Here is a 57,671-nt window from a genome sequence, read left to right on the forward strand (position 1 = left end):
TCGGCGACAGCTGAGGCCAGTGGGCCGTAAACGATTCGTCGCCGGACCACCCGGCTCCTTAACGTTGTCCGGTGATCCACCTCCCGCTCGAGAACCCCGGCACCGCCGACAGCAGATCGCCGGGAAGGTTCCTGTGGTGGATGGCCCGCGGGCAGTGGCGCACCCTCGCCGCCGGAGCGTTCTTCGGGATCGTGTGGATGGGCGCGCAGGCGGTGATGCCGGCGATCATCGGCCGGGCGATCGACCAGGGCGTCGCCGACCGCGACGGCAGCGCGCTGGCCTGGTTCGCCGGGCTGCTCCTGCTCGTCGGGCTGGTCCAGGCGGCGAGCGGGGTCATCCGGCACCGCTTCGCCGTCACGAACTGGCTGGTCGCGGCGTACCGCACCGTCCAGCTCGTCGGCCGCCAGGCCGTCCACCTCGGCGGCACGCTGCCGCGCAAGGTCTCCGGCGGCGAGGTCGTCGCCATCGGCACCACCGACCTCTCCCACCTCGGGCAGGTCATGGACGTCTCGGCCCGGTTCGCCGGTGCCGTCGTGTCGTTCGTGCTGGTCGCGGTGATCCTGCTGCAGACCTCGACGACGCTCGGCCTGGTCGTCCTCGTCGGCGTCCCGGCGCTGATGCTGCTCGTGGGGCCGCTGCTCTCGCCGCTCCAGGCGCGCGCGCACCGCCAGCGCGAGCTGATGAGCCACCTGTCGAACACCGCCACCGACATCGTCACCGGGCTCCGGGTGCTCCGCGGCATCGGCGGCGAGCAGGTCTTCCACGACCGCTACCGCCGCGAGTCGCAGACCACCCGCCGCGCGGGCGTCCAGGTCGCGAAGCTGCAGTCCGTCCTCGACGCGCTCCAGGTCTTCCTGCCCGGCGTCTTCGTGGTCCTGGTCGTCTGGCTGGGGGCGCGCTACGCCGTGGAGGGCACGATCACGGCCGGCGAGCTGGTCGCGTTCTACGGCTACTCGGCGTTCCTGATGATCCCGCTGCGGACCGCGACGGAGTACGCCAACAAGTTCATCCGCGCCCGCGTCGCCGCCGCCCGCGTGGTCCGGGTGCTGGCGCTGACGCCGGACCACCAGGACCCCGCCGTCCCGCTCCCCTCGCCGCCGGAGGGCTCGGAGCTGGTCGACCTGCGCAGCGGCCTGCGCGTGCGGCCCGGCACGCTGGTCGCCCTGGTCAGCGAGCAGCCGCACGAGACCGCCCTGCTCGCCGACCGGCTCGGCCTGTGCGCGCCGGAGGTCGACGACGACGTGCGGCTCGGCGGCGTGCCCCTGTCCGGCCTGACGCGTGCGGAGGTACGTCGCCGGGTGGTCGTGTCCGACACCGGATCCATGCTGTTCTCCGGCCGCCTCGGCGACCGCCTCGACGTCTCCGGCGACGGGCGCTCGGTCGACCGCGCGCTGCGGACCGCGTCGGCCGAGGACATCCTGGCCGCACTGCCGGCCGGCCTCGACACCGTCGTCGCCGAGCGCGGCCGCAGCTTCTCCGGCGGCCAGCGCCAGCGGCTGGTCCTGGCGCGGGCGCTCGTCGCGGAGCCGGAGGTGCTCGTGCTGGTGGAGCCGACATCGGCCGTCGACGCCCACACGGAGGCGCGGGTCGCCACGCGGTTGCGTGAGCACCGGGCCGGCCGGACCACCGTGGTCACCACCTCCAGCCCCCTGCTGCTCGACGCGGCCGACGAGGTGGTGCTCGTCCGCGACGGCCGGGTCGTCGCGACCGGCCGGCACGGCGACCTGCTCGCCGCCGAGCCGGAGTACCGCCGCGTCGTCACCCGCGAGACCGACCCCGAGCCCGTGGCCGCCGGCACCTCCGGCACGACCGCCGCCGGCACCGTGGAGGTCGAGCGATGAGCGCGTCGACCGCCCTGCCCGTCGCCGAGAGCCGCACGGTCCGTCGGTACGCCGGCCGCCTGGTGCGCAAGCACCCGCGGATGGTCTGGGGCGCCCTGCTCCTGCACGTGCTGGCCGCGGTCGCCGCGCTCGCCGCCCCGCGGCTGATCGGCGACCTGGTCGAGGCGGTGGAGCACGGGACCACCACCGAGCACGTCGACCGGATCATGCTGCTGCTGGCCGGCTTCGTGGTGCTGCAGGCGGTGCTGACCCGCTTCGCCCGCTACGTCAGCCAGGTGCTGGCCGAGAAGGTCCTCGCCGACCTGCGCGAGGACTTCGTCGGCAACGCGCTCGCGCTGCCGCTCGGGACCGTCGAGGCCGCCGGCTCCGGCGACCTGCTGACCCGCACCAGCCGCGACGTCGACCAGCTCGGCTGGTCGGTGCGGATGGCGCTGCCCGAGTGGACCATCGCGGTGATCACGGCCGTGGTCACCTTCGCCGCGGCACTGAGCGTCGGCTGGTGGGTCCTGCTGCCGTGCCTGCTCGGCGTGCCGCCGCTCGTCATCGGCCTGCGGTGGTACCTCGCCCGCGCCAAGGACGGCTACCTGCGTGAGTCGGCGACGTACTCCCAGATCAACGCCACGCTCACCGAGACCGTCCACGGCGCCCGCACCGTCGAGGCGCTCCGGCTCGGCGACGAGCGGGTCCGGGCGATCGACGACGACATCGCGGACTCCTTCGCGGCCGAGCGCTACACGCTGCGGCTGCGGACGGTGTTCTTCCCGAGCATGGAGATCAGCTACCTGCTGCCGACCGTCGGGACGCTGCTGCTCGGCGGCTGGCTCTACCTGCGCGGCGACGTCTCGCTCGGCGACGTCACGGCCGCCACGCTCTACGTGCAGATGCTCATCGACCCCGTCGACCGGATCGTCTCGATCCTCGACGAGCTGCAGATGGGCGCCGCGTCGCTGGCCCGCCTGCTCGGCGTCGCCGACGTGCCCGACGACCGCACCGCGACCGACCGGGTGCCCGACGGCGAGGAGCTCCGCGCGCAGGACGTCCGGTTCTCCTACGGCGCCGGCCGCGACGTGCTGCACGGCGTCGACCTGCACCTCGGAGTGGGCGAGCGGCTCGCCATGGTGGGACCCTCCGGCGCCGGCAAGTCCACCCTCGGGCGGCTGCTCGCCGGCATCCACCCGCCCCGGACCGGCTCGGTCACCGTCGGCGGGGTCGCCCTCACCGAGCTGCCGCTGGACGACCTGCGCGGCCACGTCGCGCTGGTCACCCAGGAGCACCACGTCTTCGTCGGCACGCTGCGCGAGAACCTCGCGCTCGCGGCGAAGTCCGGCGCGACCGAGGACGACGTCCGGGCCGCCCTCGCCGCGGTCGACGCGCTGGAGTGGGCCGACGCGCTCCCCGAGGGGCTCGAGACCGTGGTCGGCTCCGGCGGCCTGCCGCTCACCGACGCCCAGGCCCAGCAGGTGGCGCTCGCGCGGCTCGTCCTCGCCGACCCGCACACGCTGGTGCTCGACGAGGCGACCTCGCTCATCGACCCGCGCGCCGCACGGCACCTCGAGCGTTCGTTGGCCGCCGTCCTCGAGGGCCGCACGGTCATCGCGATCGCGCACCGGCTCTTCTCGGCCCACGACGCCGACCGGGTCGCGGTGGTCGAGGACGGCCGGATCGCCGAGCTCGGCTCCCACGACGAGCTGGTCGCCGCCGGCGGCTCCTACGCCGCCCTGTGGGAGTCCTGGCACGGCCGCGGCTCCTGACCCGGCCGCCGGGGCCGGCCCTCAGACGCCGTGGATGCGGATGCCGGAGTGCGTCTTGTACTTGCGGTTGATCGAGATGAGCACCGCCGTGAGCGGCTCGAGCTGGCGGGCCAGGCGGAGCTTGCCGGAGTCGATGCCCGGGCGCCCGGTGACCGAGGCCGCGAGCTCCATGACCTGCTCCTTGGCCTCGGTCTTGTCCCCGACGACCAGGACGTCCTCGCCGTCGAGGAACTCCTCGTCGCCCCACAGCGTCACCGCGGAGACGTGGTGGAAGGCGCCGACGACGGTGGCGTCGGGCTGGAGGCGCTGGGCCGACTCGGCCGCGGAGCCCTCGCCGCCGTCGATGACCTGGCCGTGCGCGCCGCGCTTGTCGAAGGCCAACGGGTTGACGCAGGAGATGACGACCTTGCCGGCGAGCGGGAGCGAGGCGACCAGGTCGTCGTGGCCGTCGTACGGCACGGCGAGCAGCACCAGGTCGGCCTGGCCGCAGGCGTCCTCGTTCGACGCGCCGGTGACGGTGCCCGCGCCCTCGAGCCCGGTGAGCCGCTCGGTGACCTCCGCGGCGGTGGCCTCGGCCTTCTCCGCGGCGCGCGAGCCGAGCACGACCGTGTGGCCTCCCCGGGCGAACCGGTAGCCCAGGCCCTTGCCCTGCGGGCCGGTGCCCCCGATCACGGCGATGCGGTACGACGTCACGCTGCTGCTCCCTCTGCTCGGTGGGCCGGCGCCCCCGGGATGGAGACGCACGCGCTGGCATCGTCCCACCGGCCCGCGTGACCCGGACGGGGGCCCGCCCGTTGGTACGCTGCCGGGCGACGTGACGGGGGCGGACTCAATGGCGCGAGCGCTGCGCGGGGACATCCAGGGGCTGCGGGCGATCGCCGTCCTGGTCGTCGTCGCGAGCCACGCCGGGGTCGCGTGGCTGCCGGGCGGGTACGTCGGCGTCGACGTCTTCTTCGTGATCTCCGGCTACCTCATCGCGGGGCTGCTCTACCGCGAGGTCGACCGCGACGGCCGGTTCTCCCTGCTCAGCTTCTGGTCGCGGCGGGCGCGGCGGATCCTGCCGGCCGCGACGGTGGTGACCGCGGTGACGGTGCTGACCGCGCTGGCGTGGTTCAGCCTGCTCGACGCGCGCCAGGTCGTCGAGGACTCGCTGTGGGCGGCGTTCTTCGCCGCCAACCTCCACTTCGCCCGCCAGGACGTCGACTACTTCGCCGCCGACCTCGGCGTCTCCCCGCTCCAGCACTACTGGTCGCTGGCGGTCGAGGAGCAGTTCTACGTCGTGTGGCCGCTGCTCCTCCTCGCCTGCCTCGGTGTCGCCCGCCTGGCCGGCCGGCGGGCCGGCGGGGGCGAGGGCCGGGCCGGCACCGGCCTCCCCCGCGCCGCGGTCGCGGGCGTCCTGCTGGCGGTGACCGCCGCGTCGTTCGCCTGGTCGGTGGCGCACACCGCGGACCAGCCGACGGCGGCGTACTTCTCCACGCTCACCCGCGCCTGGGAGCTCGGGCTCGGCGCCCTCGTCGCCCTCCTGCCCGGGACGGCGCTGCGGCGGCTCGGGCGCGGCGGCGCGACGGCGCTGGCCGTGGCTGGCCTCGTGATGGTCGCGACCGCCTGCGTCGTGCTGACCGGGGCCACCGCCTTCCCGGGGTACGCCGCCGCGCTGCCGGTCGTCGGGACCGCGCTCGTGCTGGTGGCCGGCGCGGGGTCGGCCCGGCCGTGGAGCGACGCCGCGCTCGCGTGGAGGCCGCTGCGGGTGGTCGGCGACTGGTCCTACTCGCTGTACCTGTGGCACTGGCCCGCGCTGGTGCTGCCGGTCGGCCTGCTCGGCCGGCCGCTCGAGGCCTGGGAGTCCGCGGCCGCGGTGGCGGTCGCCCTCGCCCTGGCCGCGGTGACCTACACCTACGTCGAGCTGCCCTTCCGCGAGGGCCGGCCCGCGCTCGCCCTGGGCGTGCGGCGGGCGCTCGTGCTCTACCCCGCCAGCTTCGCGCTCGTGGCCGTCACCGGCGCGACCGCCTGGTGGTGGACCGGCGAGCGGGCCGACGCGGGCGACAACCCGGCGATCACCGCCGACGGCGCCGCGCACCCCGACGACCCGGACGGCACGGTCGCCCTCGTCCGCGCGTCCGTCGACGCGGCCCGCGAGCGGATGGCCGTGCCGAGCGACCTCTCCCCCAGCCTGCTCGACCTGCGCGGCTCGATCGCCGACGTGGGGAGCTGCGACTACGGCACCGGCGTGCGGCGGCTGTGCCCACGGGGCGACGCCGACGGCGAGCGCTCCGTCGTCGTCATCGGCGACTCCCACGCCCGGGCCTGGATCCCCGCCTTCGACCGGATCGCCGAGGAGGGCGGCTGGACGGCCTACTACCTCGTGATGTCGCAGTGCACCGCCGCCCACGTCGTCGTCGCCCCGGTCGACGAGGAACGGCCCTTCACCGAGTGCACCGACTTCCACGACTGGGTCGGCGAGCAGGTCGCCGAGCTGCAGCCGGACCTGGTGGTCGTCACGTCGTCCCCGCCGGTCAACGGCGTCTACGAGGGCGACCAGCGCTACGAGGCGCTCGACCGGGTCACCCCGCTGCTCGCCGCCGGGTACGACGACCTGTTCGCCGACCTCGGCCGGGCGGCGGACCGGGTGGTGCTCCTGCGCGACGTGCCCAAGTCGTCGTACGACCCCGGCACCTGCCTGACCACCGGCTCCCCCAGCCTCGCCGACTGCACGTTCGTGCCGGTCGAGCGCTCGCGCCGCCTCGGCGACGTCGCCGTCACCTCCGCCCGGCTGGCGGGCGCGGAGGTGGTCGACCCGACGCCGTGGCTGTGCTGGCAGGACCTCTGCCCGGTCGTCATCGGCGGCACGCTGTCCTACCGCGACACCGACCACCTGACGACGGAGTACGCCGCGTCGCTCGCCGGCGCGCTCGGCCGGGCGCTGCACATGCTCGACCGTCCGTGAGCACCCCCACCTTGTGACGATGACAGCGCCGGTGTCAGGGTGAGCGGCATGAAGATCTCGATGCCGCTCATGTACGACGGGAACCCGCGTCAGGCCGCCGACCAGGTCGTCGCCCTGGAGAAGGCCGGTCTCGACACGGTGTGGGTGGCCGAGGCGTACGGCTTCGACTCCCCGACGCTGATGGGCTACCTCGCGGCGAAGACCGAGACCCTCGAGATCGGCGCGGCGATCCTCAACGTCTTCTCGCGCACGCCGGGCGCGCTGCTGCAGACCGCCGCCGGCCTCGACAACGTCTCCGGCGGCCGCGCGGTCATCGGCCTCGGCGCCTCGGGCCCGCAGGTGATCGAGGGCTTCCACGGCATGCCGTACGACAAGCCGCTCGGCCGCACGCGTGAGGTCATCTCGATCCTGCGCCAGGGCCTGCGCCGCGAGCCGCTCGAGCACGACGGCAAGATCTTCACCCTCCCCCTCCCCGCGGACCAGGGCCTCGGCCTCGGCAAGCCGCTGAAGCTGCTCACCCGCCCCGAGCGGCCGGCCGTTCCGCTGTGGGTGGCCTCCCTCGGCGACGCCAACGTGGCGATGACCGCCGAGATCGCCGACGGCTGGATCCCCCACCTGTTCCTGCCCGAGAAGGCCCAGCAGGTCTGGGGCGCGGCGCTGGCCAAGGGTGCCGCGAAGCGCTCCCCCGACCTCGCCCCGCTCGAGGTCACCGCCGGCGGCATGGTCGCCGTCGGCGAGGGCGAGGACACCAAGGCGCTGCTCGACTTCGCCCGCCCGCTCTACGCGCTCTACGTCGGCGGCATGGGCGCCCGGGGCAAGAACTTTTACAACGACCTCGCCTGCCAGTACGGCTACGAGGCGGAGGCCAAGCAGATCCAGGACCTCTACCTCGACGGCAAGAAGAAGGAGGCCGAGGCGCTCGTGCCGCTGGAGTGGCTCGAGGCCGGCAACCTGGTGGGCCCGGAGTCCTACGTCAAGGAGCGGATCGCCGCCTTCCGCGAGGCCGGCGTCACTAACCTCCAGCTCACCCCCGCCACCGCCGACCCGGCCGCCACGATCGCCCAGGTCAAGGAGTGGGTGTCCTGATCGCTGGGGTACCCCGGGGGGGGTGTCAGGATCCCAAGTTCACTTGGGATCCTGACGCTTCCCTGCCATCGCCATGGCCGCGAAGCGTCAGAGATGGCCGCGGAGTGACCCCGTCTCGCCCGGCCCGCGTGGCCCGGCCCGCGTGGCCCGGCCCGCGTCGCCCGGCCCGCGTGGCCGGGCCGGCCGACCCTCAGTCCCGCGCGAGCGACCGCGCGATGACCGCGTTGGCGGCCCGCTGGAACCCGGTGACGACCGCCTCGAGCGTGAGGCGACGAAGCCGGGAGACGGTCTGCTCGAGCCGCTCGGCGTCCTCGGCGGAGTGCGCCTCGCGGCGGTAGGGACGCAGCACCTGCTCGCGCAGGATGTCGGTGAGCTCCTCGGCCAGCGCGTCCATGTGCCGGCGGATCGCCTCGCTGGCGGCCTCCATGCTGCCCGGCGGGATGTCGACGTCGAGCAGCTCGACGCCGACGGGGAGGTTCGGCATGGCGACGTACCGTCCGCCGTCCCGCTCGAGGGAGCCGAGCGCCTGCAGGGTCTCGAGGTCGCGGTCGGACAGCGAGCGGCCGGCGACCTCCTCGAGCTGGGCGCGGGTCAGCCGCTCCTGGGGCTGGGAGGACCACGAGGTGAGCATCGCCCGTTGGAGGGCGAGGTCCTCGACGGTCGCGTGCTCGGGCAGCCCGGCGAGCACGCGCTCGATCGCCTGCAGCGTGAAGCCGTGGTCCTGCAGCGCGCGGACCAGCTCGAGCCGCGCACGGTGCTCGGCGCCGTAGTAGGCGACCCGGCCGCGCCGCTCGGGCGGCGGGAGCAGCCCGAGGCTGGCGTAGTAGCGCGTCGTGCGCACGGTCAGGCCGACGGCCGTCGCGAGCTCGTCGACGGTGAGGACTGTGCTGCTCATGGGGCGAGCCTATCTTGATCGATGACAGTTCTGCTGTCACAGTGGCGCTGACACTCTGCTGCGACCCCGGCGAGGGGTCGACCCACCATGGAGGAACCATGCCGGAGCGCCCGTCCATCTACGAGCAGGAGCACGAGGACTTCCGCACGACCGTGCGCGCCTTCCTCGAGAAGGAGGTCGTCCCCCACCACGACCAGTGGGAGAAGGACGGCCAGGTCAGCCGCGAGGTGTGGCTCAAGGCCGGCGAGGCGGGCCTGCTCTGCTTCGACGTCGCCGAGGAGTACGGCGGGCCGGGGATCAAGGACTTCCGCTACAACGCGGTCGTCGCGGAGGAGATCTCCAAGGTCGGCGCGAGCGGGCTGGGCTTCCCCGTCCACACCGACATCATCGTCCCCTACATCAGCCAGCTCGGCACCGAGGAGCAGAAGCAGCGCTGGCTCCCGGGCCTGGTCAGCGGCGAGCTGATCTCCTCGATCGCGATGACCGAGCCCGGCGCCGGCTCGGACCTCCAGGGCATCCGCACCAGCGCGGTCGACAAGGGCGACCACTACGTGCTGAACGGGTCGAAGACCTTCATCAGCAACGGGATCATGAGCGACGTCGTCATCGTCGTCGCGCGCACCGACCCCGACGCCGGCCACCAGGGCATCAGCCTCCTGGTCGTCGAGCGCGGCATGGAGGGCTTCGAGCGCGGCCGCAACCTGGACAAGATGGGCATGAAGGCCCAGGACACCGCGGAGCTGTTCTTCGACAACGTCGTGGTCCCGAAGGAGAACCTGCTCGGCGAGGAGGGTTCCGGCTTCATCTCGCTCATGCTCAACCTGCCCCAGGAGCGGGTCTCGATCGCCGCGATCGCGGTGGCCGCGTGCGAGCACGTCCTCGACCTGTGCCTGAGCTACGCCAAGGAGCGCGAGGCGTTCGGCAAGCCGATCGGCAAGTTCCAGCACAACCGGTTCCTGCTCGCCGAGATGGCCACCGAGGTCCACATCGCCCGGCTCTTCGTCAACGACTGCATCCTCAAGCTCAACGAGGACAAGGTCGACACCTCGCTGGCCTCGATGGCCAAGTGGTGGACGACCGAGCTGCAGAAGAAGCTGGTCGACCAGGGCGTCCAGCTCCACGGCGGCTACGGCTACATGACGGAGTACCCCATCTCCAAGGCCTACGTGGACAGCCGGATCCAGACCATCTACGGCGGCACCACGGAGATCCAGAAGGAGATCATCGGCCGGAGCCTGGGCATCTGAGCCCCAGGTCACACCGCCCCTCGCACCAGTGGGACCGCCGCCCGGCCGCACCGGCCGGGCGGCGTAGCGTGCAACGGTGAGCAGCGAGGTCGTCCCAGCCGTCCGGTACGACACCCCCGGGCTGGTCCGCACCCTCGACGTGGGCGCCAAGGCGCTGCTCGTGGTCATGCTGACCCTCGCCCTGGCCTACCCCGACTCCAGCGGCCTCGAGGGCAAGGGTGCGGGCGCTCGGGCGGTCGGCTACCCGCTGCTGGCCTTCGCGATCCCGGCGACCTGGTGGTGGCACTGGCGCGACCGGGCGTCGTTCCCGTGGCTCGCGGACCTCCTGGTCACCCTCACCTGCTTCAGCGACACGCTGGGCAACCGGCTGGACCTCTACGACACCGTCGTGTGGTTCGACGACTTCATGCACTTCGCCAACCTCGGCCTGCTCACCGCGGCCGTGGTCCTGCTGACCATGCACCGCAGCTCGCCGCTCGCCGCCGTGCTCGAGCGGTCGCTGGCGTTCGGCGCGACCGCCGCGGTGGCCTGGGAGCTCGCGGAGTACGCCGCGTTCCTCAGCCGGCACTCCGAGCGCCACCACGCCTACGCCGACACCCTCGGCGACCTCGCGCTCGGCATCCTCGGCTCGCTCGTCGCCGCCGCCGTCGTCCATCGCGCCTGGGCGGCCGGCCACCTGCGGTCGACCGCGCCGCAGCTCGAGCACGCCGGCCCGACCGTCCGGGCCGCGGGATAGCCTGCTGGCGATGGACGCCGCGACCCCGGACCCCCGCCCGACGCCCCAGCAGGTACGTCGTGCGCTCGCGCGCGCCGAGCGCGGGGCCGCGCTGGACGTGGCCGAGGCCGCCGCGCTCCTCGCCGCGACCGGCCCCGAGCTCGACCGGCTCTGCGCCGCCGCGGCCAAGGTCCGCGACGCCGGCCTCGTGGCCGCCGGCCGGCCGGGCGTGGTGACGTACTCACCCAAGGTCTTCATCCCGGTCACGCGCCTGTGCCGCGACCGCTGCCACTACTGCACCTTCGTCGAGACGCCCGGACAGGCCGCCCGCGAGGGCCGCGCGCCGTACCTCTCGCCCGACGAGGTCCTCGACATCGCCCGCCAGGGCGCCGAGCTGGGATGCCTGGAGGCGCTGTTCACCCTCGGGGACCGGCCCGAGGACCGCTGGCCCGAGGCGCGCGCCTGGCTCGACGAGCAGGGCTACGACTCGACGCTGGCCTACGTCCGGGCGCTCGCGGTGCGGGTGCTGGAGGAGACCGGCCTGCTGCCCCACCTCAACCCCGGCGTCATGTCCTGGGAGGAGATGAACCGGCTCAAGCCGGTCGCGCCCTCGATGGGGATGATGCTGGAGACCACCTCCCGGCGGCTGCACGAGACCAAGGGCTCGGCGCACTTCGGCTCGCCCGACAAGGACCCCGCGGTGCGGCTGCGGGTGCTCGAGGACGCCGGCCGGCTCTCGATCCCCTTCACCACCGGCCTGCTCGTCGGCATCGGCGAGACGCTCGCCGAGCGCGCCGAGACGGTCTTCGCGCTGCGCGCCACCTCACGAGCGTTCGGCGCCGTGCAGGAGGTGATCGTCCAGAACTTCCGGGCCAAGCCGGACACCGCGATGCGGCACACCGACGACCTCGACCTCGACGAGTACCGCGCCGCCATCGCGGTCACCCGCATCGTCCTCGGCCCCCGGGCCCGGGTGCAGGCGCCGCCGAACCTGGTCGACCTGGCCGAGTGCCGCGCGCTGCTCGGGGCGGGCGTCGACGACTGGGGCGGCGTCTCCCCGCTCACCCCGGACCACGTCAACCCCGAGCGGCCGTGGCCCTCCCTCGAGCGGCTCCGGGCGATCAGCGCCGAGTGCGGCTTCGAGCTCGCCGCCCGGCTGACCATCCACCCCGAGCACGTCCGCGCCGCGCTCGACGCCGGCGCCCCCTGGCTGGACCCGCGGGTCGCCGGCCACGTCGCGGCCCTGGCCGGGCCCGACGGCCTCGCGCGCCCCGGCGTACGCCCCACCGGGCTGCCCTGGCAGGAGCCCGACGGCGGGTTCGCCAGCATGACCACCGGCGCCGGCCGGACCGACCTGCACGCGGCGGTGGACACCGAGGGCCGCACCGAGGACCGGCGCTCGGACTTCGCCGACGTCTACGGCGACTGGGACTCCGTGCGCGACGCCGCGTCGAGCACCGGCACGCCCGCGGTCCTGCACAGCGAGGGCCGGGAGGCGCTCGCCGCGGCGGAGGCGGACCCGGGGAACCTCTCCGACGAGCACGCGCTCACGCTGATGACCGCCGAGGGCCCGCTGCTCGAGCAGGTCTGCCGGCTGGCCGACGACCTGCGCCGCGAGGTGGTCGGCGACGACGTGACGTACGTCGTGAACCGGAACATCAACTTCACCAACGTCTGCTACGTCGGCTGCCGGTTCTGCGCGTTCGCCCAGCGACGCACCGACGCCGACGCGTTCTCCCTCTCCCTGGACCAGGTCGCCGACCGCGCCCAGGAGGCCTGGGACCTCGGCGCGACCGAGGTCTGCATGCAGGGCGGCATCGACCCCGAGCTGCCCGCCACGGCGTACTTCGACCTGGTCACCGCGGTCAAGCAGCGCGTGCCCGAGATGCACGTCCACGCCTTCAGCCCGATGGAGGTCGTCAACGGCACCGCCCGGACCGGGCTGTCCGTCGAGGACTTCCTCATCAAGGCCCGCGAGGCCGGCCTCGGCTCGCTGCCGGGGACCGCCGCGGAGATCCTCGACGACGAGGTCCGCTGGGTGCTGACCAAGGGCAAGCTGCCCGCCCGCACCTGGATCGAGATCGTCTCCACCGCGCACCGCGTGGGCATCCCGACGACCTCGACGATGATGTACGGCCACGTCGACAACCCGCGCCACTGGGTCGGCCACCTGCGGGTGCTCTCCCGCATCCAGGACGCCTCGGTGGACGCCGGCGGGGCGCGGTTCACCGAGTTCGTGCCGCTGCCGTTCGTGCACACCTCCGCGCCGATCTACCTCGCCGGCGTCGCCCGCCCCGGGCCGACCCTGCGCGACAACCTCGCGGTGCACGCGATGGCCCGGATCCTGCTCCACGGCCGGATCGACAACATCCAGACCTCGTGGGTCAAGCTCGGCGTCGACGGCACCCGCGCGATGCTCCGCGCCGGCGCCAACGACCTCGGCGGGACGCTGATGGAGGAGACCATCTCGCGGATGGCCGGCTCCGAGCACGGCTCGGCCAAGACCGTCGCCGAGCTGGTCGAGATCGGCGCCGGGATCGGGCGCCCGGTCGTCGAGCGCACCACGACGTACGCAGCCCGGTCCTGACCGGCTCCGACCGGGGTTTGGTCGTCCGGTCGGGCCGGTAAACTCCCCGCGGCGGGCCGCCGGGCCCGGGCGAGGGCAGGCATGGGATACCCGAAGGTCGACGACGAGTACGACGGTCGCTACCGCATCGTGCGTCGGATCGGGCACGGCGGCATGGGCGTGGTCTACGAGGCCGTCGACAAGGTGCTCAACCGCTCGGTCGCCCTCAAGATCGTCCTCCCCTCGCTGCCCGACCGCGAGGACTTCCACGCGCGGTTCGCGCGCGAGGCCTCCGTCCTGGCCCGCATCCGCTCGCGCAACATCGTGGGCATCCACGAGTACGGCGAGACCGACGACACCGTCTACTTCGTCACCGAGCTCTTCCCCGACGGTGACCTGCGCACCTGGCTGCAGACCCACGGCCCGCTCGACCGCCGCGCCTCCCTCTCGCTCGTGGCCCAGACCTGCGAGGCGCTCGCCGACGCTCACGCCGCCGGCGTCATCCACCGCGACGTCAAGCCCGGGAACGTGCTGCTCTGGCACCGGCCCGAGGGGCTCATCCCCTACCTCGCCGACTTCGGCATCGCGCTCGACGGGAACGCCTCGGAGCAGGAGGGGCTGACTCGCGCCGGCACGCTCGTCGGCAGCCCGGCGTACATGGCTCCCGAGCGGCACTTCGGGCACGCCGCCGACGAGCGCGGCGACGTGTACTCGATGGGCTGCCTGCTCTGGGCGGTGCTGACCGGCGACGCGCCGTACGCCGGCACGGACTTCCAGATGATCAACAGCCACGTGAACTCGCCGATCCCGCAGCTGCGGACCGGCCACCCGGTCGACGACCGCATCGACGAGCTGCTGGCCCGGACCCTGCACAAGGACCCCGAGCAGCGGGTCCAGTCCGCCGGCGACCTCCGCGAGGCGCTGCTGGCGATCATCCGCGACATCGACTCCGGCCGGCTCCCTCCGCCGGGGCCGGTCACCGGCGCGGACGACCCGGTCGAGGCGGCCGCGCCCGCGACCCCGCCCCTGGCCGCTCCGACGGCCGAGCCCGAGCCCGAGGACGACCGCACGGTCATCAAGCCCGCGGCCGGCGTCCTGGGCGGCGCGGCCGCTGCCGCCGCCGCCGCCGCCGCGGCCCGCGAGGCGCACGACGAGCCGCAGGCCGACAGCACGGTCGCCCGGAAGTTGGTGACGCCCGCGCCGGTCGCCGCAGCGGGTGCCGGTCACGGCGCCGACGGCTCGTCCGGCGGCTCCCACGACGGCCCGGTCGACGGACCCCAGGACGGGCCGACCGGCCCCGCGCCGGGTCCCCGCGACCGGCGCCGGCGAGGCGGCCTCGCCGCCCTGGCCGCGGCCGGGCTCGTGGCCGTGGTCGCCGTGGCGGCCGTCGCCGTCAACGCCTCCACCGGCGACGACGAGCCCTCGGCAGGCGACCCCACCCCGACCGGGTCGGCCACGACGGGGGCGACGGATCCCGCGAGCCCCAGCGACAGCGCGAGCCCCAGCGCCTCCGCCGACGCGCCGGCCGCACCCGAGGCACCGCGCGTCGAGGCCCGCGGCGGCTACCGCTCGGTGTCGTTCCGCATCCGGGAGGCCACCGAGCCCGGCGGCGACGTCGTGCAGACCACGGAGTACGACGTCCGCGGCGCCGGCTGGCAGTCGCTGGGCGACACCCGCTTCACCGTCGACACCGACCAGGGCGGCGAGCGGGTCTGCGTCCGCGTGCGGACGGTCGCCGAGTCCGCCGCCGGCGGCACCTCGACCAGCGAGGTCCAGCGCGACTGCGCGAGCTCGGACGCCCGCGTCGTCCGCCTCGTGCGGACCCCGGGACCGTGCACGACGACCGCGCAGGGCTTCACCTACCCGTGCGCGTGGTACGGCGTGGAGGTCGCCGGCTTCACCTCCGGCACCCGCCCGGTCCCGCGGTTGACGTCCGCGCAGGTCGGCGAGTGGTGCGAGCAGGGCGTCGACTGCGTCCCGATCCCGGTCGGCCAGGACGGTCGCGGCCGGGTGCCGCGCCTGGCGAAGGTCGCGCGTGACGAGGGCGTCGTGACGCTCGTCGTCGACGGGGTCCGTGTGCGGGCCCGCGTCGCCTACCCCTGAGCCACGACACGCACGACGCCCCCGACCGGGTGGTCGGGGGCGTCGTGGTCGTGGGAGCGAGGTCAGCCGCCGGGGCGGCCGGCCTCAGGAGCCCGGCGGCGGGGGCGGCGGGGGCTCGGTCGGCGGCGGGGGCGGCGGGTCGGTGGGCGTGCCACCGCCACCGCCACCTCCGCCGCCACCCCCACCACCGCCACCACCGCCACCGCTCGACGGCGGGGCGACGGTGATCAGCTTGCGGGCGACGGAGGCACCGGCGATGTTCCCGGCACCGCCGGCGGCCAGCACGCGCCAGAAGCTCTTGCCGATCCGGGCGGACGTCGCGGAGATGGCGTAGGAGCCGTTCCCGGCCGTCCGGCCGCGGCTGACGGTGCGCCAGCTGCCGCCGACGTACTTCTGCAGCTGGATGGCGGCGCGGCGGGCCGGCAGCGCGCGGCCGCGCATCGTGAGCCGGGTGCCCTGGCGGATGGTCCGCTGGGCCAGCGACGCGGTGACGTTCGCCCGGACCAGGACCTTGAGGGTCGTCGAGGACGCCTCGTGCTTGCTCGAGCCGGGGAAGGACAGCCGGTAGACGGTGTTCTTCGCCGGCTGCACCGCCTTCTTCAGGGCGCCACCGGCGCCCACGCTCGTGGTGGCGACCTTGCGGAACCTCTTGTCGCCCGGGCCCTTGGCGGCAAGCGTCAGCTTGCCGGCGACGCCCGAGCCGCCCAGCACCTCGCGGACGCGGCCGACGAGGTTCACCTTCTCGCCGTAGACCACGCGGACGGTGCCGGCCTTCGACGTGCCGCGCCGCAGGGAGGCGTCGGTCTTGATCGCCTCGAACTCGTAGGTCTTCAGCGGGCCGCCGGAGCGGACGATGAGCTTGTCGACCTGGAAGGCGTTGCCGTCGCACCCGAAGAGGAACCCGATGCGCGCGCCCTCACCGTCACCGCCGCGCAGCTGCGCGAAGGACTGGAGGTCCAGCGGGAACGACGTCGCGTCCTCGGTGCCGTCGGCGGTGTAGTGCCGCCAGGAGTAGGTGAGGGCGGAGCCGTCGATCGTGCGCCAGTCGGGCTTCTCGTCGGGGTTGAGGTCGGTGATCAGGTCGGAGGTGCCGATCCAGTAGCCGTCGTCGTCGGGCGCCTCGTAGCGCACCGACGCGATGCCCTGGCTCTGCGCGGCCGTGGTCCGCAGCCGGATCGTGAAGGTGCTCAGCTGCGTGGGCCGGCCGGAGTAGGCCAGCGCGCCGACGGCCGTGCCCTCGCCCGAGGGCTGCCAGCCGATGCTCGCGCGGCCCGAGTCGGGCTTGTTGCGGACGACCCGGAAGGTCGGCGCTTTGCCGGGGGCGGCGCCGGGGTCGACGCAGTCGCGGACCGCGAGGCGCAGCCCCGCGGCCTGGAAGTGGTCACCGTCGACGCGGGTGGCGCCGACGGCGACGCCGGGCAACGCCGTGACGGCGAGGGTGACGGCGCCGACGGCGCCGATGAGAGCTCTGCGCATCTACAAACCTCGGAGGGTGGGGGAACGTTCCCAGGTGGAAGAACGACCGGTCGGGCCGCCCACCCGGCTCTACCCGCGCGCGGACCTGCGGAAACGCATGGTCCCGACCGGGCCGGGGTATCTGCTCTGCGCTCCCTCCACCTCCCCCCACCACAGAAGGAGCACACGATGGGTTTCATCTTCTGGATCCTGGCCGTCATCCTGGTAATCGCCGGCATCTTCCAGCTCTTCAAGGGCCAGATGCTCTGGGGCATCGTCCTCATCATCGTCGGCTTCGCCGTCGGCCCGGGCGGCTACAGCATCTTCAACTAGCGAGCGCCTCGGCCGCGACGCGGAGGTCGGCGACCAGCTCGCTGTACGCCGCGTCGCGGTCGTCCGCGCGCAGCACGGCCGACGGGTGGGCCGTCGTCAGCACCCACCCCGGCGGGTCGTCGGTCGCGAGGCCGGCCGGCCAGTCGACCAGCCGCCCGCGGCTCTCCCCCACCCGGAACCGTGAGCCGTAGACCGCCTTTCCCGCGGTCCCGCCCAGCAGCACCGCACCCTCCGGGTGCACCACCGACAGCTCCGCCCGCAGCCACGGGGCGCAGGCCGAGACGTGCGCCGCCGTCGGCGACTGGTGGATCCGCCGCTTCCCGCGCGTGCCGGACCAGCGGAAGTGCTTGACCACGTTCGTCCGGTAGACACCGGCGGGGTCGATGCCCACCTCCGCCAGGGCGCGGTCGAGGACCCGCCCGGCCGGGCCGACGAACGGCTCGCCCTCGACGTCCTCGCGGTCGCCGGGCTGCTCGCCGAGCACCAGCAGCCGCGCGTCCGTCGGACCGGAGCCCATCACGGCCTGGGTCGCGTCGGCGTACAGTTCGCACCCCCGGCACGCCTGCACCGCCTCGAGCAGCGCCGGGTGCGTCGGCCTCTCCGGCACCCACTGCTCGGCCCCGGGCCGCTCCACGTCGTCGTGCGCCACGCGCGGGCAGTACCCCGCCGCGCGCGGGTCGATCACCGATCGGCCACTGATCGATCCGGGTCGGCTGGGTACCGGCCGGGTCCACCGCCCGGGCGCTCCCCGGGCGGGACCGACACACAAGGAGGACTGGTGGCCGAGAGCATCGTCGAGGACGAGCTGTGGGAGGACTTCCACCGCGTGGTGAACATGACCTCGCGCGAGCTGCGTGACTGGCTGGGCGTGCAGGGTGCCGGGGAGGAGACCGAGGCGCTGCCCGACCAGGCCGGCCCCGAGCTGGGCCACCAGGTGCTCGCGATCCTCGGCAAGCGGCGCGCCGACCTGACGCCGGGCGACGTCGAGGTGATGGACCGCGTCGTGGAGCTCGTCGTGGCCGAGCGCGGTCCAGAGCTCGAGCCGACCGCCGGCGAGGACTCCTGGCGGCGGGGCCTGATGAACCTCGGGCACGACCCGCTCAAGCCGTAGCCGGCCTCGCACGCCCCCGACCGCTGCGCTCTAGGGTCGGGGGCGTGCGCACGCTGGCCGACGTCCTCGCCGAGCTCCACCGGACCGACCGGGAGCCGGGCGGTGCCGCGTGCCTGGTCCGCGACGGCGAGATCGTCGACGAGGCGTGGGTGGGCACCCGCGACGGGACGACGCCGTGGACGCCGGACACGCTCGTGCTGTGCTACTCGGTGGCCAAGCCGCTGACGGCGCTGACCGTCCTGTCGGTCGTGGCCGAGGGGTTGCTGGAGCTCGACGAACCGGTCTCCGCGGTGTGGCCGGAGTACGCCGCGCACGGCAAGGGCGCGACGACCGTCCGGCAGGTCCTCGCGCACCAGGCCGGGCAGCCGGCCTTCCCGCCCCGCGCGGCCTCCCTCGCCCACGACGACCGCGAGGCGCTCGTCGCGCTCCTGGCCGACGCCGCTCCCGAGCACGAGCCGGGCACGGCCGTCGCCGAGCACGCGCTGACCTACGGCCACCTCTGCGACGAGATCGTGCGCCGCGCGGCGGGCGAGCCGCTGGCGGAGCGGTTCGCGCGGATCGTGGCCCCGCACGGCTGGGACCTGCACCTGGCGGTCGCGCCGGCGGACCTGGACCGGGTCGCGGACGTGGTGCCGCTCGACCCGGGCTGGCCGGCGACGTACCTCGACGACCCGGGGTGGGGCCCGGCGCTCGGCCGGCCGCCGGGGCTGCTCGACCCCGCGGTGGTCAACGGACCGGCGTTCCGGACCGGGTCGTTCGCCGCAGTGTCGCTGCACGCCAGCGCGCAGGGGCTGGCGCTGCTCCAGGCCGACCTCGCCGACCCCGGCGGCGCGGTCGGGACGCTGCTCGGACCGACGTTGCACGCCGCGCTCACGACCGGCCAGGCCACCGGTCGCGACCGGGTGCTCGGCCGCGACGTCACCTGGACCCTGGGCTACCAGCGCGACCTGCTGCCCGACCCGACCCGCGTCGAGGTCGCGATGGGCGGTGTCGGCGGGTGCGCGGGCTGGACCTCGCTGACGGGCGGCTACGGCGCGGCGTACGTCAGCCGGGGGCTGGGGGACTCCGACCGCGCCGACCTGGTCGACGCGGTGGCGCTCGAGCGCGCCCGGACGGGGTGGAACAGGTTCTAGTCCGGCCCTAGGCTGCGGCGCGTGCGCTTCGCGATCAGCACCGCCTTCCTCCCCGTCTCCGAGCTGACCGCCATCGCGCGCGCGGCCGACGAGCTCGGGTACGACGCCCTAGCAATCCCCGACCACGTGGTCGACCTCGAGACGCTGCGGACGCCGTACCCCTACACCCCCGACGGCTCGCGGCGCTGGGGTCCGGAGGCCGAGTGGCCCGACCCATGGGTGCTCGCCGGATCGCTGGCCGCGGTCACCGAGCGGCTGCGGTTCTTCACCTCCGTCTACGTCCCGGCGATGCGCAACCCGTTCCAGGTGGCGAAGTCGGTGGGCACCGCGGCGGTGCTCTCGGGCAACCGGGTCGCGCTGGGCGTCGGGATCGGTTGGTGCGAGGAGGAGTTCGAGCTGCTCGAGCAGGGCTTCCGCACCCGGGGCCGGCGCACCGACGAGGGTCTCGCGCTGATGAAGCGGCTGTGGGAGCCCGGCTGGACGGAGTTCACCGGGGAGCACTACGCCGCGCCGCGCCTGGTCATGGAGCCCACCCCGACCGCGCCGGTGCCGGTGTACGTCGGCGGGCTCTCCGAGGTCGCGTTCCGCCGGGCGGCGCGGCACGACGGCTGGGTCGGCGACATGTACCGCACCGACGAGGCGGTCCGCTGGGCCACCCGGCTCCGCGAGGTCCGGGAGGAGGCCGGCGCGACCGGCGACTTCCGGGTGATCGTCGCGCTGACCGACGCCGTCCTCCCCGAGCAGTTCGCCCGGGCCGAGGCGGGCGGCGTCACCGACTGCATGACGATGCCGTGGGCCTACTACACCGGCCTCGAGGCGACACTCGACCAGAAGCTCGACGGCATGGCGCGCTTCGCCGAGGACGTGCTGCGGCCGATGGCCGGCTGAACCAGCAGCGGCGGCCCGCAGACGACGGTCAGGTCACTCCCACTCGATGGTGCCCGGCGGCTTCGAGGTGATGTCGACGGTGACCCGGTTGACCTCGCGCACCTCGTTGGTGATGCGGGTCGAGATCTTCTCCAGCACGTCGTACGGCAGTCGCGCCCAGTCGGCGGTCATCGCGTCCTCGGAGGTGACCGGGCGCAGGACGACCGGGTGGCCGTAGGTGCGGCCGTCGCCCTGGACGCCGACCGAGCGGACGTCGGCGAGCAGGACGACCGGCATCTGCCACACGTCGCGGTCCAGGCCGGCGCGGGTCATCTCCTCGCGGGCGATCGCGTCGGCCTCGCGCAGGATGTCGAGCCGCTCGCGGGTGACCTCGCCGATGATCCGGATGCCGAGGCCGGGGCCGGGGAACGGCTGGCGGTGGACGATCTCGGCGGGCAGGCCGAGCTGCTCGCCGACCTGGCGGACCTCGTCCTTGAACAGGGTGCGCAGCGGCTCGACCAGCTCGAGGTCCATGTCGTCGGGCAGGCCGCCGACGTTGTGGTGGGACTTGATGTTGGAGGTGCCCGCTCCTCCGCCGGACTCCACGACGTCGGGGTAGAGCGTGCCCTGCACGAGGAACGCGACCTTGTCGCCTCCCGGGGCGGCGCTCTGGTCGGCGAACCCGGCGAGGATCTCGGCGCGGGCGGCCTCGAAGACGCGGATGAACTCCCGCCCGATCGTCTTGCGCTTCTCCTCCGGGTCGGAGATGCCGGCCAGCGCGGAGAGGAACCGCTCCTCGGCGTCGACGACCTTGAGGTCCACGCCCGTCGCCGCCACGAAGTCGCGCTCGACCTGCTCGGTCTCGCCCTGGCGCATGAGGCCGTGGTCGACGTACACGCACGTCAGCCGGTCACCGATCGCGCGCTGCACGATGGCGGCCGCCACGGCGGAGTCGACGCCGCCGGACAGGCCGCAGATCGCCCGCCCGTTCTCGCCGACCTGCGCCCGGATCGCCTCGATCTGCTCCTCGACGATGTTGACCATCGTCCAGGTCGGCCGGCAGCCGGCGATGTCGTGGAGGAAGTGCTCGAGCACCTGCTGGCCGTGCTCGCTGTGCAGCACCTCGGGGTGCCACTGGACGCCGGCCAGGCCGCGGTCGACGTCCTCGAACGCCGCCACCGGCGTCACCGCCGTCGAGGCCAGCACCGAGAAGCCCTCGGGCGCCGCGGTCACCGAGTCGCCGTGCGACATCCAGACCCGGTGCGAGGCGGGTACGTCGGAGAGCAGCGTGCCCGGCTCGCTGACCGTGACCTCGGTGCGGCCGTACTCCCGCGCGCCGGTGTGCGACACCTCGCCCCCGAGCCCGCTGGCCATCAGCTGGAAGCCGTAGCACATGCCGAACACCGGCGTGCCGGCCGTGAACAGGTCCGTGTCGATCGACGGCGCGCCCTCGGCGTACACCGACGACGGCCCGCCCGAGAGGATGATCGCCTTCGGGCCGCGGGCCAGCATGTCGGCGACCGGCATCGTGTGCGGCACGATCTCGGAGTAGACCCGGGCCTCGCGCACCCGGCGGGCGATCAGCTGCGCGTACTGCGCCCCGAAGTCGACCACCAGGACCAGGTCGTGCTCTCCCACCGCCGTCATGAGGCGCAGCCTATCGGCGGCGGCCGGGCCGTCCGCGGGGTGCTCCGTCGCGGGGCCGGTGGGGCGCGTGGGGCGGCGCGGCGCATGGTCGGGCGCGGGTCGGCGCGCATCGCTGGAAGGTCTCCAGAGGCGTCGCTCCTCGACCTCGCGGCCTGGGTCCTCCGCCTCGCCAGCTCGGCGGAAGGGCCGTGAAATGCACCAGGGCCCGGCCGGGGAGGGAGGGTGGCCGGGCCCTGATCGTCCACGCAGCTGTTGGACAGTGCTTGGACCACGACCCGACTCTTGGGAGGGAGCATGACTGCCGGGTCTGACCACTCAACGACGACCCCCGGGGCGGGTTACGCCGCGACGGGCACGAAAAACGGCCCGGTCTGGACCGGGCCGTTCCTCGTCGTTCACTCGCCTCCGGGCCGCCTCCCGCGCGACGGCTCGCGGAGCCGTCGTCCCAGGTCAGCGGCCGGCCGGGCCGGTCAGGACACCCCGACGATCGGCAGCCGCAGGGCGCCCGGAGCGCTGTCGGGGACGACCGGCGCCGCCGGCGCGACCGGGTCGACCCGGCGGTAGTCGGCGCCGAGGGCCGGCCGACGGTCCTCCTCGCCCTTGTTCGGCCACAGCGACATCGCCCGCTCGGCCTGGGCGGTGATGGTCAGCGACGGGTTCACCCCGAGGTTCGCCGTCACCGCGGAGCCGTCGGCCACGTGCAGCCCGGGGTGGCCGTAGACCCGCTGGTAGGGGTCGATCACCCCGGTCTCGGCGGAGTCGCCGATGGCGCAGCCGCCGAGGAAGTGCGCGGTCAGCGGCATGTTGAACTGCTCGCCGATGTTGCCGCCGGGCGTGCCGCCGGTGAACTTCGCCATCAGGCGCACCGCGGTGTTGCCCGCCGGGATCCACGTCGGGTTCGGGACGCCGTGGCCCTGCCTCGAGGTGAGGAAGCGCCGGTTCGTGCCCGGGAGCTTCCGCGTGTACGTCGTGATCGAGTTGTCCAGGCTCTGCATCACCAGCGCGATGACCGTCCGCTCCGACCAGTGCTTGAGGTCGTAGAGGTCGGTGATGTTGCGCCGCTGCTTCCAGGTCTCCTTCAGCCAGGTCCGCCAGCGCGGGACCGGCCCGTCGCCGTCGGTCAGGACCGTCTGGAGCAGCGACATGAAGTTGCTGCCCTTGCCGTAGCGCACCGGCTCGACGTGGGTGTCCTCGTCGGGGTGGAAGGAGGAGGTGATCGCGATGCCCTGGCTGTAGTCGATCGAGGTGTCCGGGGCGATCGCGCCGAGGATCGACTCGGAGTTGGTGCGCGAGAGGTACCCGAGCCGGTCGGAGACCCGCGGCAGGTGCCCCTCGTCCTTCATCCGGTGCAGCAGCCGCTGGGTGCCCAGCGCCGACGCCGCGAGCACGACCTGGTCGGCGGTCAGCACCCGCGTCGCCGACCGGCGGGGCGTCTTGGCCTTGGTGTAGCGGACGTGGACGTCGTACCCGCCGTCCTCGCGGGGCGCGATCCGGGTGACCGTCGTCAGCGGCAGCACCTTCGCCCCGGCCTGCTCGGCGAGGTAGAGGTAGTTCTTGACCAGGGTGTTCTTGGCGTTGTGGCGGCAGCCGCTCATGCAGGAGCCGCAGCCGATGCAGGTGGTGCGCTCGGGGCCGGCCCCGCCGAAGAACGGGTCGGCGACCTTCTCGCCCTGCTCCTGGCCCGGGCCGCCGAAGAACACGCCCACGGGGGTGGGGTGGAAGGTGTCGGCGACGCCCATCTCGCCGGCGACCTTCTCCATCACGTCGTCGGCGGGGGTGCGCAGCGGGTTCTCGACGACGCCGAGCATCCGCTTGGCCTGGTCGTAGAACGGCGCCAGCTCGGACTTCCAGTCGGTGATGTGGCTCCACTGCGGGTCGTTGAAGAACGCCGGCAGCGGCTCGTAGAGCGTGTTGGCGTAGACCAGCGACCCGCCGCCGACGCCCGCCCCGGAGACGATCAGGCAGTCGCGCAGCGCGTCGATGCGCTGGATGCCGTAGCAGCCGACCTCGGGCCGGAAGAGGTAGCGCTTGACGTCCCAGGACGTCTCGGCGAAGTCCTCGTCGCGGAAGCGCGCGCCCGCCTCGAGGACGCCGACCTTGTAGCCCTTCTCCGTCAGCCGCAGCGCGGCGACGGAGCCGCCGAAGCCGGAGCCGACGACGAGGACGTCGAAGTCGTGCCCCGCGTCGTTCCCGGCGGCGGGGGCGGCAGTGGCAGTGGCAGTGGCAGTGGAGGCGGTGGTGTCACGGTTGGTCATCAGGCACGTCCCAGCTTCTTCAGGAGGCGGAGGTTGGCGGTCATCACCTTGGCGAACCGCTCGTCGGAGAGCCCCAGCACCGGCGCGATCGGCATCAGCCGCTGCGTCGCCACCGACTGGGTCTCGGTGTAGCGCAGGATGCCCTCGGCACCCTGGCGGCGGCCCACGCCGGACTGGCGCATGCCACCCATCGGGGCGTCGATGCTGGCGAAGGTCGCACCGAAGGCCTCGTTGATGTTCACGGTGCCGGCCTTGACGTGCCGGGCGATCGCGCGGGCCCGCGCACCGTCCTGGCTGTAGATCGCGGCGTTGAGGCCGTACTCCCCCTCGTTGGCGCGGGCGACCGCGTCCGCCTCGTCGTGGAAGCGGTAGAGCGAGACGACCGGACCGAAGGTCTCGTCCTGGAAGCAGGCCATGTCCGGGGTGACGCCCTCGAGGATGGTCGGCTCGAACATGTAGGGCCCCAGGTCCGGCCGGGCCCGGCCGCCGGTGAGCACGCGGGCGCCCTTGGCGACCGCCTCCTCGACGTGGTGCACGACCGCGTCGAGCTGCGCCTGCGAGATCAGCGAGCCCATGTCGTTGTCCCAGCCCAGCGTCGCGCCCAGGGTCATCGCCTCGGTGCGGGCGACGAAGCGCTCCACGAACCGGTCGTAGACCTGGTCGGCGACGAAGAGCCGCTCGACCGAGACGCACAGTTGCCCGGCGTTGGAGAACGTCGCGCGGACGGCGCCCTCGGCGGCGCGCTCGAGGTCGGCGTCGCGCAGGACGAGCATCGGGTTCTTGCCGCCGAGCTCGAGCGAGCAGCCGATCAGGCGCTCCGCGCAGCCGTGGGCGACGAGCCGGCCGGTCGCCGTCGACCCGGTGAAGCAGACGTAGTCCGCGCGCTCGACGATGCCGGTCCCGACCCGGGAGCCCGGCCCGGCCACGACCTGCCACAGCTCGGCGGGGAAGCCCGCCTCCTCGAGCAGCTGCGCCCCCAGCAGCGCCGAGAGCATGGTCTGCGCGTCGGGCTTGGCCACGACGGCGTTGCCGGCGACGAGCGCGGGCAGGCCGTCGCACAGCGCCATCGTGAACGGGTAGTTCCACGGCGAGATGATCCCGACGACACCCTTGGGCACCCGGTTGACGTCGACCCGGGTCAGGCCCGGGACGACGCCCGGGTGGCGGCGGGTGTCGAGGTGGCGGTGCGCGGTGCGGGCGTAGTAGCGCGCGGTCATCGCGACGTGGAGCGTCTCGTCGAACGCGTGCTTCCGGGCCTTGCCCGACTCCAGCACGATCAGGTCGGTGATCTCGTCCTGGCGGTCGAGCACCAGGTCGTGGAGGCGCAGCATCATCGCGGCGCGCTGGTCCAGGCTCGTGCGGGACCAGGCCTGCTGCGCCCTGCGGGCGCGCGCGAAGGCCTCGGCCACGTCGCCGTCGCTGCTCTGCGGGACGTGCGCCAGCGGCGCCCCGTCGAGCGGGGAGAACACGGGGCTCTCCTCACCGGAGGTCGCCACGAGGCGACGGGTCAGCGAGGCGACGTACTCGGGCTCGAGGGCGTACGTCGCGCCCGGCTCGTGCTCCGGGTCGCGCGGACCCTCCACGAGCGGGCCGCCGGAGGGGGACGGTGAGGAGGCGCTCATGTACCGAGGGTATGTGACCGCGGTCTCCCGAACTACCTCTCGGTAGGGAATGTGGGACTGTACACACCGGCCGCGGTTGTCAACCGCGGTCGGCGGGCGGCTCACATGGCCGGCGCGGTCGGGTAGATCGACTTGACCTCGGTGTACTCCCCCAGGCCCTCGGGCCCGAACTCGCGCCCGATCCCCGAGGCCTTGAAGCCGCCGAAGGGCGCCGCGAAGTCCATCGTGTAGGTGTTCACGCCGTACGTCCCGGCGCGCACCCGGCGGGCGACGTCGAGGCCGGCCTCGGCGTCGGCGGTCCAGACCGTCCCGGCGAGCCCGTAGTCGGAGTCGTTGGCGATCCGCACCGCGTCGTCGACGTCGTCGTAGGGGATCACCGACAGCACCGGCCCGAAGATCTCCTCCTGTGCGATCCGCATCCGGTTGTCGACGTCGGCGAAGACGGTCGGGCGGACGTACCAGCCGCGGTCGAGGCCGTCGGGCATGCCGTTGCCGCCGACGACGACGCGCGCGCCCTCCTCCTGGCCGAGCGCGATGTACTTCTCCACCCGCTCCTGCTGACGCTGGGCGACCATCGGCCCGACCTCGGTGGCCGGGTCGGCCGGGTCGCCGACCGCCATGCCGGCCACGGTCTCGGCGAGCGCGTCCACGACGGCGTCGTAGTTGGCGCGGGAGGCCAGGATCCGGGTCTGCGCGACGCAGGCCTGGCCGGAGTTCATCAGCGCGACGAACCGCAGGCCCTCCATCGTCGCGGCGAGGTCGGCGTCGTCGAGCACGATCGCCGCGGACTTGCCGCCGAGCTCGAGGCTGACCCGCTTGAGCTGCTCGCCGCAGACCGCCGCGATCTTGCGGCCGGCGGCGGTGGACCCGGTGAACGCGACCTTGTCGACACCCGGGTGCGCCACCAGGTGCTCGCCGACCTCGCGTCCGGCCGCCACGATGTTGACGACGCCCGCCGGCACGCCCGCCTCGGCGAGCAGCTCGGCCAGCAGGTAGCCGTCCAGCGGCGTCTCCGGCGCGGGCTTGACCACCACGGTGTTGCCGGCCAGCAGCGCGGGGACGACCTTGGAGACGGTCGTGAACTGCGGGACGTTCCACGGCGGGATCGCCGCCACGACACCGATCGGCTCGCGCCGCACGACCACCTCGGGCCCGAGCACGCCGGGACGCCGCTCCTCCCACGGGAAGGCGCGGGCGATCCCGAGGAAGGCCTCGATCTGCATCCACGGCGCCGGGGACTGGGCCAGGTTGGAGAACGACGTGGGCGCGCCCATCTCGGTGGTGATCAGGTCGGCCATCTCCGCCAGCTTCCCGGCGTACAGGCCGGAGAACGCCTGGATCACCTCGATCCGCTCCTCGGGCGACATCCGCGGCCACGGCCCCTCGTCGAAGGCCCGTCGGGCGGCGGCGACCGCCGCGTCGACGTCGGCCGGCGAGCCCTCCGGCACGGTCGCCACGACCTGCTCGCTGTGCGGGGAGACGACCTGGAGGGTGGCCGAGGTGGCGGGCGCCGCCCAGCCGCCGTCGATGAAGAAGGCGTCGCGGTCGAGGGACATGGGGTGCTCCTGGGGTACGTCGTGGGGCGCGGGTGGGCGGGCGGGCCCGTGGTCAGGGGGCGACGGCGAACCAGTCGCCGAAGCCGCTGGGGTCGTGCCGGCCGATGGAGAAGTGCTCGAAGAGGCCCCAGCCCTCGCTGGTGCGGCCCTGCTCGTGCAGGACCGCGCGGCCGACGTGGTCGACGCACCCGAACATGAACCGGCCCTGCACGGCCTCGTCGGCCATGTCGTAGGTCAGCCGCTCGACGAACTTCTCGCCCTTCCACATCCCGTGGGTCCAGTCCGGGTCGCCGCCGTAGCCGCCGCCGACGTGCAGCGGCGCGGCCAGCAGCGAGGAGACCTCGAGGACGACCTCCTCGCCGGTGGCGCTCGTGCAGCGGATCGTCGCTCCGGTCGGCGTGCGGGTGCCCGGGGCGTAGTGCACCTGCACGCGCGGCCACCCGAGCTGCTCGACCCGGCCGTCGGCGTGCACGCGGTGGCAGTCGTTGAGGGTGCGGTAGCCGGACGGGTCCTCCTGGAGGATCAGCACGACGGCGTACTCCTCGAACCGCATCGGCACGTAGAGCCACCACATGCCGTCGAACGGCGGGTCCGCCGGAGCGCCGGCGGGCTCGGCCTCGCCGACGGGGCGGATCCCCCACGAGCGGTCGCGGGTGCCGACCCAGCGGTCCGGGGTGACCTCGATCCGCTCGCCGTCGACCTCGACGTGGCCGCTCCAGGTGCCGACCTGCGCGAAGCGCTGGGCGTCGAGGGTGACCCGCGCCCCGGAGCGGAGCACGTGCGGCAGCTCCTGCAGGACCGGGAACGAGCCCTCCCAGGTCAGGTCCGCGGCGACGCCCTCGGTCTCCTCGAGCGTCAGCCGGATCCGCTGCAGCGGCTCCTCGACCTCGATCCGGTAGCCGCCGACGTGCTGGTGGAGCCGGTCGTCGTCGCACACGTCGGAGAGGTGCACCGCGGTCTGCCTGCCGTCGCGGGCGAGGAGGAGGAAGGCGTCCTTGGTGCCGAGGTTCGGGTAGTAGCCCAGCCCGGTGATGAGGAAGACGTCCCCGGTGCGGTCGTGGGCGTTGAAGTAGCAGCGGTCGTAGAAGTTGCGGTCGCTGCTCACCGGCCAGGTGACCGGGAGCGGCGCCTGGTGGAGCGGGTACTCGTCGAGGGGGCCGACCATCAGGCACCCACCTCCGCCAGCAGCGAGTCCAGCAGCGGCTTGTGGTGCATCAGGCCGTCGGGGTCCTCGGGCCGCTCGATCTCGCCGAAGTGGATCTGCCGGGCGCCGGTGCGCAGGAAGACGATGCACCACTGGACGGCGTTGTAGACGTGGTACCAGTGCAGGTCGCCCACCTCGACGCCGGTGAGCTCGCGGTACGTCGCCACGACGTCCTCCTCGCGGAGGAAGTGCGGCATCCCCGGCAGCTCCAGCGCGCCGGTGATCGACTCGAAGACCCGGTGCGCGAAGACCATCCAGGACAGGTCCAGCTCGCGCGGCCCGACCGTGGCCATCTCCCAGTCGAGCACCGCGACCGGGTCGAAGTCGCGGTAGAGCACGTTGCCGATCCGCGAGTCGCCCCAGCACAGGACCGGGTCGCCCTGCTGCTCGGGCAGGTGCGCCTCCAGCCAGGCCAGCCCGCGCTCGGTGACCGCCGACCGGCCGATGTCGGGGACCGCGAAGTCGTACCAGGCCCGCGTGCGGGCGAGGTTGCGCTCCAGCGGCGTCGCCCCTGCGTGGCCGTGCCGCGCCGGGTCGAGGAAGGCGAACGTCGAGCCCGCGTCCGGGACCGCGTGCAGCCGCGCCAGCACCCCGACGGTGCGGTCCTGCAGCAGGCGCTGGTCCTCCGGCGACGCGTCGTGCAGCCAGTTGTCGCCGAAGTTGTAGGGCAGCACGTCCTGCGGGACCACGCCCTCCACCCGGTCCATCAGGAAGAACGGGGTGCCCAGCACCTCGCCGGTCGGCTCCATCCACCGCACCACCGGCACCGGCACGTCGGTGAGCTCCCCGACCAGGCGCATCGCGTCGTACTGGTCGCCGAGCGCGTAGTCCGGGAAGACCGGGAAGTCCTCGGCCGCCGGCGCCACCCGCGCGACGTACCGCCCGACCCGCTGCCCACCGCCCTCGGTCCACGTCGCGTCGAGCGGCAGCGTCTCCGACGACATGCCGTTCGCGTCGGTCCCCGAGTGCACGACCACGGTCGGGTCGGCCCCGGCCGGCAGCTGGGTCGCCAGCCAGGTCGCGAGACGCTCCGGCAGCGTGCTGGCGTCGCGGCTGCTGCGCTGCAGCCTGGTGTCCGGTGGCGGCGGTGCCTGGGTCACGGGCGCTCCTCGGTGTCCGTCCACGCCTCGTCGTGTGACGTGGGTCTCAGCGCCGCCAGCATCGGTGGAACACGTTCTAGTTGTCAATGACACGTGTCAACCAGACCCGTTGCCCCGGCCGCCGCCGCGCCGGAAGGTCGACCCCGACGGCCTGTCGGGTGGTGGGGTCTGGCGGCCGTAGCGAGGAACGAGCGCAGGCTGGTCGACCGGGCCCCCGTCTCCGGCGGCAGCCGGAGACGCCCCCACTTGTCACCCGACCCCACCAGCAGCGCGTCACCGGCCGCAGTGCGACGCGGGAGCCAGTCACCCCGCCCGCCGCAGGCGAGATGGCGCCCCCGAGGCCGCGTTCGGCTCACGGGGTTTCGACACGCTCAGGCCTGGCGGCCTTCGCTGCTCAACCAGCGGGGCGAGATGGCGTCCCCGAGGCCGTTCGGCTCACGGGGTTTCGACACGCTCGACCAGCGGGGCGAGATGGCGTCCCGAGGTCGCGTTCGGCTCACGGGGTTTCGACACGCTCGACCAGCGGGGCGGGATGGCGTCCCCGAGGCCGCGTTCGGCTCACGGGGTTTCGACACGCTCAACCAGCGGGGCCGGCTGGTGTCCCCGAGGCCGCGTTTGGCTCACGGGGTTTCGACACGCTCAGGCCTGGCGGCCTTCGCTGCTCAACCAGCGGGCACGGTCGCGGTTCGGCTCATGGGGTTTCGACCCGCTCAGCCAGCGGGCGGCGGTCAGACGATGTCGGGGGCCTGGACCCGGGCCTCGTCGGCCTCCTGGTCGGTGAGCTGCCGCTGGCTCTGCCGCTCGGCCTCGACCCGCCGCAGGTAGTGGTCGACCTCGTCGGCGGTCCGCGCCTCGTCCCAGCCGAGCTCGGCGGCCATGAGCGCGGCGACGCCGGCCGCCGCGCGGGTGCCGCGGTCGAAGGTCTCGATGGAGATGCGCGTGCGTCGGGTGAGCACGTCGTCGAGGTGCCGTGCGCCCTCGTGGGTCACGGCGTAGACCACCTCGGCGGCCAGGTGGTCGTCGGCGCCCTCGAGCGGCTCGGCGAGCTCCGGCCGCTCGCCGACGAGCGCCAGGAGGTCGTCGACCAGCGAGCCGTAGCGGTCGAGCAGCGCGTCGATCCGCGCGACGTGCAGCCCGGAGCGCCGCGCGAGCAGCACCCGCTGGTTGGTCCGCGCCTCCCAGCCGTCCGCACCCAGCAGGGGCACCCGGTCGGTGATCGAGGGCCGCACCGCGAGGTTGCCCGTCGTGCGCAGCGAGTGGGCGGCGGCGTCGACGGCGTCGCGGGCCATGACGCGGTACGTCGTCAGCTTGCCGCCCGCGATCATCACCAGGCCGGGGACGGGCGTGACCACGGTGTGCTCGCGCGAGATCTTCGACGTCGGCTCCGACTCCCCGCGCAGGAGCGGCCGGAGGCCGGCGTACACGCCCTCGACGTCGTCGTGGTCGAGCGGCTCGCGGAGGATGGCGTTGACCCGGTCCAGGACGTACTCGATGTCGGTGCGGCTCGCCGCGGGGTGCGCCTTGTCGAGGTCCCACTCGGTGTCGGTGGTGCCGATCACCCAGTGCCGGCCCCACGGGATGACGAACAGCACCGAGGTCTCGGTCCGCACGATGAAACCCGCCTCGGACCGGATCCGGTCGCGGGGCACGACCAGGTGGATGCCCTTGGACGCCTGGACGTGCAGGGCGCCGCGGCCGCCCACCATCTCCTGGACCTCGTCGGTCCAGACGCCGGCCGCGTTGACGACGACCTTCGCCCGGACCTCGAGCTCCCGGCCGGTCTCGAGGTCGACGGCCCGCACGCCGACGACCCGCTCGCCCTCGCGGAGGAAGCCGGTCACCTTCGTGCGGGTCGCGACGACCGCGCCGTGGGCGGCGGCCGTGCGGGCGACGGTGAGCACCAGCCGGGCGTCGTCGACCTGGCAGTCGTGGTAGCGGATGGCGCCGGTGACGGTCTCGGCGCGGAAGTCCGGCGCCATCCGGGCGACCTGGCGGCGGGTGAGGTGCCGGTGCCGCGGCAGGCCGGCGCCGCCCGGCGCGAGGGCGGCCATCCCGTCGTACAGCGCGAGCCCCGCGCCGACGTACGGGCGCTCCCACCCGCGGTGGGTCAGGGGGTAGAGGAACGGGACCGGTCGGACCAGGTGCGGTGCGAGCCGGGTCAGGAGCAGGCCCCGCTCGTGGAGCGCCTCGCGGACCAGCCCGAAGTCGAGCATCTCGAGGTACCGCAGGCCACCGTGGACGAGCTTGGAGGAGCGGCTGCTGGTGCCGCTGGCGAGGTCGCGCTGCTCGACGAGCGCCGTCGACAGGCCTCGGGTGACCGCGTCGAGGGCGACCCCCGCGCCGACGACGCCGCCCCCGACCACGAGCACGTCGAGCTCGTGGCCGGGGGCGGCGATCCGGTCGAGCGCCGCCTCGCGGGCGGCGGGTCCCAGCGCGCTCGGGTCGGGTCGGACGGGCGCGCCGGGGCGGGTCATGGCACCAGTGTGGCCGACGGCTCCTTGCTGACCTGGTCCCAGGTGAAGCGGTACGTCGCCCCGCCGTCGGGCACGACGAGGGTCAGGTTGTCGCCGCCGGCTGCTCCGCCGGCGCCGTAGTTCTCCTCCCAGGACCCGTCGACCGCGATCTTCCACTCGTAGCTGCCGGCCGGCAGCTCGAAGGTGGCGTGCCACCTGCCGTCGGTCGGGTCGAAGGCCAGTCGGCTCTCGGCGCACGCGGGCTGCCAGTCCTCAGGGCAGCCGATCTCCGACTGCAGGCTGCCCGCGACCGTGACGCTGTCGCGGGCCGGCGTGGGCGCGGCGGTCGTGACGGCGACCGGGCGGCCGACGACCCGGGGCGTCCCGGGCTCGAGCAGCACGGCGCGGTAGCGCAGCCGCGTGCCGAGCGGCAGCCCGGAGACGTCGTCGCGGATGGTGAACGCCGGCGAGGAGGAGTCCGTCCCAAGCACCTCCCAGGCGCCGCCGTCCACGCTGCGCTCGAAGCGCACCGACTGGCTCGGGCGCTCGGGGTCGACCGTCGCGGTGACGGTCACCGGGTCCACCGAGCTGACCGTCCCTCCCGAGCCCGAGGTGCCGACCTCGACCGTGGGCCGGGCGACGGACGTGGCGCGGGCGGTGCTGACCCGGCTGTGCCCCCGGTTGTCGAGCACGGCGGCGCGGTAGGTCACCTGCGCGCCCGGGCGCAGGCCGGCGGTGTCGTGGAAGACGCGGTACGGCGCGGAGTCGTCGGTCCCGATGTCACGCCAGCGGCCGTGGTCGACCTTCGCCTGGAAGCTGACCTCGTAGAAGGAGTCGCCCCCGACCCTCGCGGTCACCTTCGTCCGGCTCCGCGCGACCTGGGTCGGCACGGGCCGGCCGAGACGGATCGACGGTGCCCGCCGCGAGGCCGGGATGCGCCCGGTCGAGGCGTAGACGACCGCGCCGAGCGCCGGCACGGTGACGCGGAGGTCCCCGCCGCCGGTGCTGCGCAGCGACGCCGGCCCCTCGCCGTGGACCTTGCGGAAGCGGCCGTCGCGCACCCACGTCGGGACGTCGACCCGCTGGCGCCCCTCGGTTGAGTTGAGCACGACCACGTACTCCCGCTGCTGGCGCCGGTCGATGCGGGAGAACGCGACGAAGCCGTCGCCCGCGGCGCGGACCTGCTGGGCGCCGCGACGCAGGGCCGGGTGCTGCTCGACGAGCCGGTCCAGCCCGGCGATCGCGCGGTAGAGCGGGTGGTCGGTGTCGAAGCTGTCGGTGGCGGGCGTCTCCTCGGACCCGAGCTGGTCGTCGTCGGCGTACTCCGGCACCTGGCTGGCGAACATCGTCTGCCGCGCGAGCTGGTCGCCGCCGGTGCCGGTGAAGCCCTGCTCGTCGCCGTAGTAGACGACCGGGTTGCCGCGGGAGAGGTACATCAGCTCGTGGCCGAGGACGTCACGGCGCAGCAGCTCCTCGGGCGTCCGGTCCGGGCCGTCCGCGGCCAGGAAGTGCCCGAAGCGGCCCATGTCGTGGTTGCCGAGGAAGGTCGGGAGCGAGTGGACGTTGCTGTCGCCGTCGGTGTACCAGTCGTCGTCGCGGAAGAACCGCGCCAGCGCCCGGCCGCTGCCCTCCTTGGACACGAAGTCGCGCGCCGCCCACTGGAAGGGGAAGTCGAGGATCGCCTGCATGCCGTTGTGCGTCGTGTAGTGCGAGGTGAAGGCCTTCGCCGCGGCGTCGCTGCCGTCGAGCGCGACCTCGCCGAACATGAAGAACTCCGGCTTGCCGTGGCTGCGGGCGAAGTCGAGGATGCCGGGCCCGAACTCCTGCCAGAACGCGTCGTCGACGTGCTTCATCGTGTCGATGCGGAAGCCGTCGATGCCGAAGTCCTCGACCCAGGTCCGGTAGATGTCGATCATCCCGTCGACCACGCGCGGGTGCTCGGTGAAGAGGTCGTCGAGGCCGAAGAAGTCGCCGTACTGGCTGTCCTCGCCGGTGAAGGTCGTGTTGCCGCGGTTGTGGTAGAGCGTCGGGTCGTTGAGCCAGGCGGGGACCTTGAGGTCCTCCTCCCCCGGCTCGAGCACGGGCGTGTACGGGAAGGACGTCGCGGGGTCCAGCTCGGGGAACGCGGTGCCGCCGGCGTGGTCGCGGTCGTCGAACGGCACGCCGCCCGCGGTGAGGTAGGGCTCGACGTCCTTCGAGACGTACGCCGTCCGCGCACCCTCCTCGTAGCCGATGACGTCGGCGGTGTGGTTGGTGATGATGTCGAAGAAGACCTTGATGCCGCGCGCGTGCGCGGCGTCGACGAGCTCGGTCAGGTCCGCGTTGGTGCCCAGGTGCGGGTCGATCCGGGTGAAGTCGGTGATCCAGTAGCCGTGGTAGCCGGCCGAGGGCCCGTCCTCGAGCTGCACCGCCTTGTTCTGGAACACCGGGGTCAGCCAGATGGCGTCGGTGCCGAGGCCCTCGATGTAGTCCAGCTGCGCGCGGAGGCCGTCGAGGTCGCCGCCGTTGAAGTAGCCCTTGGCGGTCGGGTCGAAGCCGTGCTCGTCCTTGCCGCCCGGGATCCCGCCGGTGTCGTTGCCGGGGTCGCCGTTGGCGAACCGGTCGGCCATGACGAAGTAGAAGCTGTCCTCGGTGACGCCGGCGCGCAGGGCGTGCCGCGCCGGGCCGTCCTCCGCGTCCGCGGCGGCCGCGGGCGAGGTCGGCCACAGCAGGGCGAGCGCGGCGGCCGCCGCGACGAGGGTGGATGGAACGGTACGACGCATGACGGCCTCCCGAGTGAACGCGGTCACACCAACTGGTGAGGACCGGAACCCTAGGACCGTGCGCCGACAGCCGACAAGCGGGGGTCAGGAACGCAGGCGAGGACCGAGCGAGGAGCGGTGGTCGTCGTGCATCCCGTGCCGCCGGCGGGTGGCGGCGACCAGCGCCGGGTCGAGCTCGGCGACGGCCAGGCCCTCCTCCTCGGCGAGCCTCGCGAGCGGTCGACCCTCGGGGTCGTAGACGGCCGAGCCGCCGATGAACGAGCTGGCGCCGCAGCGTCCGGTGAGGCCGGAGAAGACGACGTAGAAGGAGTTCTCCACCGCCCGCGCCGCGTAGTAGAGGTCGCGCCGGTGCTCCCCTCCGGGGAAGTACGCCGCGGAGCTGAGGTAGCCGAGCGCCCCGTCGGCCGCGGCGGCGCGCGCGTGCTCGGGGAAGCAGCCGTCGTAGCAGATGCTCAGCCCCAGCTCGACGCCGTCGACGGTGATCGAGCACCCGTGGTCGCCGGCCTCGAACCACGGCCGCTCGCTCGGGTCGACGTGCTGCTTGTCGTACGGCACGCTCACCTCGCCGTCGGGCCGGACCACGACCGAGGAGAGGGTACGGCGGTCCGCGCGCTGCAGCGCCGTGCCCGCGACGACGACGAGGTCGGCCGCCCGCGCCACCTCGCGGAGCGGGTCCAGCGCGGCACCGGTCAGCCGCTCGGGGGTGGGGAGCGGACCGTCGAACGCCGACGCGTCGTACCCGGTCAGGAACGCCTCGGGCAGCACCAGCAGGCGTACGCCGCGGTCCCCGGCCTCGCGGGCCAGCCGCGCCGCGGTCGTGACGTTGGCGGCCAGGTCCCCCGCGACCGCCTCGGCCTGTCCCGCGGCGACGAGGAGGCCGCTCATGCCCGTGCGGCCGCGAGCGCCTCGGCGAGCCCGCGGGCGGCGAGCCGGTCGGCGCGCTCGTTGCCCTCGTCGCCGTTGTGGCCCTTGACCCAGTGCCACTCGACGTCGTGCTCGGCGCAGGCCGCGACGAGCCGTCGCCACAGGTCGGCGTTCTTGACCGGCTCCTTGGCCTTGGTCAGCCAGCCGTTGCGCTGCCAGCCGAGCACCCAGGAGGTGATGCCGTTCCGGACGTAGGTGCTGTCGGTGTACAGATGCACGACCGAGCGCCGCTTGAGCGCCTCGAGCGCCTCGATCGGCGCGGTGAGCTCCATCCGGTTGTTGGTGGTCTGCTCGGCGAGGCCCCCGCACAGCTCCAGCTCGTGGCTGCCCTGGCGGAGCAGCGCACCCCACCCGCCGGGGCCGGGGTTCGGCACGCAGGCCCCGTCGGTGTGGATGGTGACGGGGCGCCCGTCGACCTCGCTCACTCGATCACGAGCTCGACGCGCTGGAACTCCTTGACCTCGGTGTAGCCCGTGGTGGCCATCGAGCGCTTGAGCGCGCCGATGAGGTTCATCGTGCCGTCGGCGACCCGCGAGGGGCCGAAGAGGATCTCCTCGAGCGTGCCGACCGTCTCGAACTGGACGCGCTGGCCGCGCGGGAGGTCCGCGTGGTGGGCCTCGGTGCCCCAGTGGAAACCGCGGCCGGGGGCGTCGGTCGCGCGGGCGAACGGCGAGCCGACCATGACCGCGTCGGCGCCGCAGGCGATCGCCTTGGCGAGGTCGCCGGACTGGCCGATGGAGCCGTCGGCGATGACGTGCACGTAGCGGCCGCCCGACTCGTCGAGGTAGTCGCGGCGGGCCGCGGCCACGTCGGCGACGGCGGAGGCCATCGGCACCGCCACGCCCAGCACGGTGCGGGTGGTGTGCGCCGCGCCCCCGCCGAAGCCCACGAGCACGCCGGCCGCGCCGGTCCGCATCAGGTGCAGCGCGGCCTGGTGCGTGGCGCACCCGCCGACGATCACCGGCACGTCGAGCTCGTAGATGAACTCCTTGAGGTTCAGCGGCTCGGCCTGCGAGGAGACGTGCTCGGCCGAGACGGTGGTGCCGCGGATGACGAACATGTCGACGCCCGCGTCCACGACGGTCTTGGCGAACTCCTTGGTCCGCTGCGGCGACAGCGAGCCCGCGACGGTCACGCCGGCCTCACGGACCTGGCGCAGCCGCTCGGTGATCAGCTCGGCCTTCACCGGCTCGGTGTAGATCTCCTGGAGGCGGCGGGTCGCGTCGTGCCCCTCCAGGCCGGCGACCTCCTCGAGGAGCGGCTCCGGGTCGTCGTACCGCGTCCAGATGCCCTCGAGGTTGAGCACCCCGAGGCCGCCGAACTCCCCGAAGGCGATGGCGGTGGCCGGCGACATCACCGAGTCCATCGGCGCGGCGAGGACGGGCAGGTCGAAGCGGTAGGCGTCGATCTGCCAGTCGGTGCTGACCTCCTCGGGGTCGCGGGTGCGCCGCGAGGGCACGATCGCCACGTCGTCGAAGGAGTACGCGCGTCGCGCGCGCTTGGCCCGGCCGATCTCGATCTCGGTCATCTGGTCCTCTGCTCGGCTCAGCGGCCGTTGTAGTTGGGCGCCTCGGCGGTCATCTGCACGTCGTGCGGGTGGCTCTCCTTGAGCGAGGCCGAGGTGATCCGGACGAACCGGCCCTTCTCCTGCAGCTCGGGCACCGTCCGCGCGCCGATGTAGAACATCGACTGCGCCAGCCCGCCGACCAGCTGGTGGGCGACGGCGGTGACCGGGCCGCGGTAGGCCACCTGGCCCTCGATGCCCTCGGGCACGATCAGGTCGTCGCTGACGACCTCGGCCTGGAAGTAGCGGTCCTTGGAGTAGGACTTCTTCCCGCGGCTGCTCATCGCGCCGAGCGAGCCCATGCCGCGGTAGGCCTTGTACTGCTTGCCGTTGACGAAGATCAGCTCGCCCGGCGACTCGTCGCAGCCGGCCAGCAGCGAGCCGATCATCACGCTGTCGGCGCCGGCGACCAGCGCCTTGGCGATGTCGCCGGACTGCTGCAGGCCGCCGTCGGCGATGACGGGCACGCCGGCCGGCTTGCACGCCAGCGAGGCCTCGTACACCGCGGTGACCTGCGGTACGCCGGCGCCGGTCACGACCCGCGTCGTGCAGATCGAGCCGGGGCCGAAGCCGACCTTGACCGCGTCCGCGCCGGCGTCGACGAACGCCTGGGCACCGTCGCGGGTGGCGACGTTGCCCCCGATGACCTGCACGTGCTGGGTCGCCGGGTCCGACTTGAGCCGGCGCACCATGTCGAGCAGGAGCCGGACGTGGCCGTGCGCGGTGTCCGCGACGAGCACGTCGACACCGGCCTCGATGAGGGTGGTCGCCCGCTCCCAGGCGTCACCGAAGTAGCCGATCGCCGCGCCCACCATCAGCCGGCCCGAGGCGTCGTTCGAGGCATGCGGGAACTGCTCGGACTTCACGAAGTCCTTGACCGTGATCAGCCCGACCAGGCGGCCCTGGTCGTCGACGAGCGGGAGCCGCTCCTTCTTGTGGCGGCGCAGCAGCACCGTGGCGTCCTCACGGGTGATCCCCGCCGGGCCGGTGACGAGGTCCTCGGTGGTCATGACCTCGTCGACCTTCGTGGTCGCCCACTCCGCGACGGGGGTGAACCGCAGGTCGCGGTTGGTGATGATGCCCAGCAGCCGCTGGTCGGCGTCGACGACGGGGAAGCCGGAGACGCGGTACTCCCCCGCCAGCCGGTCCAGCTGCTCGAGCGTCGCGTCGGGCCCGATGGTCACCGGGTTGGAGATGATCCCCGTCTGGGTCCGCTTGACCAGGTCCACCTGGTAGGCCTGGTCCTCGATCGACAGGTTCCGGTGCAGCACGCCGAGACCGCCCTGGCGCGCCATGGCGATCGCCATCCGCGACTCGGTGACGGTGTCCATCGCCGCGCTGACCAGCGGCACCCGCAGGCTGATCTCGCGGGTCAGCCGGCTGGTGGTGTCGATGTCCGACGGCGCCAGGTCGGAGTACCCCGGCAGGAGCAGGACGTCGTCGTAGGTGAGGCCGAGGGCGGCGAACTTGTCGGGGAGCTCCACCCCTCCAGCCTACCGGCGACGCAGGGTCGGGTACGCCGCGCGGTCGGCGCCGGAGGCGGACGCCGGGGGCGGGGGCCCGGTCGTGGTCGGGTCTGGCAGCCCGGAGCGAGGAACGAGCGGAGGGTCGGTAGACCGGGCCGCGTTCCCGGTGGCAGCCGGAGACGCCCGTCACGCGGCGGCCGACCACACCGACCCGCACACGATCCCGGCCCGGGGCGGCGCGAGAGCCGACAACCCCGCCCGCCGCAGGCGGGATGGCGTCCCGAGGCCCCAGTTCGGCTCACGGGGTTTCGACACGCTCGCTGGCGCTCGCTGCTCAACCAACGGGGCGCCGAGGCCCCAGTTGGGCTCACGGGGTTTCGACACGCTCGCTGGCGCTCGCTGCTCAACCAGCGGGGCGCCGCGGCCCCAGTTCGGCTCACGGGGTTTCGACACGCTCGCTGGCGCTCGCTGCTCAACCAGCGGGGCGCCGCGGCCCCAGTTCGGCTCACGGGGTTTCGACACGCTCGCTGGCGCTCCCTGCTCAACCAGCGGGGGGTCGCTGGTGCTCGCTGCTCAACCAGCGGGGCGCCGAGGCCGCAGCTCGGCTCACCGGGTTTCGACACGCTCAGGCCTAGCGGCCTTCGCTGCTCAACCAGCGGGGATCGCCGGCGCTCGCTGCTCGACCAGCGGGGCGGGTCAGGTCGAGAGCGGGCGGAGCTCGCGGACGGCGACGCGCACGGTCAGCACGTCGGCCGCCATCCGGATCCGCCCGCGCATGCCGGCGGCCAGCACCATCGGCAGGACCGCCTGGTTGTCCGACCTCGTGGTGAGCACGATCTCGTCCGCACCGAGGGTGTGCGCCAGCCGCGCGGCGTCGACGAGGAGCCGGGTGCCGATCCCCCGCCGCTGCCAGCCGGGGTCGACGCGCAGGACGACCGGGCGCGTCCACGGCTCGTCCTCGAGCGGCTCCTGCACGGTCGCCAGCCCGACGACCACGCCGTCGACCACCGCCGAGATCGAGTCCCCTTCGACGACGTGCCCGGGGGTGGTCCCGCCGCCCATCCGACGACCCGGGGTCATCGCGATCGCGGACTCGGCCCGGGTGCGCTGCAGCACGTCGCTCACCAGGTCCGCCATCGCCGACCCGCGGGCGTGCTCCGTCGCGGTGAACGGCGCCGTGCGGCGTACCTGCACCTGCACGTCCCCGACGGTCATCTCCATGACGTCCTGGGGAGGGCCGGCCGGGTCGACGGGGTCGGCCTCGGCGTCGAAGAGCCGGGCGACGACGTCGGGGAAGGACATCGGCGAGGCCAGGATCGAGCGGGCGGCCTGGACGTAGCGGGTGGGCTGGTCGCTGAGCGCCGCCTCCGTGCACGACTGCACGACGACGGAGCGGCCGCCGGCCTGCCCGACCAGGTCGGCCGTGCGCGCGGCGTCCCAGTCGTCGGGGGTGCTGAGGACCAGCTCGTCGGTGACGGCCTCGACGCCGGGGAAGATCTGCAGGCCGAGGATGTTCACGCCGGCCCGGCCGCAGTGCTCGGCCAGCACCGCCAGCGCACCGGGTCGGTCGGGCAGGGTGGTCCGCACTCTCCACAACATGCGCCCAGGGTGGGTCGGCGAGGTTGCCGGTCGGCGTCCCCGGTGTTTCACCGGTGCTACGGACGGCTCGCCCGGTGTGATCTGGGAACCTGGGCCCGTGCTCGACCGCTGGCTCGCCCTGTCCCGTCGGGTCGAGGCCCGCGTCGACTCGCGGTGGACGGTGCCGGTCGCGGCCGCGGTCGCCTTCCTCCTCCGCCTGCCCGGGTTGACCCGGCCGCTGCGCGCGGACGAGGCGGGCTTCACGCTCGTGGCGCGCGGCTGGGACCCCCGGGCCGACAGCGTGTACGGCGACCTGTTCGTCGACCGGCACCCCCTGGTCGTCGGGGTGTTCGCGCTCAGCGACCGGGTCGGCGGCGAGCACGCGATCCGCGTCCTCGGTGCGCTGGCCTGCGCGCTCGCCGTGCTGGGCGCGGCTGCCGTGGCCCGCCGGGTCGCGAGCGAGCGCGCGGCGCGGTGGACGGCGGTCGCGGTGGCCGCGCTGCTCACCAACACCGTCATCGACGCGGTCGCGGTCAAGGGCGAGATCCTCGCGCTGCCCTTCCTGCTCGGCTCGGTCCTGCTGTCCCTCGACGCGCTCAGCCGGCGGTCCGCCCCGCGGGCCTTCGCGGCCGCGCTGCTCGGGACGACCGCGCTCGGCATGAAGCAGAACCTCGCCGGCGCTCTGGCCTTCGGAGCCGTCCTGCTGGTGGCCGCCCTGCTCGCGCGGCGGCTCGACGGGCGCACCTTCACGCGGCTCGCCGCGGCGGCGGTCGCGGGCGCGGCGGTGCCGGTCCTGGCGACCGTCGCGTGGGCCGCGGCGGCGGGGGTCGAGCTCGACACCGTCTGGTACGCCGTCTACGGCTTCCGGATGGACGCCACCGACGTGCTCGGGGCGAGCTCCTCGGACGGACCGGTCGCCCGCGCGGTCACGCTGGCGTTCGCCGCGCTCGCGGCCGGGATGGTCGCGGTCATCGGCGGGTTCCTCGTGCACGTCCGTCGCGAGTGGCGCGCCGACCCGGTCGTGACCGCCGCGACGCTGGCGATCGTGGTGACCGACGCCGCCTCGCTCGCGCTCGGGGGGAGCTACTGGCGCGACTACCTCTTCGGGCTCGTCCCGGCGACCGCCCTGTGCGCCGCGCTGCTAGCGCGCCACCGCACCGGGCGCGGCCGGGCGATGCGGGTGGTCATCGGGCTGAGCGCGGTGTCGTCCCTGGTCTGCATGCTGGGCTGGGTGGGGTGGAACGCCCTGGACTTCCAGGAGTTCCACGAGGCCGACACCGGCGACGCGATCGCCGCGGCGGCCGCGCCCGGCGACACGCTCGTGGTCTTCGGCGGCCGTGCCGACCTGCAGCTGCGCAGCGGCCTGTCCACGCCGTACCCGCACCTGTGGAGCCTGCCGATGCGCACGCTCGACCGCGGCTACGCCGACCTCGGCCGCCTCCTCCGCGGCCCCGAGGCCCCCACCTGGCTCGTGGCGTGGGTGCCCTGGGACGCGTGGGGCGCCCCCGGCGCCGAGGAGCTGTACGCCGCCGTGCGGGCCCGCTACGAGCGGCACGGGTCGGGCTGCTCGGACCGGCCGGTCTACCTGCTGCGCGGGCTCGACCGGCCGCCGCTCGAGCCCGACTGCTGAGCACCCCCACGCGCGCCTCGTGATGCCCAGCGTGCGCCGGGGCGCTCGGCCAGCATCACGAGGCGCGCTCCGGGAATGCCGAACGGCGCCGGCCCCCGCGTGGGGACCGGCGCCGCCGGGTGGTGCTGGGTGCTCGAGCCGTGGCCGCCCGGTCCTCGTTCCTCGGACCGGGCCGGTCACTCAGTGGCCGTGGCCGTGACCGTGGCCGGCGGCCGCGGTCTCGTCCTCCTCCTCGGGCTTGTCGACGACCAGCGTCTCGGTCGTCAGCAGCATCGCCGCGATCGAGGTGGCGTTGACCAGCGCGGAGCGGGTGACCTTGACCGGGTCGAGGACGCCCTGGGCGACCAGGTCGCCGTACTCGCCGGTGGCGGCGTTGTAGCCGTTGCCGACGCCGAGCTCGCGGACCTTGGTGGTCACGACGTACCCGTTCTCGCCGCCGTTCTCGGCGATCCAGCGCAGCGGCTCGTCGGCCGCCTTGCGGACCACGCGGACGCCGACGGCCTCGTCACCGGTGAGGCCGAGGTCGTCCTCGAGGACGGAGACCGCGTGGATGATCGCGGAGCCACCGCCGGGGACGATGCCCTCCTCGATCGCGGCACGCGTCGCGGAGACGGCGTCCTCGATGCGGTGCTTCTTCTCCTTCAGCTCCACCTCGGTGGCGGCGCCGACCTTGATCACGCACACGCCGCCGGCCAGCTTCGCGAGGCGCTCCTGGAGCTTCTCGCGGTCCCAGTCGGAGTCGGTGTTCTCGATCTCGGCCTTGATCTGGTTGACACGGCCCTCGACCTCGGCGGCGTCACCGGCGCCGTCGACGATCGTGGTCTCGTCCTTGGTGACCACGACGCGGCGGGCCTGGCCGAGGACCTCGAGGCCCACCTGGTCGAGCTTGAGGCCGACCTCGGGGGCGACGACCTGACCACCGGTCAGGGTCGCGATGTCCTGCATCATCGCCTTGCGGCGGTCGCCGAAGGCAGGGGCCTTGACCGCGACGGCGTTGAACGTGCCGCGGATCTTGTTGACCACCAGGGTCGACAGCGCCTCGCCGTCGACGTCCTCGGCGAGGATGAACAGCGGCTTGCCGGCCTGGATGACCTTCTCCAGCAGCGGGAGCAGCTCGGAGACCGAGGAGATCTTCCCCTGGTGCAGCAGGATGTAGGGGTCGTCGAGGACGGCCTCCATCCGCTCGGGGTCGGTCACGAAGTACTGGCTGATGTAGCCCTTGTCGAACTGCATGCCCTCGGTGAAGTCGAGCTCGGTGCCCATGGTGTTGGACTCCTCGACGGTGATGACACCGTCCTTGCCGACCTTGTCGAAGGCCTGCGCGAGCAGGTCGCCGATGTGGCTGTCGCGCGAGGAGATCGTCGCGACCGACGCCATGTCCTCGCGGGTCTCGACCTCGCGGGCGGCGTCGCGCAGCGCGTTGCCGACGGCTTCCGCAGCGGCGTCCATGCCGCGCTTGAGGCCCATCGGGTTGGCGCCGGCGGCGACCGCCTTGAGGCCCCCGTGGACCATCGCCTGGGCCAGGACGGTCGCGGTGGTGGTGCCGTCACCCGCGACGTCGTTGGTCTTGGTGGCGACCTCCTTGGTCAGCTGGGCGCCGAGGTTCTCGAACGGGTCGTCCAGCTCGATCTCGCGAGCGACGGTCACGCCGTCGTTGGTGATCGTCGGGGCGCCCCACTTCTTGTCGAGGACGACGTAGCGGCCCTTGGGGCCGAGCGTCACCTTGACGGCGTTGGCGAGCGCGTCCACGCCGCGCTCGAGCGCGCGGCGGGCGTTCTCGTCGAACTCCAGGATCTTGGGCATGACTCTCCTAGCAGGTGGTGCGGGAAAGAGGACCGGGTCGTGTGCCGTCGGACGCGCGGAAGCGCGTCGTCAGGCACACGACCCGGGAGAGATCAGGAAACGATCGCGAGGACGTCGCGCGCGGAGAGGATGAGGAACTCCTCGCCGGAGTACTTCACCTCGGTGCCGCCGTACTTGCTGTAGATGACCTTGTCGCCCACGGAGATGTCCATGGGGACGCGCTCGTCGCCGTCGTCGTTGAAGCGGCCGGGGCCCACGGCCACGACCTCGCCCTCCTGGGGCTTCTCCTTGGCGGTGTCCGGGATGACCAGGCCGGAGGCCGTGGTCTGCTCCGCGTCGAGCGGCTTGACGACGATGCGGTCCTCGAGGGGCTTGATGTTGACCGACACGATGTCGACCTCCACTTTCAAACTCAGGTGTCTCAGGTGGGTGGTGCACGTCTGGTGCCTGCGGTCCCGCCTCACGCCGTCGCGGGGGTCGTGCGCGGTTCGCAAGCGCTGGCACACTCACGGGGAGAGTGCCAGGACAGAAACTAGCACTCACCGGGAGCGAGTGCCAGGGACCCCCGGCCTGCGAGGATCGGCACCGTGGACCTCGACGCCTTCCGCTGGCTGCTCACCGAGCCCGGCCAGGCGCTCCTGGCGCGGGCGGCCGGGCTGACCGGGTCCGACCCGCTCGCCGCGCAGACGACGCTGCGCCGGGAGGCGACGGCCGACCACGCCGCCGCGGCGCTCACCCAGGCCCGCCTGCGGGTGCGGGCGGAGGCGAAGTTCGGCGAGCTGGCCGCCCGGATGTACTTCACCGCCGAGGGGCTCGAGCAGGCCACCCGGCTGCCGGTCGCCACCCACCGCGCCGCCCGGCTCCAGGCGTACGCCGCCCGCACGCTCGTCGACCTCGGCTGCGGGATCGGCGGGGACCTGGTCGCGGCGGCCCGCGCCGGGCTCACCTGCGCCGGCGTCGACCTCGACCCCGTGCGGGTCGCCGTCGCCGAGGCCAACCTCGCCGCCCTCGACCTGCCCGGCGCGGTCGTGGTCGCCGACGCGACGACCGTCGACCCCTCCCCCTTCGACGTCGCCTTCGCCGACCCGGCGCGGCGCAGCGCCCGCGGGCGCACCTTCGACGTCGACGACTGGACCCCGCCCTGGCCGTTCGTCGAGGGCCTGCTGCGCCGGGACTCCTGCGTCAAGGTGGCGCCGGGCATCCCCCACGACCTGGTCCCCGACGGCGTCGAGGCGGAGTGGGTCAGCGACCACGGCGAGGTCAAGGAGGCCGCCCTGTGGTCGGGCGGGCTCGCGACGACCGCCCGCCGCGCGACCGTCATCGGCGACGGCGGCCTCGCGACGGTCACCGACGAGGACGCTCCCGCGCTCGGCGAGGGCGGCGTCGCGGTGCGCCCCGTGGGCCGCTACCTCTACGAGCCCGACGGCGCGGTCGTCCGCGCGGGGCTGGTCACCGCCGTCGCGGCCGGCGTGCAGGGCGGGCTGGTCGACGAGCACATCGCCTACGTCACCGGCGACGCGGCGTACCGCTCGCCGTTCGCGCGGGGCTACGAGGTGCTCGAGGAGCTGCCGTACCGCGAGAAGGCCCTGCGCGCCGCCCTGCGCGAGCGCGGCATCGGCACGCTGGCGATCAAGAAGCGCGGCGTCGAGGTGGTCCCCGAGCAGCTGCGCAAGCGGCTGGCGCTGACCGGCGACGAGGAGGGCACGCTCGTGCTCACCCGGGTCGCCGGCGCGGGCACCGCGCTGCTCGTGCGCCCGCTGGCCTGAGCCCCGACGTCAGGCGGGCGCTGCGACGCCGTCGGTCTGACCGCCGTCGGCGACGCCGCGCGCGACGGCCGACCCGGCCAGGTGCACGCGCGCCAGCGGGTGGCCCCGCAGCGGGACGGCGAGCAGCTCCCAGACGTCGTGGACCAGCCCGGGGCCGGCACCGCGCGCCTCGAGCACGCGGGTGAGCCACTCGCGCACCTCGACCATGATCGTCTCGTCGCCGGTCACCAGCGAGGACGCCAGGCAGCCCAGCACGTGGTCGACGAGGTCCTCCATCTCCTCCCACCAGGGAGGACGCGCACCGCCGGTCCGGTCGGCGGGGTGGCGCGCGGCGAGCGCGCGCAGGACGTACGGCGTGATCTCGTGGCGGAACTCCGTGAGCCAGGCCGCCTCGGCCTCGGCCGGCCCCGGGGGCTCGGGAGCGGCGGTCGGCACGCGGCGCGGCAGCTGCTCGAGGAGCGTGACGACCTCACCGACCGACGCGGCGTACGCCGTCGCGCCGATGGCCGTGGCCCGGTCCGGGTCGCCGCCGAACGCGGCGCCCCCCGCGATGACCGGGATGCCGGTCGCGCGGACGTGGCCGAGCAGCGGCTTGAGCACCGCGAGGGAGGAGGTGCGGGCGACGCTGACGAGCAGCGCCCGCGGCTTGCGGGTGAGCACCTGGCGCAGCAGGTCCTGCGCGACGGTGTCGCCACCGGTGAAGGTCGTGCGGTAGCCGGCGGAGGCGAGGCCCTCGGCGAGCACCAGCGCCGGCAGCTCCTCGCGCTCGACCGTCGCGACGACGACAAGCGGACGGTCCGAGGCGGGGGCCGGCGCGAAGGAGCACAGCCAGTGCACGAGTCCTTCGTTGATCGCGGTCGCGACCCGCTGCTGCTCGGCGGTCCACTCCCCGGCGAGCCAGAGCCCGGCGAGCCGCTCCTGGGCGGGCAGCACCACCTCGTCGACGATCTCGAGGTGCGTGCGTCCGGCGTCGTGCATCCGCTTGACGGCCGCCAGGGCGCCGGCCCGGTCGCCGTCGTGCAGCGCCGTCCAGTACTGCGTCCGGGCGTGGTCCACGGGGCACCTCTGCCCGGAACCGGCGTTTCACATTCTTGGAGCGTTCCAACACCGGTTCCGGGCGCCGAGGTGCGTCCTGCGTGCGCCCCGGGCGGGCTCAGGCGCCGAGCAGCGCCTTCTCCGCGCCGATGGTCGTGTCGTCACCGTGGCCGGTGTGGACGACCGTCTCGTCGGGCAGCGCGAACAGCGTCGCGCGGATCGAGGCCTCCAGGGTCGGCCGGTCGCTGAACGAGCGGCCGGTGGCACCCGGGCCGCCGTTGAACAGCGTGTCGCCGGTGAAGACGCAGCCGAGCCCGGGCGCGGAGAAGCACACCGCGCCGGGCGCATGGCCGGGCGTGTGCAGGGCCCGCAGGGTGACGCCACCGACGGTGATCTCGAACCCGTCGGCGAGGTCGACGTCCCACAGCCGGTCGGTGTGGGTCAGCTCCCACAGCGGCCGCTCGTCGGGGTGCAGCAGGATCGGCGCACCCGACCCGCCGTTGACCCGCTCGCGCAGCTCGGGCGCGACCCGGCAGTGGTCGTCGTGGGCGTGGGTCAGCAGGATCGCCTTGACCGCGCGGTCGCCGACGACGTCGAGGATCGCGTCCACCGAGTGCGGGGCGTCGATGACGACGCACTCGGCGTCGTCGCCGACGACCCAGATGTTGTTGTCGACGTCGAAGGTCTCGCCGTCGAGGCTGAAGGTGCCGCTGACGACGGCGTGGTCGACCCGCACGCCCATCAGAAGACCACCACGCTGCGCAGCACGCTCTGCCCCTCGGGGGCGTGATGCATCTTCTCGAAGGCCGCCTCGACGTCGTCGATGCCGATCTCCTCGGTCACGAACGCGTCCAGGTCGAGCCGGCCCTGCTGGTAGAGGTCCACCAGCATCGGGAAGTCGCGGGTGGGCAGGCAGTCGCCGTACCAGCTGGACTTCAGCGCTCCGCCGCGGCCGAACACGTCGATCAGCGGCAGCTCGGGCACCTTCATGTCCGGGGTCGGCACGCCGACGAGGACGACCGTGCCGGCCAGGTCGCGGGCGTAGAACGCCTGCTCCCAGGTCTCCGGGCGGCCGACCGCCTCGATGACGACGTCGGCGCCCTCGGCGCCCTCGTACGTCGCCGCGCAGATCTCCTTGACCCGCGCGACGACGTCCTCGGCGGAGGAGTCGATGGTGTGGGTGGCGCCCAGCTTCTTCGCGGCCTCGAGCTTCTGCGCGTCGATGTCGATCGCGATGATCGGGCTGGCCCCCGCCAGCGCGGAGCCGGCCACCGCCGCGACGCCCACCCCACCGCAACCGATGACCGCCACGGACTTCCCACGGGTCACCGCGCCGGTGTTGATCGCCGCGCCGATGCCGGCCATGACGCCGCAGCCGAGCAGGCCGACGGCGGCCGGGCGGGCCGACGGGTCGACCTTGGTGCACTGGCCCGCGGCGACCAGCGTCTTCTCCGCGAACGCGCCGATGCCCAGCGCCGGCGAGAGCTCGGTGCCGGCGTCGTCGCCCTCGGCCAGCGTCATCCGCTGCGTGGCGTTGTGGGTGTTGAAGCAGTACTGCAGCTCACCGCGCTTGCAGGCGCGGCACTCACCGCACACCGCGCGCCAGTTGAGCACCACGAAGTCGCCCGGCGCGACGCCGGTGACGCCCTCGCCGACCGACTCGACGACGCCGGCGGCCTCGTGGCCCAGCAGGAAGGGGAACTCGTCGTTGATCCCGCCCTCGCGGTAGTGCAGGTCGGTGTGGCACACCCCGCACGCCTGGATCGCGACGACGGCCTCGCCGGGCCCGGGGTCCGGCACGTTGATGGTGGTGACCTCGACCGGCCGGCCCTTGCCGCGTGCGACGACCGCCTTGACCTGCTGCATCTGTGCTCCTGCTCCTCGGGGGATCTCTGCCGCTCACCCTAGGCCGGGCGCTGCAACCCTCCGCGAGCCGATCGCGTCCTCCCCGTGAGAGGACGGAGCGCACCCATGCCACCCACCCGGACGCCGGCCCGGACGACGGGCGCCGAGACTGGATCCATGACCGAACGCGAGGCGGCGCGCGACGGCGAGTTCACCGCGTGGCTCGCCGCCCGGCAGCCCGCCCTGCTGCGCACGGCGTACCTGCTCACCGGTGACCGGCACGCCGCCGAGGACCTCCTGCAGACGTCGCTGGCCAAGCTGTACCTCGCCTGGGACCGCGTCCACGACCGTGGCGCGGTCGACGCCTACGCCCGCCGGATCATGGTCAACGAGCACACCTCGCTGTGGCGCCGCGGCTGGAAGCAGCGCGAGCGGGCCACGGAGGTGGTGCCCGAACCGCCGCCGGTGGTCCCGACGTACGACGAGGGCACGAGCGCCCAGGTGTGGGCGCTCGTCCAGGGCCTGCCCCGCCGGGCGCGAGCGGTCCTCGTGCTGCGCTACTACGAGCAGCTGACCGAGGCGGAGACGGCCGACGTGCTCGGCATCTCGGTCGGCACCGTCAAGTCCCAGTGCAGCCGCGCGCTGGCGACGCTCCGCGAGCGGACACCGTCCCACCTGGACCCGACCTCCCGGGAGGAGGAGCGATGAGCGAGACCATCGAGGACCGCCTGGAGCGCGGCCTGCGCGAGCGGGCCGACGCCCTCACCGACGCCCCCCTCACGCTCGGCGACGTCAAGGAGGCCGCCCGCACGATCCGGCGGCGGCGGCGTGCCACCACCGCCGCCGTGGCCGCCGCGGTCGCCGCCGTGCTGGTCCCCCTCGGCGTCGCCCTGGCCGGGGGCGACGACGCGGTCGTCGAGCCCGCGCCTCGTCCGGACGGGGTGCACGGCACGGGCTTCGTCACCGGCGGCACGGTCCACCTTCTGGACGGCACCCGCGTTCCGCTCGAGGGGGTCGACGACCTGCGGGCCTGGGCGCCCCTGGCCGAGGGGTACGTCGCCGCCGGCTCCCGCGAGGGGACGGACGTCGTGTCGCTGCACGGCGGTGACGGCTCGCTGGAGACCACCTGGCCGGTGCAGCGGCAGGAATCGTTCGTCGTCGACGCCGACGGCCGGTACGCCGCCTGGCTGGTGCCGGGCGGCGAGGTGGTGCTGCTCGACGGGTCGACCGGCGAGGTCGACCGCCTCGCGCAGGTCGAGGCCGGCGCGCCCCGGCTCCGGGGGTTCGTCGGCGACTGCGCGGCCGCGTGCGACGTCGTCGTGACCGACCAGGACGTCCCGGTCGGCGAGGCGGCGACGTACCTCGCCTCGAGCGACGGCGGCTACGCCCCCTGGGACGTCGACGTCCCCCTCGTCGTCGGGGTCTCCGCCGACGACTCCCTGGTCGCCGGGATCACCGGCGTCGCGCCCGACGACCTCGGTGTCTGCTCCGGTGTCTGGCAGGTCGACCGGGCGGCGCCGCTGTGGGAGGGGTGCGTCGAGAACGTCTACCGCTTCTCCCCCGACGAACGGTACGTCGCGACGAGCTTCGGCGAGGGCGCCGGCACGCGCGAGCTGCGGCTGCGGGACGCGCTGACCGGCGCGATCGTCCACGAGATGCCGATCGCCGACGCCCTGGACCGGATGGTCTGGACCGACGAGGACCACGTGCTGGCCGCCGTCCTGCGGGAGGGTCGCTGGTCGGTCGTCCGGATCGGGGTGGACGGGCAGGAGGAGGTGGTCGGGGAGCCGCTCGCACCGCTGCCCGGCGACGTCCCGGAGGTCTCGTCGCCGTACCTCCTCCCGACCGGACCCTGACGTTCCCCTGACGTTCCCCCGGGATGCCGGGAAACCGGAGGCGCGGCGTCGCCGGTGGCCACTACGTTGAGAGCCGTGTTCAGCGCGCTCGGCAGACTCGCCTCCCGTCGTCCCTGGTTCGTCATCGCCGCCTGGGTGGTGCTCGCCGTCGCCGTGGTCTCCCTGGCGCCGGCACTCGAGACCACCCAGGAGGAGTCCGAGTTCCTGCCCGACCACTACGAGTCGATCCAGGCCGTGGAGCTGCAGGAGGAGAAGTTCCCCGGCGCCACGACCCCGGCGGCCCTGCTGCTCTTCCAGCGCGAGGGCGGCGGCCAGCTCTCCCAGGAGGACCTGGCTACGGCCACCGGCATCGCCGAGGAGCTCGGTCCCCGGCTGGGCGAGGAGACCTTCGTCCAGCAGGTCGTGACCGCGGGGCCGGACGGCGAGCCGAACCTCTCCGAGGACGGCGAGCTGCTGCTCGGCATCGTCGGGCTCGCGGAGGGTGCGACCGGCTTCGACCCGACGGCGTTCGAGGACGCCGAGGAGATGCGCGAGCAGATCACCGAGCTGACCGAGGGCAGCGGCCTGGAGGTCACCACCACCGGGTCGGTGCCGCAGGGGCTGGACTCCCAGGACTCCAGCGAGCAGGCGCTCGCGATCGTCGGCATCGCGACCGTCGTGCTGATCGTCCTGCTGCTGGCGATCATCTTCCGCAGCGTGATCATCTGCCTGATGCCGATCGTGGTGGTGACGATCGTGTCGATGGTGGCGACCGGCCTCATCGGCTGGGCCAACGAGGTCTTCGACCTCAAGGCCGACTCCTCGATCGAGACGATCCTCGTGGTCGTCCTCTACGGCATCGGCACCGACTACATCCTGTTCTTCCTCTTCCGCTACCGCGAGCGGCTGCGGCAGGGTGCCGACACCCGCGCCGCCGTCGTGCACGCCCTCGAGCGCGCCGGCGAGGCCATCGCGTCGGCCGGCGGGGCGGTCATCGTGGCGTTCCTCGCCCTGCTGCTCAGCTCCCTCGGCGTCTTCAAGGCGATCGGCCCGGCGCTGGCCATCGCCGTCGCCGTCACCCTGCTCGCCGCGCTGACCCTCGTCCCGGCGGTCGTGACCGTCCTGGGCCGGGCGCTGTTCTGGCCGTCGAAGAAGTGGCGCGAGGAGCCCGAGGCGGCCCGCTTCGCCCGCGTGGGCGCCGGCATGGGCCGGCGCCCCGGGCTGTACGCCGCCGTCTCCGGCGCCGTCCTCGCGGTGCTCGCCGTCTTCGCGCTGGGCTTCAACCCCTCGTTCGACTTCAACTCCAGCCTCCCCGACGACGTCGAGTCGACCGAGGCGCTGGAGACCTTCCAGGAGCACTTCGCCGCCGGCGCCAGCGAGCCGGTGCCGGTGCTGCTGCGGTCCGAGGGCCGGCTCTCCCCGGACGCGCTCGAGCAGTTCCGCACCGATCTCGAGGGTGCCGAGGGCGTCGACCAGGTCTACCCCGGCACGCCGTCGGAGGACGGCACGACCGCCCAGTTCATGGTGGTGCTCGACAGCGACCCGGTCTCCGACCAGGCCCTCCAGGACGTCAAGGGCCCGATCCGGGACCAGGCGCACGCCGCGGCGCCGGCGGGGACCGAGGCGCTCGTCGGCGGCACGCCGGGCATCTTCGCCGACCTGCAGGACGCCATGGCCCGCGACTACAAGGTCGTCTTCCCCGTGGCCGCGCTGGTCATCCTGCTGATCCTCGCCCTGCTGCTGCGCAGCCTGGTCGCCCCGCTGTACCTCATGGCCGCGGTCGGCCTCAGCTTCGCCGCCACCCTCGGCGCGACGGTCATCGTCTTCCAGCACCTCGGGGGCGAGAGCGGGCTGATCTTCATGCTGCCCATCTACATCTACCTGTTCGTCACCGCGCTCGGCACCGACTACAACATCTTGATGATCGCGCGGCTGCGCGAGGAGGCCCGCGAGGGCCGCGACCCCCGGGCGGCCGCCGCCGAGGCGTTCAAGCACGCCGGCCCCACGATCGCCGCGGCTGGCGTCATCCTCGCGGGCACCTTCGCCTCGCTGATGCTCAGCGGCAACAGCCTGATGACGTCGATGGGCTTCGCGCTCTCCTTCGGCATCTTCATCGCCGCGTTCGTGATGTCGATGTTCTTCACCCCCGCCCTCACCGCGCTCATCGGGCACGCCGCCTGGTGGCCCGGCCACGGCGACGCGAAGCCCGGCCACGACCACCACGACGGCCCTGCCGCTCCGGGCGCCGCCGACCGCGGCGCCGAGGTCTCCGCCGGTACGTGACCCTCGGCCCCTCGGCCGCGCCCCGCTGTCACAGGCCAGCGGGGAGCCGGGCCCGGAGCCCGCGCGGCAGGCGCGGCGGACCGGAGCGGCTAGGCGAGCACCTCGGTGACGGGCAGGGAGGAGTCGGCGGGCAGGTCGAGCGGGGACGGCGTACGGCCGCGGGCGACCATCTCGGCGCCGAGGGCGGCGACCATCGCGCCGTTGTCGGTGCACAGGCCCGGCCGGGGCACGCGGACGCGGATGCCCAGCGTCGAGGCGCGCTCCTCGGCGAGGTGGCGCAGCCGGGAGTTGGCCGCGACGCCGCCGCCGATGAGCAGGTCCTCGATGCCCTCCGAGGCCGCGGCGTCCAGCGCCTTGCGCACCAGCACGTCGCAGACGGCCTCCTGGAACGACGCGGCGACGTCGGCCACGGGGACGGGCTCGCCGGAGCGCTCGCGGGCCTCGACCCACCGGGCGACGGCGGTCTTGAGGCCGGAGAAGGAGAAGTCGAACCGGTGCCGCTCGAGGTCGCGGCGCGAGGTGAGGCCGCGCGGGAAGTCGACGTACACCGAGGAGCCCTCGCGGGCTGCCCGGTCGATGTGCGGCCCGCCCGGGAACGGCAGCCCGAGCAGCCGCGCCACCTTGTCGAACGCCTCGCCGGCCGCGTCGTCGATCGTCGCGCCCATCGGGTCGACCCCGCCGTCCGCGCCGGTGACGTCGGTGACGCGCAGCAGGCTGGAGTGACCGCCGCTGACCAGCATCGCGATGCACGGCTCGGGCAGCGCGCCGTGCTCGAGCTGGTCGACGGCGACGTGGGCGGCGAGGTGGTTGACGCCGTAGAGAGGCTTGTCGAGGCCGATCGCCAGCGCCTTGGCCGCCGCGACGCCGACGAGCAGCGCACCGGCCAGGCCGGGGCCGCTGGTCACGGCGACCGCATCGACGTCCGAGGGTCGGATGCCCGCGGTCTCGCAGGCCCGCTCGATCGTCGGCACCATCGCCTCGAGGTGGGCGCGGCTGGCGACCTCGGGCACGACCCCGCCGAAGCGGGCGTGCTCGTTGACGCTGCTCGCGACGGCGTCGGCCAGCAGCTCGTGGCCGCGGACGATGCCGACACCGGTCTCGTCGCAGGAGGTCTCGATGCCGAGCACGAGGGGGGCGTCCGTCACGGCTCCATTGTGCGCGGTGCAGGATGACCGCCGTGCGTGAGGTGGCGGCGGCGGGACTCCGGGACCTGGCAGCGACGACGTCGGTGCCGTTCGTGCGGCACACCGCCGGCCCGGCGACGTACGACGTGGCCTGGGAGCGCGGCGACGCGGTGCTGGTCCACGGGGCGCACCACACCGTCGGGCTGGGACCGGCCGAGGACCTCGGTCCGCTGATGGCGGCACTGGCCGACCGGTTCGTGCCGGCCCGGCTGACGGTCGAGGAGGCGGCGTACGGCGCGGTGCCGGCGGCCTGGGCCTACGACGTGCGCGGGCACTGGCACTGGATGCGCACGACCGAGCCCGCTCCCCCGCCGACGGTGCCGCTCGAGCGGGTCGACGACGCCGACGCGGTCGACGCGGTGCTCGACGTGGCGCAGCCCGACACCTTCGGCCGGCCGGGCACGCTGGGGATCGAGGGCTGGCTGGGCGTGCGGGTGGAGGGGCGGCTGGTCGGCGTGGGGGCGGTACGCCGCGACCCCGACGGCAGCGGGCACCTGCGGGCGGTCTCGGTGCTGCCCGGGGCGACCGGCCGCGGCCTCGGGCTGGCGCTGTCGCAGGGCCTGACCCGGTGGGCGATGGACCGGCCGCCGCAGGTGGCGACGCTCGGGGTGTACACCGACAACGCACCGGCGCTGCGGATCTACGAGCGGCTGGGCTACCGCACGGAGCACACCTTCTGCTCCGGCCCGCTCAGCAGCCCTTCCTGAGCCCGCGGCGCAGCACGACCGCGGTCGCCCCGTCGCGGTAGTAGCGCCGCCGCCGGTCGACCTCGACGAACCCGCGCGCCGCGTAGAACGCCAGCGCGCCGGCGTTGTCCTCGCGCACCTCCAGCAGCAGCCGCTCGGCGCCGCCCGCCCTCGACCGGCCCACCACCTCGTCGAGCAGCGCGCTCGCGTGGCCGCCGCGCCGCGCGGCCGGCGTCACCGCGATCCGCTGCAGCTCGGCGATGTCGGCGACGATGCTGGCCACCGCGTGGCCGACCACGTCACCGGCGGGGCCGTCGGGGCCGTCGGGGCCGTCGGCCTCGGCGACGAGGTAGACGACCGTCGGCACGTCGCCGGCCAGCCCCGCCTCGACCAGCCCGCGCGACCAGGCGTCGGCGCCGAGGCACTCCTCCTCGAGCGCGGCGACCGCGTCCAGGTCGTCGGGCGTCGCGGCGCGGACGCTCACGAGAAGGGCCTCACGAGACCGGCCTCACGAGACCGGCTTGGGCTTGCCGGGCATCTCGGCGTCGGGGCGGCGGAGGTAGAGCGGCTCGGAGTCCAGCAGCTCGGCCCGCTCCTCGGTCACCACCCGCGCCAGCCACCCGGCGCTCGGCCGGACGGGGCCGCGGGCGTCGGGGAAGGCCTCGGGGTAAAGCACCGCGCCCTCGCCGACCACCGGCCGCCCGGTCGCCACCACGGCGGGGCGCTCGACGACCGGGCCGTCGAGGCGCGTGCCGTCGGCGGCGTACGTCGCCAGGTAGACCTCCTTGCGGCGGGCGTCGGTGGCCACGCAGAACTCCGTGCCGATCCCGGCGTCGGCGGCCTCGACGGCGAGCACGTCGAGCGAGCACACGCCGTACACCGGGACGTCCAGCACGAACCCGAGGGTGCGCGCGGTGACCAGCCCGACGCGCAGGCCGGTGAACGGTCCGGGGCCGACGCCGGCGGCGACGGCGGTGAGGTCCTGACGGACCGCCCCGACCTGCTCGAGCGCGGCGGCGACGAGCGGGGCGAGCTGCTCCCCGTGCTTCATCGACCGCTCCGAGACGAGCTCGGCGACGACGTCCTCGCCGTCGTGGAGAGCGACGGTGACGAAGGGGGTGGCGGTGTCCAGGGCGAGCAGCAGGGTCATCCGAGTCCTCGGAAGGAGAGGGCGTGCCACCGGGGGCCCACCGGGGTGATCTCGACACGGCGCGGGTCGAGCTCGGCGTCGGGGTCGGCCTCGTCGGCCTCGGCGCGGACGATCCGCACCTCCAGCCGGGAGTCGGTGAGTCCCTCGGCGAGTCCCTCGCCCCACTCGACCACCGTGACGGCGGTGTCCAGGTCGGTGTCGAGGTCGAGGTCGTCGAGCTCCTCCATGCCGCCGAGGCGGTAGGCGTCGACGTGGACCAGGGCGGGCCCGCCGACGAGCGAGGGGTGGACCCGGGCGATGACGAAGGTCGGCGAGGTGATCTCGCCGCGGACGCCGAGGCCGGCGCCGATGCCCTTGGTGAGCGTGGTCTTGCCGGCGCCGAGCTCGCCGCTGAGCACGATCAGGTCGCCGGGGGCGAGCTGGCCGGCGAGCGAGCGGCCGAGCGCGTGCATGGCGTCGGGGGTCGGCGCCTGGAAGACGGCGGTGCGCAGCGGGCGGCGCATCTCGACGAGCGGCGAGCGGCGGTCGATCTCGCGGAAGCCCTGCCGGTCCCAGAACCGGATGGTGCGCGGCAGCTCCTCGCGGGCCACGACCGTCACGTCGTCGTACCCCTCCGCGTGGTCGACGACCGCGTCGATCAGCCGGCCGGCGATGCCGTGCCCCTGGGCGGACGGCACCACGCCGAAGCGGCGCAGGTAGACGGTGTTGCCGACGGGGTCGAGCACGAGCGCGCCGACCGGCTCGCCGTCGAGGCAGGCCAGGAGGCCGCCGTGCGGCGTGAGCATCCGCGCGATCGTCTCCTCGGTCTCGGCCAGCGCGTCGGCGGGCGGGTCGAGCGGCGGGCGCGCGGCGAAGGCCTCCTGCACCACGCGCAGCACCTGCGCGGCCGACTCCGGACCCACGCGCACGACCTGGACGTCGCTCACCCCGCCACCCTCTCGTCTCGCACCGCGGCCAGCAGCCGGTCGAGCTCCTCGTCGACCTGCTCGTGCCGCTCCAGGACCACCATGTGCCCCGCTCCCTCGACCTCCACCAGCCGCGACTCGGCGATCCGCGAGTGCAGCTTGCGGCTGTGCCCGATCGACGTCAGCCGGTCGGCGGTGCCGCACAGGACCGTCGTCGGCACCCGCCCGATCACCTCGACGGCGTCGAACTTGTCGAGTCCGCCGAAGGCGGGGAAGAACTCCGCCACCACCTCGTACGGCGTGGCCGACAGCATCGCGTCGACGAACTCGACGTACGCCGCCGGGACGTCGTCGCCGAAGGCGAACAGGTCGGTGGCGACCATCGCGACCGACTTCCCCAGCCGGCGGATCCGGTCGACCACCTGGGGCCGACGCGCGAGCGTGGCGATCGTCCGCTGGGCGATCGGCAGGCCGATCTTGGCCGGGACCACCGGCAGCAGCAGCCGGCCGACGTCGAGCCCGCCCGCGGTGGTGCTGACCAGGCCGACGCCGACGACCCGGTCCCCGAACAGCTCGGGGTGGTCCTCGGCCAGCGCGACGACGGTCATCCCGCCCATCGAGTGGCCGACGACCACGACCGGCCCGTCGGGCACGACCTCGTCGAGGATCCGCCGCAGGTCGAGGCCGAGCTGGTCGATGGTGGCGTGCTCCCGCGCGGAGCGGCCCGAGCGGCCGTGCGAGCGCTGGTCGTAGAGCACGGTGCGGACGCCGGCACGTCGCAGGTGCAGCCGCTGGAAGTGCCAGCAGTCGAGGGTCAGCGCGTAGCCGTGGACCAGCACGACCGTCGGGTCCCCCGGCTGCGACGTCGCCGGCTCGTCGACCTCGACGTGCAGCGGAACGCCGTCGTCGGCGACGACCGTCAGGGCGTCGGCGCGCAGCGACCCGAGGGGTACGTCGGGGTGGTCCTCGACGCCCGGCCCGGGCCGCCGCGAGAGCGAGCGCCGGTGGCGGCTGACCCCGACGACCGTCCCGGCGGCGGCGAGGCCGGCGGCGCCGAGCGCGGCTCCGGCGATGGTCCGGCGGGGGCTCACGGCCGGGCCCCGTCGTCGAGCTCGCCGTCGAGCCGGCTGTCGAGCCGGCTGTCGAGCCGGCTGTCGAGCCGGCTGTCGACGTGGGTGCGGACCATCCGGCCGCCGATGCGGGTCACGACCTCGTAGCTGATCGTCCCGGCCGCCTCGGCCCAGTCCTGGGCGGTCGGGCCGCCGTCCCGGCCGGTGCCGAAGAGCACGACGTCGCTGCCGGGCTCGGGCCGGTCGCCGTCGAGGTCGACCACCAGCTGGTCCATGCAGACGCGTCCCCGGACGGGTCGCC

Annotated in this window: 47 protein-coding genes (2 of these 47 running past the window's edge); 19 read left to right on the plus strand and 28 right to left on the minus strand. The window is 74.0% G+C overall.

The features are described from left to right. The 3 genes in view from QWY28_RS12190 to QWY28_RS12200 are tightly spaced (at most 57 nt apart) and all read left to right on the plus strand, a layout consistent with a single transcriptional unit that may run on beyond the window. On the plus strand, positions 1 to 14 hold the 3' end of the coding sequence (locus QWY28_RS12190; RefSeq protein WP_300952832.1) for a hypothetical protein. 925 nt of this gene lie to the left of the window's left edge; the window shows 14 of its 939 coding nt (coding positions 926–939); the start codon falls outside the window, past its left edge; its stop codon occupies positions 12 to 14. 57 nt (positions 15 to 71) lie between these two features. Then, a complete protein-coding gene (locus tag QWY28_RS12195) occupies positions 72 to 1,841 on the plus strand; it encodes an ABC transporter ATP-binding protein (RefSeq protein ID WP_300952833.1) in 1,770 nt (589 codons plus the stop codon). Beyond that, positions 1,838 to 3,592: an ABC transporter ATP-binding protein gene (locus QWY28_RS12200; protein WP_300952834.1), complete on the plus strand. Its 1,755-nt coding sequence runs from the start codon at positions 1,838 to 1,840 to the stop codon at positions 3,590 to 3,592. The genes QWY28_RS12195 and QWY28_RS12200 overlap by 4 nt, the downstream gene beginning before the upstream one ends. A gap of 21 nt (positions 3,593 to 3,613) precedes the next feature. Here the strand turns inward: QWY28_RS12200 and npdG are convergent, their stop codons facing one another. Next, positions 3,614 to 4,285 carry an NADPH-dependent F420 reductase gene (npdG, locus tag QWY28_RS12205; RefSeq protein WP_300952835.1) on the minus strand — a complete coding sequence of 224 codons (672 nt, stop codon included), beginning with the start codon at positions 4,283 to 4,285 and terminating at the stop codon, positions 3,614 to 3,616. Between the two features lie 139 nt (positions 4,286 to 4,424). Between npdG and QWY28_RS12210 the strand changes: the two genes are divergently transcribed. After that, positions 4,425 to 6,536 carry an acyltransferase family protein gene (locus tag QWY28_RS12210; RefSeq protein WP_300952836.1) on the plus strand — a complete coding sequence of 704 codons (2,112 nt, stop codon included), beginning with the start codon at positions 4,425 to 4,427 and terminating at the stop codon, positions 6,534 to 6,536. 48 nt (positions 6,537 to 6,584) lie between these two features. Further along, the gene (locus QWY28_RS12215; protein ID WP_300952837.1) at positions 6,585 to 7,622 is read left to right on the plus strand and encodes an LLM class F420-dependent oxidoreductase; all 1,038 of its coding nucleotides are present in this window, start codon (positions 6,585 to 6,587) and stop codon (positions 7,620 to 7,622) included. Between the two features lie 190 nt (positions 7,623 to 7,812). On the opposite strand, the gene QWY28_RS12220 is transcribed toward QWY28_RS12215, so the two are convergent. After that, a complete protein-coding gene (locus tag QWY28_RS12220; RefSeq protein WP_300952838.1) occupies positions 7,813 to 8,517 on the minus strand; it encodes a MerR family transcriptional regulator in 705 nt (234 codons plus the stop codon). Between the two features lie 98 nt (positions 8,518 to 8,615). On the opposite strand from QWY28_RS12220, the gene QWY28_RS12225 reads away from it, so the two are divergent. The 4 genes from QWY28_RS12225 to QWY28_RS12240 all read left to right on the plus strand — a co-directional run bounded on the left by QWY28_RS12225 (position 8,616) and on the right by QWY28_RS12240 (position 15,148). Next, on the plus strand, positions 8,616 to 9,764 hold the full coding sequence (locus QWY28_RS12225) for an acyl-CoA dehydrogenase family protein (RefSeq protein ID WP_300952839.1): 1,149 nt from the start codon (positions 8,616 to 8,618) through the stop codon (positions 9,762 to 9,764). Between the two features lie 76 nt (positions 9,765 to 9,840). After that, a complete protein-coding gene (locus QWY28_RS12230) occupies positions 9,841 to 10,500 on the plus strand; it encodes a DUF2238 domain-containing protein (protein ID WP_300952840.1) in 660 nt (219 codons plus the stop codon). A 10-nt stretch (positions 10,501 to 10,510) separates the two neighbouring features. Beyond that, entirely contained in the window at positions 10,511 to 13,066 is a 2,556-nt protein-coding gene (locus QWY28_RS12235; RefSeq protein WP_300952841.1) for a bifunctional FO biosynthesis protein CofGH, read from the plus strand. Positions 13,067 to 13,147: 81 nt separating this feature from the next. Beyond that, entirely contained in the window at positions 13,148 to 15,148 is a 2,001-nt protein-coding gene (locus tag QWY28_RS12240; protein WP_300952842.1) for a serine/threonine-protein kinase, read from the plus strand. A gap of 84 nt (positions 15,149 to 15,232) precedes the next feature. Here QWY28_RS12240 and QWY28_RS12245 read toward each other — a convergent pair whose 3' ends face one another. After that, a complete protein-coding gene (locus tag QWY28_RS12245; protein WP_300952843.1) occupies positions 15,233 to 16,624 on the minus strand; it encodes a hypothetical protein in 1,392 nt (463 codons plus the stop codon). A 168-nt stretch (positions 16,625 to 16,792) separates the two neighbouring features. Between QWY28_RS12245 and QWY28_RS12250 the strand changes: the two genes are divergently transcribed. After that, positions 16,793 to 16,936: a GPGG-motif small membrane protein gene (locus QWY28_RS12250; protein ID WP_300952844.1), complete on the plus strand. Its 144-nt coding sequence runs from the start codon at positions 16,793 to 16,795 to the stop codon at positions 16,934 to 16,936. On the opposite strand, the gene QWY28_RS12255 is transcribed toward QWY28_RS12250, so the two are convergent. Next, on the minus strand, positions 16,929 to 17,621 hold the full coding sequence (locus tag QWY28_RS12255; RefSeq protein WP_300952845.1) for a UdgX family uracil-DNA binding protein: 693 nt from the start codon (positions 17,619 to 17,621) through the stop codon (positions 16,929 to 16,931). The genes QWY28_RS12250 and QWY28_RS12255 overlap by 8 nt on opposite strands. 93 nt (positions 17,622 to 17,714) lie before the next feature. On the opposite strand from QWY28_RS12255, the gene QWY28_RS12260 reads away from it, so the two are divergent. Genes QWY28_RS12260 through QWY28_RS12270 form a run of 3 tightly spaced genes read left to right on the plus strand, consistent with a single transcriptional unit; the run spans position 17,715 to position 20,068 of the window. Further along, positions 17,715 to 18,047, plus strand: a complete 333-nt coding sequence (locus tag QWY28_RS12260; protein ID WP_300952846.1) for a DUF3140 domain-containing protein — start codon at positions 17,715 to 17,717, stop codon at positions 18,045 to 18,047. Positions 18,048 to 18,091: 44 nt separating this feature from the next. Then, the gene (locus tag QWY28_RS12265; protein WP_300952847.1) at positions 18,092 to 19,180 is read left to right on the plus strand and encodes a serine hydrolase domain-containing protein; all 1,089 of its coding nucleotides are present in this window, start codon (positions 18,092 to 18,094) and stop codon (positions 19,178 to 19,180) included. 21 nt (positions 19,181 to 19,201) lie between these two features. Next, complete coding sequence (locus QWY28_RS12270; protein ID WP_300952848.1) at positions 19,202 to 20,068, plus strand: TIGR03619 family F420-dependent LLM class oxidoreductase; 867 nt, start codon at positions 19,202 to 19,204, stop codon at positions 20,066 to 20,068. Between the two features lie 33 nt (positions 20,069 to 20,101). Here the strand turns inward: QWY28_RS12270 and guaA are convergent, their stop codons facing one another. From guaA to QWY28_RS12335, 13 genes are all read right to left on the minus strand, one after another. Next, the gene (gene guaA, locus QWY28_RS12275; protein WP_300952849.1) at positions 20,102 to 21,694 is read right to left on the minus strand and encodes a glutamine-hydrolyzing GMP synthase; all 1,593 of its coding nucleotides are present in this window, start codon (positions 21,692 to 21,694) and stop codon (positions 20,102 to 20,104) included. A 470-nt stretch (positions 21,695 to 22,164) separates the two neighbouring features. Further along, positions 22,165 to 23,949, minus strand: a complete 1,785-nt coding sequence (locus QWY28_RS12280; protein WP_300952850.1) for a GMC oxidoreductase — start codon at positions 23,947 to 23,949, stop codon at positions 22,165 to 22,167. Next, on the minus strand, positions 23,949 to 25,571 hold the full coding sequence (locus QWY28_RS12285) for a succinic semialdehyde dehydrogenase (protein ID WP_300952851.1): 1,623 nt from the start codon (positions 25,569 to 25,571) through the stop codon (positions 23,949 to 23,951). The genes QWY28_RS12280 and QWY28_RS12285 overlap by 1 nt, the downstream gene beginning before the upstream one ends. 101 nt (positions 25,572 to 25,672) lie before the next feature. Beyond that, complete coding sequence (locus QWY28_RS12290; RefSeq protein ID WP_300952852.1) at positions 25,673 to 27,127, minus strand: aldehyde dehydrogenase; 1,455 nt, start codon at positions 27,125 to 27,127, stop codon at positions 25,673 to 25,675. Positions 27,128 to 27,179: 52 nt separating this feature from the next. After that, the gene (locus tag QWY28_RS12295; RefSeq protein ID WP_300952853.1) at positions 27,180 to 28,292 is read right to left on the minus strand and encodes an Rv3169 family protein; all 1,113 of its coding nucleotides are present in this window, start codon (positions 28,290 to 28,292) and stop codon (positions 27,180 to 27,182) included. Continuing rightward, the gene (locus QWY28_RS12300; RefSeq protein WP_300952854.1) at positions 28,292 to 29,431 is read right to left on the minus strand and encodes a phosphotransferase family protein; all 1,140 of its coding nucleotides are present in this window, start codon (positions 29,429 to 29,431) and stop codon (positions 28,292 to 28,294) included. The genes QWY28_RS12295 and QWY28_RS12300 overlap by 1 nt, the downstream gene beginning before the upstream one ends. 728 nt (positions 29,432 to 30,159) lie before the next feature. Then, positions 30,160 to 31,905, minus strand: a complete 1,746-nt coding sequence (locus QWY28_RS12305; RefSeq protein ID WP_300952855.1) for a glycerol-3-phosphate dehydrogenase/oxidase — start codon at positions 31,903 to 31,905, stop codon at positions 30,160 to 30,162. Then, on the minus strand, positions 31,902 to 34,646 hold the full coding sequence (locus QWY28_RS12310; protein WP_300952856.1) for an alpha-amylase family glycosyl hydrolase: 2,745 nt from the start codon (positions 34,644 to 34,646) through the stop codon (positions 31,902 to 31,904). Before QWY28_RS12310 ends, QWY28_RS12305 begins: the two co-directional genes overlap by 4 nt. 84 nt (positions 34,647 to 34,730) lie before the next feature. Continuing rightward, complete coding sequence (locus tag QWY28_RS12315; protein ID WP_300952857.1) at positions 34,731 to 35,531, minus strand: carbon-nitrogen hydrolase family protein; 801 nt, start codon at positions 35,529 to 35,531, stop codon at positions 34,731 to 34,733. Further along, a complete protein-coding gene (gene rnhA / locus QWY28_RS12320) occupies positions 35,528 to 35,995 on the minus strand; it encodes a ribonuclease HI (RefSeq protein ID WP_300952858.1) in 468 nt (155 codons plus the stop codon). The genes QWY28_RS12315 and rnhA overlap by 4 nt, the downstream gene beginning before the upstream one ends. Continuing rightward, a complete protein-coding gene (locus QWY28_RS12325) occupies positions 35,992 to 37,098 on the minus strand; it encodes a GuaB3 family IMP dehydrogenase-related protein (RefSeq protein ID WP_300952859.1) in 1,107 nt (368 codons plus the stop codon). Before QWY28_RS12325 ends, rnhA begins: the two co-directional genes overlap by 4 nt. Positions 37,099 to 37,115: 17 nt before the next feature. Next, positions 37,116 to 38,618, minus strand: a complete 1,503-nt coding sequence (guaB, locus tag QWY28_RS12330) for an IMP dehydrogenase (protein WP_300952860.1) — start codon at positions 38,616 to 38,618, stop codon at positions 37,116 to 37,118. 678 nt (positions 38,619 to 39,296) lie between these two features. Next, complete coding sequence (locus QWY28_RS12335; protein ID WP_300952861.1) at positions 39,297 to 40,187, minus strand: GNAT family N-acetyltransferase; 891 nt, start codon at positions 40,185 to 40,187, stop codon at positions 39,297 to 39,299. Between the two features lie 109 nt (positions 40,188 to 40,296). Between QWY28_RS12335 and QWY28_RS12340 the strand changes: the two genes are divergently transcribed. Next, entirely contained in the window at positions 40,297 to 41,808 is a 1,512-nt protein-coding gene (locus QWY28_RS12340; RefSeq protein ID WP_300952862.1) for a hypothetical protein, read from the plus strand. A gap of 180 nt (positions 41,809 to 41,988) precedes the next feature. Here QWY28_RS12340 and groL read toward each other — a convergent pair whose 3' ends face one another. Both groL and groES read right to left on the minus strand, forming a co-directional pair. After that, a complete protein-coding gene (groL, locus tag QWY28_RS12345; RefSeq protein ID WP_300952863.1) occupies positions 41,989 to 43,611 on the minus strand; it encodes a chaperonin GroEL in 1,623 nt (540 codons plus the stop codon). Between the two features lie 92 nt (positions 43,612 to 43,703). Continuing rightward, the gene (gene groES / locus QWY28_RS12350; protein WP_166195350.1) at positions 43,704 to 44,000 is read right to left on the minus strand and encodes a co-chaperone GroES; all 297 of its coding nucleotides are present in this window, start codon (positions 43,998 to 44,000) and stop codon (positions 43,704 to 43,706) included. Between the two features lie 198 nt (positions 44,001 to 44,198). Between groES and QWY28_RS12355 the strand changes: the two genes are divergently transcribed. Further along, positions 44,199 to 45,377 (plus strand): class I SAM-dependent methyltransferase, encoded by a 1,179-nt coding sequence (locus QWY28_RS12355; protein WP_300952864.1) that lies wholly within the window; start codon positions 44,199 to 44,201, stop codon positions 45,375 to 45,377. Positions 45,378 to 45,386: 9 nt separating this feature from the next. On the opposite strand, the gene QWY28_RS12360 is transcribed toward QWY28_RS12355, so the two are convergent. From QWY28_RS12360 to QWY28_RS12370, 3 genes are all read right to left on the minus strand, one after another. Continuing rightward, positions 45,387 to 46,433, minus strand: coding sequence for a cobalamin B12-binding domain-containing protein (locus QWY28_RS12360; RefSeq protein WP_300952865.1), 1,047 nt, complete (start codon positions 46,431 to 46,433; stop codon positions 45,387 to 45,389). Between the two features lie 97 nt (positions 46,434 to 46,530). Next, positions 46,531 to 47,154 carry an MBL fold metallo-hydrolase gene (locus QWY28_RS12365; protein ID WP_300952866.1) on the minus strand — a complete coding sequence of 208 codons (624 nt, stop codon included), beginning with the start codon at positions 47,152 to 47,154 and terminating at the stop codon, positions 46,531 to 46,533. After that, a complete protein-coding gene (locus QWY28_RS12370) occupies positions 47,154 to 48,278 on the minus strand; it encodes an S-(hydroxymethyl)mycothiol dehydrogenase (protein ID WP_300952867.1) in 1,125 nt (374 codons plus the stop codon). Before QWY28_RS12370 ends, QWY28_RS12365 begins: the two co-directional genes overlap by 1 nt. Before the next feature lie 156 nt (positions 48,279 to 48,434). Here QWY28_RS12370 and QWY28_RS12375 point away from each other — a divergent pair, with 156 nt between their 5' ends. The 3 genes from QWY28_RS12375 to QWY28_RS12385 all read left to right on the plus strand — a co-directional run bounded on the left by QWY28_RS12375 (position 48,435) and on the right by QWY28_RS12385 (position 52,375). Then, positions 48,435 to 48,965, plus strand: coding sequence for a SigE family RNA polymerase sigma factor (locus QWY28_RS12375; RefSeq protein WP_300952868.1), 531 nt, complete (start codon positions 48,435 to 48,437; stop codon positions 48,963 to 48,965). Continuing rightward, on the plus strand, positions 48,962 to 50,113 hold the full coding sequence (locus tag QWY28_RS12380; protein WP_300952869.1) for a hypothetical protein: 1,152 nt from the start codon (positions 48,962 to 48,964) through the stop codon (positions 50,111 to 50,113). Before QWY28_RS12375 ends, QWY28_RS12380 begins: the two co-directional genes overlap by 4 nt. Positions 50,114 to 50,188: 75 nt before the next feature. Then, positions 50,189 to 52,375 carry an MMPL family transporter gene (locus QWY28_RS12385; protein ID WP_300952870.1) on the plus strand — a complete coding sequence of 729 codons (2,187 nt, stop codon included), beginning with the start codon at positions 50,189 to 50,191 and terminating at the stop codon, positions 52,373 to 52,375. Positions 52,376 to 52,464: 89 nt separating this feature from the next. Here the strand turns inward: QWY28_RS12385 and tsaD are convergent, their stop codons facing one another. Further along, entirely contained in the window at positions 52,465 to 53,520 is a 1,056-nt protein-coding gene (tsaD, locus tag QWY28_RS12390) for a tRNA (adenosine(37)-N6)-threonylcarbamoyltransferase complex transferase subunit TsaD (RefSeq protein ID WP_300952871.1), read from the minus strand. 32 nt (positions 53,521 to 53,552) lie between these two features. On the opposite strand from tsaD, the gene QWY28_RS12395 reads away from it, so the two are divergent. After that, entirely contained in the window at positions 53,553 to 54,266 is a 714-nt protein-coding gene (locus QWY28_RS12395; protein WP_300952872.1) for a GNAT family N-acetyltransferase, read from the plus strand. On the opposite strand, the gene QWY28_RS12400 is transcribed toward QWY28_RS12395, so the two are convergent. The 5 genes in view from QWY28_RS12400 to alr are tightly spaced (at most 24 nt apart) and all read right to left on the minus strand, a layout consistent with a single transcriptional unit that may run on beyond the window. Continuing rightward, positions 54,250 to 54,729, minus strand: a complete 480-nt coding sequence (locus QWY28_RS12400) for a GNAT family N-acetyltransferase (protein WP_300952873.1) — start codon at positions 54,727 to 54,729, stop codon at positions 54,250 to 54,252. The genes QWY28_RS12395 and QWY28_RS12400 overlap by 17 nt on opposite strands. A gap of 24 nt (positions 54,730 to 54,753) precedes the next feature. Then, a complete protein-coding gene (gene tsaB, locus QWY28_RS12405; RefSeq protein WP_300952874.1) occupies positions 54,754 to 55,395 on the minus strand; it encodes a tRNA (adenosine(37)-N6)-threonylcarbamoyltransferase complex dimerization subunit type 1 TsaB in 642 nt (213 codons plus the stop codon). Continuing rightward, positions 55,392 to 56,321 (minus strand): tRNA (adenosine(37)-N6)-threonylcarbamoyltransferase complex ATPase subunit type 1 TsaE, encoded by a 930-nt coding sequence (gene tsaE, locus QWY28_RS12410; RefSeq protein ID WP_300952875.1) that lies wholly within the window; start codon positions 56,319 to 56,321, stop codon positions 55,392 to 55,394. The genes tsaB and tsaE overlap by 4 nt, the downstream gene beginning before the upstream one ends. Next, positions 56,318 to 57,391: an alpha/beta fold hydrolase gene (locus QWY28_RS12415; protein ID WP_300952876.1), complete on the minus strand. Its 1,074-nt coding sequence runs from the start codon at positions 57,389 to 57,391 to the stop codon at positions 56,318 to 56,320. Before QWY28_RS12415 ends, tsaE begins: the two co-directional genes overlap by 4 nt. Continuing rightward, positions 57,388 to 57,671: the end of an alanine racemase gene (alr, locus tag QWY28_RS12420; RefSeq protein ID WP_300952877.1), read on the minus strand. 919 nt of this gene lie beyond the right edge of the window; 284 of the gene's 1,203 nt are visible here — the last part of the coding sequence; its start codon lies off the right edge, out of view; the stop codon is at positions 57,388 to 57,390. Before alr ends, QWY28_RS12415 begins: the two co-directional genes overlap by 4 nt.

Source organism: Nocardioides oceani (assembly GCF_030412965.1).
GTDB lineage: Bacteria > Actinomycetota > Actinomycetes > Propionibacteriales > Nocardioidaceae > Nocardioides > Nocardioides oceani.

Bases quoted from the DNA above. Each gene is read 5' to 3' on its own strand.
- QWY28_RS12200 (WP_300952834.1), top strand. From the start codon at position 1,838: ATGAGCGCGTCGACCGCCCTGCCCGTCGCCGAGAGCCGCACGGTCCGT.
- QWY28_RS12210 (WP_300952836.1), top strand. From the start codon at position 4,425: ATGGCGCGAGCGCTGCGCGGGGACATCCAGGGGCTGCGGGCGATCGCC.
- QWY28_RS12215 (WP_300952837.1), top strand. From the start codon at position 6,585: ATGAAGATCTCGATGCCGCTCATGTACGACGGGAACCCGCGTCAGGCC.
- QWY28_RS12220 (WP_300952838.1), bottom strand. From the start codon at position 8,517: ATGAGCAGCACAGTCCTCACCGTCGACGAGCTCGCGACGGCCGTCGGC.
- QWY28_RS12225 (WP_300952839.1), top strand. From the start codon at position 8,616: ATGCCGGAGCGCCCGTCCATCTACGAGCAGGAGCACGAGGACTTCCGC.
- QWY28_RS12235 (WP_300952841.1), top strand. From the start codon at position 10,511: ATGGACGCCGCGACCCCGGACCCCCGCCCGACGCCCCAGCAGGTACGT.
- QWY28_RS12240 (WP_300952842.1), top strand. From the start codon at position 13,148: ATGGGATACCCGAAGGTCGACGACGAGTACGACGGTCGCTACCGCATC.
- QWY28_RS12245 (WP_300952843.1), bottom strand. From the start codon at position 16,624: ATGCGCAGAGCTCTCATCGGCGCCGTCGGCGCCGTCACCCTCGCCGTC.
- QWY28_RS12250 (WP_300952844.1), top strand. From the start codon at position 16,793: ATGGGTTTCATCTTCTGGATCCTGGCCGTCATCCTGGTAATCGCCGGC.
- guaA (WP_300952849.1), bottom strand. From the start codon at position 21,694: ATGACGGCGGTGGGAGAGCACGACCTGGTCCTGGTGGTCGACTTCGGG.
- QWY28_RS12280 (WP_300952850.1), bottom strand. From the start codon at position 23,949: ATGACCAACCGTGACACCACCGCCTCCACTGCCACTGCCACTGCCACT.
- QWY28_RS12285 (WP_300952851.1), bottom strand. From the start codon at position 25,571: ATGAGCGCCTCCTCACCGTCCCCCTCCGGCGGCCCGCTCGTGGAGGGT.
- QWY28_RS12290 (WP_300952852.1), bottom strand. From the start codon at position 27,127: ATGTCCCTCGACCGCGACGCCTTCTTCATCGACGGCGGCTGGGCGGCG.
- QWY28_RS12295 (WP_300952853.1), bottom strand. From the start codon at position 28,292: ATGGTCGGCCCCCTCGACGAGTACCCGCTCCACCAGGCGCCGCTCCCG.
- QWY28_RS12305 (WP_300952855.1), bottom strand. From the start codon at position 31,905: ATGACCCGCCCCGGCGCGCCCGTCCGACCCGACCCGAGCGCGCTGGGA.
- QWY28_RS12310 (WP_300952856.1), bottom strand. From the start codon at position 34,646: ATGCGTCGTACCGTTCCATCCACCCTCGTCGCGGCGGCCGCCGCGCTC.
- QWY28_RS12315 (WP_300952857.1), bottom strand. From the start codon at position 35,531: ATGAGCGGCCTCCTCGTCGCCGCGGGACAGGCCGAGGCGGTCGCGGGG.
- QWY28_RS12325 (WP_300952859.1), bottom strand. From the start codon at position 37,098: ATGACCGAGATCGAGATCGGCCGGGCCAAGCGCGCGCGACGCGCGTAC.
- groL (WP_300952863.1), bottom strand. From the start codon at position 43,611: ATGCCCAAGATCCTGGAGTTCGACGAGAACGCCCGCCGCGCGCTCGAG.
- QWY28_RS12365 (WP_300952866.1), bottom strand. From the start codon at position 47,154: ATGGGCGTGCGGGTCGACCACGCCGTCGTCAGCGGCACCTTCAGCCTC.
- QWY28_RS12370 (WP_300952867.1), bottom strand. From the start codon at position 48,278: ATGCAGCAGGTCAAGGCGGTCGTCGCACGCGGCAAGGGCCGGCCGGTC.
- QWY28_RS12375 (WP_300952868.1), top strand. From the start codon at position 48,435: ATGACCGAACGCGAGGCGGCGCGCGACGGCGAGTTCACCGCGTGGCTC.
- QWY28_RS12380 (WP_300952869.1), top strand. From the start codon at position 48,962: ATGAGCGAGACCATCGAGGACCGCCTGGAGCGCGGCCTGCGCGAGCGG.
- tsaB (WP_300952874.1), bottom strand. From the start codon at position 55,395: ATGACCCTGCTGCTCGCCCTGGACACCGCCACCCCCTTCGTCACCGTC.